General features: G+C 70.6%; 57 protein-coding genes (1 of these 57 running past the window's edge). 19 read left to right on the forward strand and 38 right to left on the reverse strand.

Annotated elements, in window-relative coordinates; translation table 11 throughout:
• The 9 genes from ACQF4J_RS14280 to ACQF4J_RS14320 form a co-directional block, all read left to right on the forward strand.
• Positions 1-1,037, forward strand: the 3' portion of a protein-coding gene (locus ACQF4J_RS14280) for an NAD(P)/FAD-dependent oxidoreductase (RefSeq protein ID WP_427165743.1). It extends 964 nt beyond the left edge of the window; only the last 1,037 of its 2,001 coding nucleotides appear in the window; its start codon lies beyond the left edge, outside the window; its stop codon occupies positions 1,035-1,037.
• Positions 1,006-1,338, forward strand: coding sequence for an SUKH-4 family immunity protein (locus ACQF4J_RS14285; RefSeq protein WP_427165744.1), 333 nt, complete (start codon positions 1,006-1,008; stop codon positions 1,336-1,338). Before ACQF4J_RS14280 ends, ACQF4J_RS14285 begins: the two co-directional genes overlap by 32 nt.
• Before the next feature lie 50 nt (positions 1,339-1,388).
• On the forward strand, positions 1,389-3,632 hold the full coding sequence (locus tag ACQF4J_RS14290; protein WP_427165745.1) for an SUKH-4 family immunity protein: 2,244 nt from the start codon (positions 1,389-1,391) through the stop codon (positions 3,630-3,632).
• A gap of 61 nt (positions 3,633-3,693) precedes the next feature.
• Positions 3,694-3,900, forward strand: a complete 207-nt coding sequence (locus ACQF4J_RS14295) for a hypothetical protein (protein WP_427165746.1) — start codon at positions 3,694-3,696, stop codon at positions 3,898-3,900.
• Between the two features lie 318 nt (positions 3,901-4,218).
• Positions 4,219-5,085: a hypothetical protein gene (locus ACQF4J_RS14300; RefSeq protein ID WP_351806079.1), complete on the forward strand. Its 867-nt coding sequence runs from the start codon at positions 4,219-4,221 to the stop codon at positions 5,083-5,085.
• Between the two features lie 363 nt (positions 5,086-5,448).
• Positions 5,449-5,769 carry a hypothetical protein gene (locus tag ACQF4J_RS14305; RefSeq protein WP_427165747.1) on the forward strand — a complete coding sequence of 107 codons (321 nt, stop codon included), beginning with the start codon at positions 5,449-5,451 and terminating at the stop codon, positions 5,767-5,769.
• Between the two features lie 514 nt (positions 5,770-6,283).
• The gene (locus tag ACQF4J_RS14310; RefSeq protein ID WP_427165748.1) at positions 6,284-6,544 is read left to right on the forward strand and encodes a hypothetical protein; all 261 of its coding nucleotides are present in this window, start codon (positions 6,284-6,286) and stop codon (positions 6,542-6,544) included.
• Positions 6,545-6,893: 349 nt separating this feature from the next.
• The gene (locus ACQF4J_RS14315; protein ID WP_427165749.1) at positions 6,894-7,499 is read left to right on the forward strand and encodes a hypothetical protein; all 606 of its coding nucleotides are present in this window, start codon (positions 6,894-6,896) and stop codon (positions 7,497-7,499) included.
• Positions 7,500-7,564: 65 nt separating this feature from the next.
• A complete protein-coding gene (locus ACQF4J_RS14320) occupies positions 7,565-8,167 on the forward strand; it encodes a hypothetical protein (RefSeq protein WP_427165750.1) in 603 nt (200 codons plus the stop codon).
• 15 nt (positions 8,168-8,182) lie between these two features.
• Here the strand turns inward: ACQF4J_RS14320 and ACQF4J_RS14325 are convergent, their stop codons facing one another.
• From ACQF4J_RS14325 to ACQF4J_RS14355, 7 genes are all read right to left on the reverse strand, one after another.
• Positions 8,183-8,674, reverse strand: a complete 492-nt coding sequence (locus tag ACQF4J_RS14325; RefSeq protein ID WP_351578396.1) for a WXG100 family type VII secretion target — start codon at positions 8,672-8,674, stop codon at positions 8,183-8,185.
• 38 nt (positions 8,675-8,712) lie between these two features.
• Entirely contained in the window at positions 8,713-9,279 is a 567-nt protein-coding gene (locus ACQF4J_RS14330; RefSeq protein WP_427165751.1) for a hypothetical protein, read from the reverse strand.
• Positions 9,280-9,323: 44 nt separating this feature from the next.
• Positions 9,324-9,806, reverse strand: coding sequence for a hypothetical protein (locus tag ACQF4J_RS14335; RefSeq protein ID WP_351578390.1), 483 nt, complete (start codon positions 9,804-9,806; stop codon positions 9,324-9,326).
• Between the two features lie 47 nt (positions 9,807-9,853).
• Positions 9,854-11,515: an alpha/beta hydrolase gene (locus ACQF4J_RS14340; protein WP_427165752.1), complete on the reverse strand. Its 1,662-nt coding sequence runs from the start codon at positions 11,513-11,515 to the stop codon at positions 9,854-9,856.
• A 331-nt stretch (positions 11,516-11,846) separates the two neighbouring features.
• Entirely contained in the window at positions 11,847-12,242 is a 396-nt protein-coding gene (locus ACQF4J_RS14345; protein ID WP_427165753.1) for a hypothetical protein, read from the reverse strand.
• A gap of 67 nt (positions 12,243-12,309) precedes the next feature.
• Positions 12,310-13,464, reverse strand: a complete 1,155-nt coding sequence (locus tag ACQF4J_RS14350) for a PE-PGRS family protein (protein ID WP_351578381.1) — start codon at positions 13,462-13,464, stop codon at positions 12,310-12,312.
• 30 nt (positions 13,465-13,494) lie between these two features.
• Positions 13,495-13,830, reverse strand: a complete 336-nt coding sequence (locus ACQF4J_RS14355) for a hypothetical protein (RefSeq protein WP_351806090.1) — start codon at positions 13,828-13,830, stop codon at positions 13,495-13,497.
• Between the two features lie 130 nt (positions 13,831-13,960).
• On the opposite strand from ACQF4J_RS14355, the gene ACQF4J_RS14360 reads away from it, so the two are divergent.
• Positions 13,961-14,539: a hypothetical protein gene (locus ACQF4J_RS14360; protein WP_351578375.1), complete on the forward strand. Its 579-nt coding sequence runs from the start codon at positions 13,961-13,963 to the stop codon at positions 14,537-14,539.
• A gap of 57 nt (positions 14,540-14,596) precedes the next feature.
• Complete coding sequence (locus ACQF4J_RS14365; protein ID WP_427165754.1) at positions 14,597-15,178, forward strand: hypothetical protein; 582 nt, start codon at positions 14,597-14,599, stop codon at positions 15,176-15,178.
• 18 nt (positions 15,179-15,196) lie between these two features.
• Here ACQF4J_RS14365 and ACQF4J_RS14370 read toward each other — a convergent pair whose 3' ends face one another.
• The 4 genes from ACQF4J_RS14370 to ACQF4J_RS14385 form a co-directional block, all read right to left on the reverse strand.
• Positions 15,197-15,472: a hypothetical protein gene (locus tag ACQF4J_RS14370; RefSeq protein ID WP_351578364.1), complete on the reverse strand. Its 276-nt coding sequence runs from the start codon at positions 15,470-15,472 to the stop codon at positions 15,197-15,199.
• Complete coding sequence (locus tag ACQF4J_RS14375) at positions 15,469-16,605, reverse strand: WXG100 family type VII secretion target (RefSeq protein WP_427165755.1); 1,137 nt, start codon at positions 16,603-16,605, stop codon at positions 15,469-15,471. Before ACQF4J_RS14375 ends, ACQF4J_RS14370 begins: the two co-directional genes overlap by 4 nt.
• On the reverse strand, positions 16,602-16,940 hold the full coding sequence (locus tag ACQF4J_RS14380; RefSeq protein WP_427165756.1) for an ESX-1 secretion-associated protein: 339 nt from the start codon (positions 16,938-16,940) through the stop codon (positions 16,602-16,604). The genes ACQF4J_RS14375 and ACQF4J_RS14380 overlap by 4 nt, the downstream gene beginning before the upstream one ends.
• 191 nt (positions 16,941-17,131) lie before the next feature.
• Positions 17,132-17,530, reverse strand: coding sequence for a hypothetical protein (locus ACQF4J_RS14385; RefSeq protein WP_427165757.1), 399 nt, complete (start codon positions 17,528-17,530; stop codon positions 17,132-17,134).
• Positions 17,531-17,615: 85 nt separating this feature from the next.
• Here ACQF4J_RS14385 and ACQF4J_RS14390 point away from each other — a divergent pair, with 85 nt between their 5' ends.
• A complete protein-coding gene (locus ACQF4J_RS14390) occupies positions 17,616-17,933 on the forward strand; it encodes a hypothetical protein (RefSeq protein WP_427165758.1) in 318 nt (105 codons plus the stop codon).
• Between the two features lie 21 nt (positions 17,934-17,954).
• Positions 17,955-18,695 (forward strand): hypothetical protein, encoded by a 741-nt coding sequence (locus ACQF4J_RS14395; protein WP_427165759.1) that lies wholly within the window; start codon positions 17,955-17,957, stop codon positions 18,693-18,695.
• Here the strand turns inward: ACQF4J_RS14395 and ACQF4J_RS14400 are convergent.
• From ACQF4J_RS14400 to eccB, 9 genes are all read right to left on the reverse strand, one after another.
• Complete coding sequence (locus ACQF4J_RS14400; protein WP_427165760.1) at positions 18,674-18,892, reverse strand: hypothetical protein; 219 nt, start codon at positions 18,890-18,892, stop codon at positions 18,674-18,676. The two genes, ACQF4J_RS14395 and ACQF4J_RS14400, sit on opposite strands and share 22 nt — an antisense overlap.
• Positions 18,893-19,032: 140 nt before the next feature.
• The gene (locus ACQF4J_RS14405; RefSeq protein WP_427165761.1) at positions 19,033-19,284 is read right to left on the reverse strand and encodes a hypothetical protein; all 252 of its coding nucleotides are present in this window, start codon (positions 19,282-19,284) and stop codon (positions 19,033-19,035) included.
• 528 nt (positions 19,285-19,812) lie between these two features.
• Positions 19,813-20,997, reverse strand: coding sequence for a S8 family serine peptidase (locus ACQF4J_RS14410; protein WP_427165762.1), 1,185 nt, complete (start codon positions 20,995-20,997; stop codon positions 19,813-19,815).
• 251 nt (positions 20,998-21,248) lie between these two features.
• Positions 21,249-22,787 (reverse strand): hypothetical protein, encoded by a 1,539-nt coding sequence (locus tag ACQF4J_RS14415; protein WP_427165763.1) that lies wholly within the window; start codon positions 22,785-22,787, stop codon positions 21,249-21,251.
• 41 nt (positions 22,788-22,828) lie between these two features.
• A complete protein-coding gene (locus ACQF4J_RS14420) occupies positions 22,829-23,167 on the reverse strand; it encodes a hypothetical protein (RefSeq protein WP_351578332.1) in 339 nt (112 codons plus the stop codon).
• Between the two features lie 55 nt (positions 23,168-23,222).
• A complete protein-coding gene (gene mycP, locus ACQF4J_RS14425; protein ID WP_427165764.1) occupies positions 23,223-24,506 on the reverse strand; it encodes a type VII secretion-associated serine protease mycosin in 1,284 nt (427 codons plus the stop codon).
• A 213-nt stretch (positions 24,507-24,719) separates the two neighbouring features.
• Entirely contained in the window at positions 24,720-25,004 is a 285-nt protein-coding gene (locus tag ACQF4J_RS14430) for a WXG100 family type VII secretion target (protein WP_427165765.1), read from the reverse strand.
• Between the two features lie 92 nt (positions 25,005-25,096).
• Positions 25,097-25,408 carry a WXG100 family type VII secretion target gene (locus ACQF4J_RS14435; protein WP_351578326.1) on the reverse strand — a complete coding sequence of 104 codons (312 nt, stop codon included), beginning with the start codon at positions 25,406-25,408 and terminating at the stop codon, positions 25,097-25,099.
• Between the two features lie 268 nt (positions 25,409-25,676).
• A complete protein-coding gene (gene eccB, locus ACQF4J_RS14440) occupies positions 25,677-27,251 on the reverse strand; it encodes a type VII secretion protein EccB (protein ID WP_351578323.1) in 1,575 nt (524 codons plus the stop codon).
• 477 nt (positions 27,252-27,728) lie between these two features.
• Here eccB and eccE point away from each other — a divergent pair, with 477 nt between their 5' ends.
• From eccE to ACQF4J_RS14455, 3 genes are all read left to right on the forward strand, one after another.
• Complete coding sequence (gene eccE, locus ACQF4J_RS14445; protein WP_351578320.1) at positions 27,729-29,051, forward strand: type VII secretion protein EccE; 1,323 nt, start codon at positions 27,729-27,731, stop codon at positions 29,049-29,051.
• The gene (locus ACQF4J_RS14450; RefSeq protein ID WP_427165766.1) at positions 29,051-29,893 is read left to right on the forward strand and encodes a hypothetical protein; all 843 of its coding nucleotides are present in this window, start codon (positions 29,051-29,053) and stop codon (positions 29,891-29,893) included. Before eccE ends, ACQF4J_RS14450 begins: the two co-directional genes overlap by 1 nt.
• Positions 29,894-30,267: 374 nt before the next feature.
• Positions 30,268-33,453, forward strand: coding sequence for an SCO5717 family growth-regulating ATPase (locus ACQF4J_RS14455; RefSeq protein WP_427165767.1), 3,186 nt, complete (start codon positions 30,268-30,270; stop codon positions 33,451-33,453).
• Positions 33,454-33,521: 68 nt separating this feature from the next.
• Here ACQF4J_RS14455 and ACQF4J_RS14460 read toward each other — a convergent pair whose 3' ends face one another.
• The 9 genes from ACQF4J_RS14460 to rimP form a co-directional block, all read right to left on the reverse strand.
• Positions 33,522-34,469: a bifunctional riboflavin kinase/FAD synthetase gene (locus tag ACQF4J_RS14460; protein ID WP_351568059.1), complete on the reverse strand. Its 948-nt coding sequence runs from the start codon at positions 34,467-34,469 to the stop codon at positions 33,522-33,524.
• A gap of 127 nt (positions 34,470-34,596) precedes the next feature.
• Entirely contained in the window at positions 34,597-38,115 is a 3,519-nt protein-coding gene (locus ACQF4J_RS14465) for a serine protease (RefSeq protein WP_427165768.1), read from the reverse strand.
• Positions 38,116-38,374: 259 nt separating this feature from the next.
• The gene (gene truB / locus ACQF4J_RS14470; protein ID WP_351568065.1) at positions 38,375-39,280 is read right to left on the reverse strand and encodes a tRNA pseudouridine(55) synthase TruB; all 906 of its coding nucleotides are present in this window, start codon (positions 39,278-39,280) and stop codon (positions 38,375-38,377) included.
• Positions 39,277-39,723, reverse strand: coding sequence for a 30S ribosome-binding factor RbfA (gene rbfA, locus ACQF4J_RS14475; RefSeq protein ID WP_351568068.1), 447 nt, complete (start codon positions 39,721-39,723; stop codon positions 39,277-39,279). The genes truB and rbfA overlap by 4 nt, the downstream gene beginning before the upstream one ends.
• Positions 39,724-39,760: 37 nt before the next feature.
• Positions 39,761-40,054: a DUF503 domain-containing protein gene (locus ACQF4J_RS14480; protein WP_351568071.1), complete on the reverse strand. Its 294-nt coding sequence runs from the start codon at positions 40,052-40,054 to the stop codon at positions 39,761-39,763.
• Positions 40,055-40,198: 144 nt separating this feature from the next.
• The gene (infB, locus tag ACQF4J_RS14485; RefSeq protein WP_351568074.1) at positions 40,199-43,303 is read right to left on the reverse strand and encodes a translation initiation factor IF-2; all 3,105 of its coding nucleotides are present in this window, start codon (positions 43,301-43,303) and stop codon (positions 40,199-40,201) included.
• Positions 43,304-43,464: 161 nt separating this feature from the next.
• Positions 43,465-43,746 carry a YlxR family protein gene (locus tag ACQF4J_RS14490; RefSeq protein ID WP_351568077.1) on the reverse strand — a complete coding sequence of 94 codons (282 nt, stop codon included), beginning with the start codon at positions 43,744-43,746 and terminating at the stop codon, positions 43,465-43,467.
• A gap of 90 nt (positions 43,747-43,836) precedes the next feature.
• Positions 43,837-44,823, reverse strand: a complete 987-nt coding sequence (nusA, locus tag ACQF4J_RS14495; RefSeq protein WP_142142876.1) for a transcription termination factor NusA — start codon at positions 44,821-44,823, stop codon at positions 43,837-43,839.
• A 2-nt stretch (positions 44,824-44,825) separates the two neighbouring features.
• Positions 44,826-45,338, reverse strand: coding sequence for a ribosome maturation factor RimP (gene rimP / locus ACQF4J_RS14500; RefSeq protein ID WP_351568080.1), 513 nt, complete (start codon positions 45,336-45,338; stop codon positions 44,826-44,828).
• A gap of 201 nt (positions 45,339-45,539) precedes the next feature.
• Here rimP and ACQF4J_RS14505 point away from each other — a divergent pair, with 201 nt between their 5' ends.
• Genes ACQF4J_RS14505 through ACQF4J_RS14515 form a run of 3 tightly spaced genes read left to right on the forward strand, consistent with a single transcriptional unit; the run spans position 45,540 to position 47,457 of the window.
• Positions 45,540-46,082, forward strand: coding sequence for a hypothetical protein (locus ACQF4J_RS14505; protein ID WP_427165769.1), 543 nt, complete (start codon positions 45,540-45,542; stop codon positions 46,080-46,082).
• The gene (locus ACQF4J_RS14510) at positions 46,079-46,537 is read left to right on the forward strand and encodes a ferritin-like domain-containing protein (protein WP_427165770.1); all 459 of its coding nucleotides are present in this window, start codon (positions 46,079-46,081) and stop codon (positions 46,535-46,537) included. The genes ACQF4J_RS14505 and ACQF4J_RS14510 overlap by 4 nt, the downstream gene beginning before the upstream one ends.
• 26 nt (positions 46,538-46,563) lie before the next feature.
• On the forward strand, positions 46,564-47,457 hold the full coding sequence (locus ACQF4J_RS14515) for an aminoglycoside phosphotransferase family protein (RefSeq protein WP_351568089.1): 894 nt from the start codon (positions 46,564-46,566) through the stop codon (positions 47,455-47,457).
• Here the strand turns inward: ACQF4J_RS14515 and ACQF4J_RS14520 are convergent.
• From ACQF4J_RS14520 to ispG, 9 genes are all read right to left on the reverse strand, one after another.
• Positions 47,454-47,771, reverse strand: coding sequence for a ferredoxin (locus tag ACQF4J_RS14520; protein WP_351568092.1), 318 nt, complete (start codon positions 47,769-47,771; stop codon positions 47,454-47,456). The genes ACQF4J_RS14515 and ACQF4J_RS14520 overlap by 4 nt on opposite strands.
• Position 47,772: 1 nt before the next feature.
• Complete coding sequence (locus tag ACQF4J_RS14525; RefSeq protein WP_427165771.1) at positions 47,773-48,987, reverse strand: NADH-ubiquinone oxidoreductase-F iron-sulfur binding region domain-containing protein; 1,215 nt, start codon at positions 48,985-48,987, stop codon at positions 47,773-47,775.
• Positions 48,984-49,565, reverse strand: a complete 582-nt coding sequence (locus ACQF4J_RS14530; RefSeq protein ID WP_351568098.1) for a ferric reductase-like transmembrane domain-containing protein — start codon at positions 49,563-49,565, stop codon at positions 48,984-48,986. Before ACQF4J_RS14530 ends, ACQF4J_RS14525 begins: the two co-directional genes overlap by 4 nt.
• A complete protein-coding gene (locus ACQF4J_RS14535) occupies positions 49,562-50,584 on the reverse strand; it encodes an FAD:protein FMN transferase (protein ID WP_427165772.1) in 1,023 nt (340 codons plus the stop codon). Before ACQF4J_RS14535 ends, ACQF4J_RS14530 begins: the two co-directional genes overlap by 4 nt.
• On the reverse strand, positions 50,584-50,859 hold the full coding sequence (locus tag ACQF4J_RS14540) for a hypothetical protein (RefSeq protein WP_351805072.1): 276 nt from the start codon (positions 50,857-50,859) through the stop codon (positions 50,584-50,586). Before ACQF4J_RS14540 ends, ACQF4J_RS14535 begins: the two co-directional genes overlap by 1 nt.
• A gap of 109 nt (positions 50,860-50,968) precedes the next feature.
• Positions 50,969-52,672, reverse strand: a complete 1,704-nt coding sequence (locus ACQF4J_RS14545) for a proline--tRNA ligase (protein ID WP_351568106.1) — start codon at positions 52,670-52,672, stop codon at positions 50,969-50,971.
• A 74-nt stretch (positions 52,673-52,746) separates the two neighbouring features.
• Complete coding sequence (locus tag ACQF4J_RS14550) at positions 52,747-53,319, reverse strand: GNAT family N-acetyltransferase (RefSeq protein ID WP_351568108.1); 573 nt, start codon at positions 53,317-53,319, stop codon at positions 52,747-52,749.
• Positions 53,320-53,374: 55 nt separating this feature from the next.
• On the reverse strand, positions 53,375-54,223 hold the full coding sequence (locus tag ACQF4J_RS14555) for a GNAT family N-acetyltransferase (protein WP_351568110.1): 849 nt from the start codon (positions 54,221-54,223) through the stop codon (positions 53,375-53,377).
• A gap of 235 nt (positions 54,224-54,458) precedes the next feature.
• Complete coding sequence (gene ispG, locus ACQF4J_RS14560; RefSeq protein WP_351568112.1) at positions 54,459-55,616, reverse strand: flavodoxin-dependent (E)-4-hydroxy-3-methylbut-2-enyl-diphosphate synthase; 1,158 nt, start codon at positions 55,614-55,616, stop codon at positions 54,459-54,461.
• Positions 55,617-55,731: the final 115 nt, after the last annotated feature.

The following is a 55,731-nucleotide window of genomic DNA, read 5'->3' on the forward strand; positions in this document are numbered from 1 at the left end:
CCCTGTGCGGCGCCCTTTCCACAGGCCCGACTGTCGGCCTCGCCCGGCGGGCCCAGCGCGCCATCGGCCGACGCATCGACACCGCCTGGGCCCTCGCTGTGGGAACCGACATCCATTTCTCCACCACCACAGGCCAGCGCCCCAACCTCACCGACCGTCTGCTCCACCGTTACGTCAGCCGGCTGTCCCACACGGCAACCGGCTCCTTCAACGCAGCGACCGCCCTGACGGACGTCCTCCTTCTTCACCTCGTCGCCCTCAGCCAGGGCGACACGGAACGAGCGCGGGCTCTGACCGAGTCCGCCGGCACGCTGCCCTGGCGAACCGTCTGGACCAACTGGCGGGCGCCTGGCCGCCTCCATCGCATCGGCCCCGACATCCCTGCGGTGAAGCGGATCAGTGCCTCCGCCCACACCGTCACCACCACCTTCGCGGATCGCACGAGCCTGGAGTGGGATGCCTTTTCCGGGCAGGGAGTGGAGTCTGACAACTCCCGTGCGGACATCGTGCCGTCACCCCCTCTCTGGCATGCGGAAGACCCCTCGTGGAATCTCCTCAGGCTCCGACTCAGTGAGGACCTGGCGTTTGTACGTGCCGTGCAGGCACCGAGCCTGTGGGCCGCCGCCTGCGTCGGTCGACTCGTGGTCATGGCCGGCGATCGTGGTCTCTACGCGTTGGAACCAGATGCCCACCGCTCGGGCAGCGCGGGTCTGCCCGCGCTCCCCTCCGTCGGACCGCGCTGCAAGATCAGGCCGATTCCCTTCGACAAGACAGCCTGTGAGCCGACAAGGGCCCGTGTAATCGACGTCTTCACCGCGGAGACGGCTCCCACGCTCAGCGATGAACAGCTGCCTTCCGGCCTGACACACGAACTGACCCGCCGCTTCCTCAAGAAGGTCGGCTTCCCCGCCGTCTCCGGCTTCTACGGCCTCGACACCCACCATCTGCTGGACACCGGGCTGGTGAAACACGCGTGGGAAGGAACCAAGGCATTTCCGAACGCCTGTGGGAGACGGCCCGTTCTACACGCTGGGTAGCTGGATCGGCGGCATCCTGCTGCTCGACGGCCCTACGGGGCGCGTGCTGCGGCAGTCCCGGCCCGGCGCGGTCGACGACACGCAGCCCGGTGACCCCCTGGCCGGCTCATCCCTCGCCTCTTTCGTGGCGATGGTCTGCCTGCAATGGGAGTACATGCGGGCCTACACCACCTCCGGCGGACTGGATGGCGCGGACCTGCTGGCCGAACTCACCTCCTGGCTGTCCGCTCTCGACCCCGCCGCAGCAAGCACCAGGAACTGGGGTCACGTCCTGGATTCCGACAACTTCCCGTACCTCTGACGGCCGCCTGATCTCAGCGCAACCAATTTCACGTAGCGAAGGACTCCCCCTTGCCTGAACCTCTCGATCAATGGCTGGAGCACATCGAGGCCTGGCGAGGTCTTCCTGCTCGTAAGCGGCGGGTCTTCTCCGTCACCGGCCCTTCAGCGGTGGGCAAGACAGACTTCCTGAACCAGGTGCGGCAGCGGATCCCCGATCCCATCTGGATCGACTGTCGGGGGATGACGGCGGCCGCTGTGGCGTTGCGTATGCGTGAGGCGTGCCGGGCGCGTCCCACGCCTGGCGATGTGGTGATCCTGCTCGCAAACGTGCAGTACGCCGGAGAACTGCTGACCTCCGCTCAGCCCACACGCATCGCCGAAGTACTGGCTCCCGGCTTCCGGCGGTTCGGCGGCCGAGAGGTGTGGGTCATGGCCGAACACGACCCGGAACTGATTCCGGCGGCCGTCGATCAGGAGTATCAGGTCACGCTCGCCGACCAGCCGCCGATCCGTCCAGGCGCTGACCAGTCTGAGGTCGATGCCCGAGTGAAGGCTCTTGCGGCTGCAGAACTCCGTCGAGTCCCGCTTGCGGTGTGGCAGTTGCTCTGCGCGGCCGTTGGCACGCTTGCCGACGCTGAGGAGTTGCTCGCCCTGGCTCGCCGCACGCCGGATGTTCTGTCGGTGATCGAGAACGAATCAGGCACCCCGGAGGTGGAGTTCGTCTCAGACGCACTCGTGCACGCCTGGCGTCGTGTGTGGCCCTGCGAGGCAGCCACTCAGGCGAGGGTGGGCGAGGCGCTGTCGGCCGCCAGCAACCCGCCCGAGAACAACTGGACTCACTCAGATCCAGTGGCTCGCTACGCCAGCCGTGCTCTGCCCATGCACGCCGCTCTTGCGGGCTCCTTGCCCGACCTGCTGGACAACGGGCCGCTGCTCGCCCGTTTCGCGCCGACGGGCCTGTACGAGGCACTCACCGTCGCCTACCCGGACGGCGTCCCGTACGCGAGCACCGCAGCACTCCTGCACTACATGGAAGTCCAGGGCATCGCCCCCTCGAAGCAGGGCGAGTGGGCGGCGTGGCTGCATCATGCGGCCCTCTGCGCCGGACGTACAGAGTTGGCCGATCAACTCCTCAGCGCCACACCGGGGCTGCCCTGGCGAACGATCTGGACCAGGTGGCGGCCTCCGGGCTTCTTCGGGCTCCGGTCACAGGACGCGGGAAGGGTCGACGAGTTCGGGATCACCGGCGTCGATCCCTCTTCACGTTTGATCACCGCGCGAGACACCACCACCGGCAAGAACGCGGCACCCCGATACCAATATCAGCGGCAGGAGTGGGACTCCGCGACCGGTGCACGGACCTCGGCGCCGGTCACGGTCCGCCGCGCCCTCGTCGAGGGTGACTGGGACTGGGTCGATGCGCGCAATCATGCGGAAGGCTCGTCTGTCGTCTTCGCACATCACGGCGAAAACGGGTGGGAACAAGACCTACTGGTGGGCTCCCTGCCGCCCCGGTGCCCGGCATCCGTCACCCAAGCTATCCGTATCCACGACACCTGGAGCCTGGCGGGCAGGGAGGGAATCTTCGCCGTGACCACGAATGCGGTGGACGATCACCCACGACAACCGCCCTACCCGGGCAGGCCCTTGGTCGCTGTTCATTGTCACGCGGCCCCTTGGCCACTGCCCGATCGTGCGGCAGCCGCGCTACGCGGGGATGCGCTTCGCGAATGGTTGGAAGAGACGTTCGGTGACTCTTCCTGCCATCGGCTCGACACGGATCAACTGCCCTCGGGCATCAGCAACGCAGAAGCTCGCCGTTTCCTGACCGAGACCGGCCTGCCCGAGACCCGGGATTTCCTGCATCTCGCCATCACGCCACGCGGCGACCGCCCGCTGCACGAAGTTCCCTGGCCCGGTCGCGGAAGAGACACTCCACGCCATCTCCGGGCCCGGAGCGAGCCACCCAGCAACGGCCCCTTCTACGAGCTGGGTTCGTGGATGTACTCGAATTTGTTGCTGGACGGTACGACCGGCCGGGTACTACGAGACACGACAGGCGGGATGGCGGAACCGCTGGCCGGCAGCAGCCTCGTCCAGTTCTTCGCCATCGTCCGGCTCTTCGACGAATTCCGCAGGGCACACCGCCCCGGTGCTCCCGACCACAAGGACGCACAGGCCAGTCTCGCCGCATGGTGCCGGCACATCGATCCCGAGGCGGCCCGGGGCGAGGTCTGGACGCACATCCTTGAGGGCTATGACTTCGAGGACAGCACTTGGGACCTCGCCACATATGGTGACGACTACGTCTGAGGCGTGAACCGGCCGGCCAGGCCCTTCCTGCTGGTGCGGCCGATCATGGAGTGGGAGTGCTGTGGAACTGACGCCTGAGCAGGCTTTCGAGCAGGTCGAAGCCTGGCTGGCAGCGCCGAGCCGCCTGTACGAGACGCTGGCGCTTCGGGGACTGCCCGGGAGCGGTAAGACGCAGTTCCTGCTTGAGCTGACGGCTCGGATCCCTGAGGCCGTCTTCGTGGACTGCCATGGCATGGCATGGCAGCAGAGGATGTCACACACCGACTGATGGGGGCTTGGGGTGTCACCGAGAGCTCAGGCTCGCTCGTCTCGGATGCTCCTTTGAACGGAGGCCAGCCGGTGCAACTTCACGGACCGGATCTGAAGGGAACATGGACAGACCGACCGCGCGCTGGATCTGGTTCGCCCGCTCGCGTACGACGAAGACCCCGAACACAGAATCAGGTTGCCACCCTTGCAGAACACCGTTGAGGCACTCGTCGGAGACCTCTCGTCCAGAGATCATGCAGTGCGCGATGCCGCGTTGGACGCGCTCGGCCCCGCCGCCGTCCACCATCTCCTGCCGTACACCCGGGACCGTCGGTCGATGAGTCCGAGCTCCAGTGTCCGGTACATCATCAAGCTCCTGGGCGACGAAGCACTCCCACGTCTCCGCGCGATCCGGCGTGAGGGTCCCGGCCGGCTGCGCGGCAGCGCCCTTGAGCTCCTCGTCGAACTGGGCGGCGCGGACGCCCTCGACGCAATCGACCGACGCGCCGTGGAACGCCTCGTACGGATCAAGATCCTCGACGAGCGACCGGTCGAGACTCCCGCGGAGGGGGGCCGTTGGCTGGCCTTCCCGGCTCACCGGCTCGACGACGTCGTGAACTCACTGGGTCTGCACGACATGCAGCCGGCCACCAGCGTCATGGGGGTGGCCGCCGCCACTCAGGCCGCCGACTCCCTGGAGTTCCAGGACGCCCAGGGCGAGAGGAACAGGGTCTACCGGGTCTTCATCACCCCGGAGTTCGAGAACAGGCGTGCAGAAGGACCGATCAAGAACTGGCGCATGCTGTGGGGCAACTCCTTCCTGGACGAGCTCGACGGCTTCCTGCTGTCCACGGAGCTCAGCGAACACTGCGGCGAGGCCCACTTCTACGTCCTCGACCCCTATCACTCCTCTCATTGCTGGTATGTGGCCCGCGACGGTGATGTGGTGAGGAGGTTCGGGACGTACGCCGACCCCGAGTTCGAAGGCACCCCCCTGCCCTTCGAAGCCTGGTACAAGGAGAACGCGGACGAGGATGAGGTCGAGATGTACGTCGATGGTGTTCCCGACGCCGAGACGGCAGCGGACAACCTTTCCGTGGCCCCCGGCCGGCAACTCGCGAAGTACACCCACGGCCACGGCTGGCTCGCCACCACCCACCCCGACGTACCCAACACCCGCTTCAAAGGCGCCCTGCCCCTATGAGGCCTGTATCGGCGGCACGACCGGGACCCTGCGCGCGGTAAGCCCGGACGCACGAGACCGTGTCAGCAGCAACCACGCTGTGATCGAGGTCGTGGACTTCGACGGATACAGCATGTATGCGGACACGCTGATTACTCGACGCGGTAGCTCGCGAAGCAGCAAACGGAAGCACAGCCAAGCGACAGGCCCAGTCCGTCCAGGGCACGGATGCCTAGCAACAGAGCGCTGACATGGACCGTTTCCACGGTGAACCGTCCGGAGAGTGGATGAAGCTCGCAGCCGACGTTGACGTACCCTGACGCTCATCGGCCGGTCTGATCGGAGTGATGCACGATGTTGGCCGAAGACTCAGATCAGGAGATCGTGAGCTGGCTGGCCGACCCCCCTCAACATGCGCCGAAGCTGGTCCTGCACGGCTCACCGGGGGTGGTCAAGACGGGTCCCCTGAGGAGCCTGCACGAGGAGCTGCCCGACTCATTCCTGGACTGCCGTCACTTGACCGCGGAGCAGGTACTCAGTCGGCTCCTCATCCATTTCGGCCTCCAGGTCAGGCGCCGCCCGCTGAGCGACCCGTTGACGGACACCCTGGCGGGTCTGCGCAGGGGCGCAACCGTGTTCCTCGCCAACGTGCAACGGGCGGGCCCTTTCCACTCGTCGACCGACCCGGCCTCATCGACCACCTGATCGGCAGGTTCAGCAGTCAAGGGCGTGGTCACGTACTTCCGGTGCTGGAGCGCCTTGAGCCGAAGTAACCGTGCAGAAGCCAAGAGCCCCGACGAGATCCTGCTGGACGGACGGCCCGACGGCGTCGCCCCTTCGGAGCTACTGGCCACACATCCGGCGTTGCGCGCCCTGGCTGCGGCCGAACTCCCTGAAGTGCCCTTGCGGATATGGGTGTTCATGGACGGGGTGTTGAGTGGCCGGCACAGCGGGGATGCCCGGACTCGCATTGCGGAGCAGCTCGGCGGCGTACTGCTTGTGAGGGAGGACGGTGACGGCACCCCGATGGTGCGGCTGGCCTCGGACACCCTGGCGCGTCTGCTCCGTCAGGTGAAGCCGATCACCGCGGCGGAGCGATTGGCTGTCACCGAGGCGCTTCTCGCGGAGGCCCTGAGAACCGCGAGCGAGTGCGGCCGATCCACGGATCGCGGCGTACGCCCGCCGCGCGCTCGCCGTCCATGCGGCGCTCTCCGGAGAGTTGCCGCACCTCATCGAAGAACAACCGGCGCTGGCGGCGATCGCCGACCGTGTTTCACTGCAGCAAGCCATCAAGCTCGCCCGGCCCGGCGGTCCTCCGGTCGGGGGCGTCGCTGCCGACGCCACTATCTGCAATGCGACGGTGTCGCTCCCGACGCGCACGGTGAATGGCTGGCGTGGCTGCACTGTCGAAATCGACCCTGAAGCAACTGCTTCGTCCAACTGGGAAGCGGCTCTCGCCGGACAACTGGACAAGCTCTGAGCCAGGCTGGGCTTTCTCAAGTCAGAGTGACTGAGCTGAGTCGATTTTGTCGCTCCGGGGCTCCGCGCATCTAAGGGCCGCCGCAATCAGTCCCCCACCCTTCACGCAGCCCGCTCCGCCCCCGACGTCCCCCTCCCGATCTCGCTGATAATTTGCTGCTTCTACCAGCCAACTCGATCTGACTCCACGGGGAAACATGAGCCAGCCGCCGTTCCAGCCGCCGCAACAACCCTCGCAGCCGCCGCAGGCTCCGCAGTACCCCGCGAACCCATACGCCCAGCCCGCCCCGCCGGCGCCGCAGCAGCCATCCCAGGGGTTCGGACCGCCGGCCGCCCCGCAACAACCGCCGATGCATGCGGGGCCCGCGCCCGTTCCCGGCCAGCCCCCGGTGCACGGCGGACCGCAGGCGTTCCCCGGGCAGCCGGGGTACCCGATGCAGCCCGCCCCGCCGTTCCAGGCGGCGCCCTTCGGGCAGCAACGGTCGACGGCGAGTGGCAACCCCGTAGGCGCGGTACTGCTCGGGCTTCTGGTCTCCCTCGTCGTCTCGCTGCTCTACAGCGGCCTCATCATGGCCACGTACAAGGACCAGTCGGACAGCACCGTTCGGGTTCTGTACTTCGCCCACGCCCTTCTCAACGGAGCACTCGTCGGTGCTCTGGTCGGCAAGGTGGGGCACCGCAGCAACGGGGCCAAGGTCGGCGGTGCCGTCGTCGCCGCGCTAGGGGCCTTCTTCGGCTATGCCAACGCCATTCCGTTCATCGTCGTCAACAGCAGCTCGGTACAGACCCTCCGGGACCTGCTGGAGAACGATCCCTTCTTCCCGGCCAAGGCCTGGTGGCACGGCAGCAGCGGGAACGGCGGGGTGGACTGGCTGCACCTCCTCGGCCTCCTGGTAGCCGCGGCGGCCACATGGGGCATCGCCCACCTCATCGGCAACAAGCGCGGTCCGGCATAGCGTAGGGCCCCGGGCCGGGCCGCTGAGGGAACCGGCCCCCTCCCCCGATCACTACGCTCCCCCGCATGTCACACCCCGGTCACCTCTCCCCCTCCCCCACCGCCACCGTCATCCACACGGGCCGACAAGCCACGCGCCGGGTGCTCCCCCGCGGCATCGTGCTCACCGCGCTCGGCGCCCTCACACTGTCGGGCGGCACCGTGGCGGTCGCCGGCCTTGGCGAGAGAACACCAAATCCCGCAGGGTTCGGAGGAATCCTCATCGGGCTGCTGATGGGCTTCGCCGGCATCAGCAGCGTCGTCGCCGCCTGGTCGGCCCGGCGGTCCACGGTGACCGTCGATGAGTCCGGTCTGTGGGTCAACAACGGCGACGCAGGGGTCGTCATCCCTTGGCAGGATCTTGCCGGCGTCGGACTGCACTGGTCCAGGACAGGGCGGCGAGGCAGTATCCGGATCTGCTCCCTCGAGCTCTACCCCAACTCATCTGTCCAGCACGACGATCCGGTCCTCGGGCCGCTGGTTCGGGACGAGGAACCGCTGCGGCCCGGACTTTCCCGACAGCGGTACCGCCTCACTCTTCCGGCCAGTTCACGGAACGCGGTGGTCACGGCCGTCCAACACCGGGTTCCTCAGCTGTGGTTCGCCGTGCCGAGTGGCGGGGCTCCCTGAGCCGGCGCCCGACCGTCAGCCGAAGTCGTTCGTGGCGGGTGCGGGGCCGGTGGTGATGGTCTCGTCGTACGTCGGCATGTTGGTGCCGTAGGAGGTGCGGGGGTCGGGCGGGGTGGCCCCGGCGTGGGTGACCGGGTGGCTCTCGCCCGCGCTCGGGCGCAGTACGGCGGGCATGGCACCCGGCGTGGCCTGCGTGCCGGTGTCCGTGCCGGTGTGCTCGAAGTCCTGGGAGACCCGCTCGTCGTTCCACTCGTGGCCGTCGGCGGAGGACCTGAGGTTGGCCCCGCCGGCCTCGATGCGGGCGTGGAGTCCGTCGAGCGCGGGCTTCCAGCTCGTGGCGAGTTCCGTCAGCGCGGGGCCCATTGACCAGCCGGTGAGCGAGCCGCCGGCCGTGTCGGCCTCCTTGACGGCCTTGTCGGCGGGCGACTTCATGGTGCGGGCTATGCCGTCACAGGCACCGGCGGAGGCGCGGAGCTCGGCGGGGTCGACGTTGGTGCCCTGGGACACGTCGGCTTCCTCTCGGGATCTCGGGAGACGGACAGAGGTCAGAACTTCTGCTGCTGAGCGCCGGGCGGCAGCAGGCACGGGGTCCGTACGGCGAAGGAGAAGCGTTGCGGCTTCGACTTGCCGGAGCCGACCGTCCCCGCCTCCACCCGGTAGTCGTTCTTCTTGTTCCGGGCCCGGAACACCGCGGACGCGGTGGCGCTCTCGAACTCCCGGTACGAGGTCACCTCGTAGCCCTGGCCGGGGAGTTGGGTGCGGAGCTTGCGGACCATGCGGGTGTGTTCCGCGGCGGGGGCGGGCGAGTAGACGTAGTAGAAGAGGGTGTAGCGGCCGTCGTTCGCCACCTCGTCGTTCTGGCCGACGCAGGGCTCGTAGACCGCTTTGGCCGTGTCGGGGAGCAGTTCGGCGGCGGTGAGTCGGGCCATGCGGGCGGTGGTGTCCTTCGCCGAGCGCAGCGCGTCCTCCCGTGCCGTGCGGGGCAGCGGACTGTTCACGCCCTTCGGGGACGTGTCGTCCTGGGACGCGCAACCGGCCACCAGGAGAGCGGCGGTGGAGACCGCGAGCGCCGCCCGGCCGGCCGCCGTCGTGCCACGAGCCACTGGGTTCATCAGCCTGGACCTCGGTGTTCCTGTGGGGGTTGAGAGCTGCGGACTCAGAACTGCTGTTGCTCGACGCCGGGCGGGAGCAGGCAGGGCGTACGTACGGCGAAGGAGAGGCGCTGGGGCCTGGTCCGGCCGGAGCCGACCGTGTCCGCGGTGACCAGGTAGGAGCTCCTGGTGTCGCGGGCCCGGAACACCGCGGACGCGTAGGCGTTCTCGAACTCCCGGTACGCGGTGACCTCGTAGCCCTGCTGGGGCAGCTCGCGGCGGAGCGTGCGTACGACGCGGGTGTGCTCGGTGACCGGCGCGGGCGAGTTGACGTAGTAGAAGAGGCTGTAGCGGCCGTCCGCGGCGATCTCGTCGTTCCTGCCCATGCAGGCCTCGAAGTTGGCCTTGGCGGTCGACGGGTCGAGTTCGACGCCGGTGAGCCGGGCCAGGTAAGTGGTGTACTCCTCGGCCCACTTCGCTGCGGCTTCCTGGTCGACGCGGGGCAGGGGGGCGTTCGGATCCGTGCGGGGGTCCGTGGTCGGGGGCATGCGGCCTCCAGTCGGGAACGGGCAGGGACTGCGGCAGGCTTACGGCGTCACAGACCGGGGACGATCTGGGCCTCCGGCGGCACGTCGCTGCCTTCCTTCGGCACCTCGGTGGGCTGCTTGCCGGCGATGACGGCACCCTGGTTGGCGAGGGAGTCGCTGCCGTCGTCCCAGTAGCCGCTGTGACCGTGGGTGTCGACCTCGAAGTTGTTGCCTCCGAAGTCCGCGAGCATCGGGTCCCGGCCGAGGGTGAGGTCGGAGGCGTGGTTGATGACGGCGTCGTCCTTCGCACCGCCGATCCACACGTGCTCGGGGTCCATCTGCAGATCGCTCGCGTGGTCCACGGTCATCCCCGGGCTGCCGACCACCATGACGTCGTCCGCGCCCAGCCCTGGGCCTCCAGAGGCGGCCGCGCCGACGACGGTGGAGCCGTAGCTGTGCCCGATGACGGTGGTGTGACTGGGCGATCCGTCGTGCGCGGCGTGGGTGCCCGCCACGAACTGCCGCAGGTCGGGGGCGCCGTCCTCGGCCCGCCCGGTCCCGCCGACGCTGTCGAAGTCGGTCATGGACGCCTCGGGGGCGTCGTAGCCGAGCCAGGTGATCATCGCGACGCTCTCGCCGTCGGACTGCTGCTCCGCCGAGGACTGCAGTTTGCCGATGCGGGTGATCTGGCCGGGTACGGCGTCCATGTTGGTGTTGGTGCCCGGTACAAGGATTCCGGTGTGGGCGGCGGTGTCCGGGTTGCCCATGGCGACGATGGCCCGGCCGTCGTCCTTGGAGTCGTAGCCGAGCAGGTACAGCTCCTTGCCCTTGGGCGCGCCGTCGGCCTGCTCCAACTGGTCGTTGAGCACTTCGAGGTTGTTCAGGCGCCGGTTGACCGTCTCGTCGGTGTCGCCGGGGAACCCCTCATCCCAGTTGCCCTCCTGGATGAGGTTCAACTCCTGGGTGAGCGCGGTGCGGTTGGCGTCGTCGCGTACGTCCGACGGCAGGCCGTCGGTCGCGCCGATCTCCTTGGGATAGAGCGTGGTGTAGGTCTGGCGTTCCTCGGGGCTGAGCGCCTTCCACCACTCGGCGGCGGCCTTCGGGTCGTCCTCGGGAATCTGCGGACCCTGTACGCCGATGGCCTTCAGGGCGTTCTTGACGTCCTGCGCGGACTCCGCGGCCGCGTCATGGCTGGTCGGGTCGGTGAGGATGTCGCCGTTGAGTTCACCGAGGGCCTTGGCGCCGTCGTCGCTGGCCTTGCGCGCGTCGGCCAGCGCGGTGTCGATCTCGGCGCGGTGCCGGCCCAGGAGGGTGTCGCGGTCGGCGATGATCTGGCGTGCGTCGGGGTCCTGGTGGGGCAGGCCGGCGGTCGTCGGGTCGGTGACGGTGCCGTCGCCGTCGACCTCGAAGTGGTCCTCCTCGGCCCGCCGGACCGCGTTGCGCAGGGCCGTCTGGGCCGCTTCCATCCAGGACCTGGTGGTGTCCAGCACCTCGGCCACGGCCATCGCCTCGGTCTCGACGACGCCGATCCGCGACTCGACGTCCTCCAGGTAGAACAGGGCCGCGTCGGCGTCGTCGCCCTTCCAGGACGCGTGGAGCGGACCGGTGACCTGTCGGCGGTGGCGGTCGGTGAGGGTGTCCATCGTCGTCGACAGGTCGCGCCAGGCCTTGGCCGCCGCTTCCAGGTCGGAGAAGTCCTGCTTCATCAGGCGGGAGAAGTCAGAAGCCACGGCGGCCTCGTCCCGGCCCGGCGTTCAAGTTTCCTTCAGGGCGCGGCAAAACAACCCCAAAAGGCATAAGACAACCCCCGTTGCACCTGCTCACTCATGAGTTCGAGGCGCACAGATTAGCCGACGCGCGGTCCGGCCGGGCACGCCGGGGCCTTGGGCCGAGGACGGCCCGGCTTGCGAAGGGCCCGTGGGGCCGTCCGGCGGCCCGCGGAGCCGTCCGGCGGCAGGAGGGAGCCCTGTCTGACGGCCCATGGAGCCGTCCGGCGGCAGGAGGGAACCGTCTGACTGCAAGAGGGAGCCCGGTCTGACGGCCCGTGGAGCCGTCCCGGCCTCAGTGCCGAGCCGTCCGCCCCTCGCGGCCGCCGCCCGAGCCGTGCACGGGCGCGTCCCGCTCCGCGCGCTCGCGGTCGAGTTCGGCCTGCTGCCTCGCGTCCCACGTCCCGAACTGCGCCTTGGACTCCTGCTGTTCGGCGTACGACTGGTTCTCGGCGGCCCGGCGCATCTCGTGCAGGCGCTGGTAGACGGCCTCGGTGTAACGAGGGTCCTGGAAGGCGTCCTTGACGTCGACGTTCCCGCTCAGCACCGACTGCGCCATGTCGCGCAGGGCCGGGTCGAGCGAGGTCGCGCCGGCGATGGTGCGCAGGGAACGGCGCAGCCGCAGGGCCTGTTCGGGGTCCTGGGCGATCCCCGTCAGTTCCTCGTCCTGGATCTCCCGGTCCGCGGTCATGGGCGGGACACGTCCTCTCTGCTGCCTGCTGTTGATGACGATCGGGGACGGCGATTCACGCGGGAGGTCATCCGAACTCGCTGCGTGCCCAGTCCTGGGCGCCGCCACTGTGCGAGGCGGCGGAGCGCGAGGAGCCGGAGCGCGAGGTGGAGGAAGCCGCGGCGACCGGCCTGTCGGCGTCGGACGCCTGCGTGGCCGCGGTGGTGCCGGAGGAAGAGGCGGACTCGGCTCCGTCGGACGTCTCCCCGCCCTGCCCGCTGTGCCCGCTCAGCGCGTCGACGCCGTGCTGCACCCGGTTGCCGACCGCCCCGGTGACCTTCTCGGTGGCGGCGTCGACGGCACCGTCCACGTGCCCCTGTACGTCCGTGTAGCCGGCGACCGTGGAGCCTTCGCCGCCCGTGACCTCGTTCTTGAGGCCGTCGACGTACTCGCCTGCCGCGTCCTTGGCGACGCCCGCCGTCTCACCGAAGTCGATGCCGGAACGCTCGTCGAAGTAGGTCTCGACACTCTGCTGGCCGATGTTCTGCGCCATGCCGATGGCGGCGTCCTTGGCCTTCTCCTTGGCGGCGTCGACGACCTTCTCCTGGACGAACTTCTTGGCCTCTTCCTTGATCTTGTCCTTGGCGAACTGCTTGACCTTCTCCCTGGTGACCTTCTCCAGCTGCTCCTTGGCGATCTTCTTCAGGGCGTCCATGGTGGCGTGCTCCATTGCCTTCGTGATCGCCTGCATGACCTCCTGCCTGAGCTTGTTCAGCAGCTCGCGGACGATCACGCGGGTGGCCTGGGTGGCGCCGAGCGCACCGACCTCGGAGAGGCCGAAGGTGAAGGGGGCGGACGCCTGCGCCGCGATGATCTCCACTGCCAGCGCGATGAGTTGGGCGATCACAGCCAGTTTCGCAGTGAGCACCGCGATCGCCGCCGCGTCGAAGGCGAGGGCGATCACTTCGCAGGCGAGCTGGGCGTCCGGGAGATATCTGTCGTCGCCGCCCGAGCCGGTGTAGGCGCCCCAGGCCTTGCTGAAGCCGTCGACCGCCGTACCGGCGTTGCCGGCGACGACGGTGCGGGCGTAACCCTCGCCGGCCGCCTGGATCTCCTCGAGTGTCTTTCCGAAATCCCGCCAGGTTTCGGCGACCTGGTGCAGTGCGTCTTCGTCGGCCTCGGGCCAGGAGTAGCCGAGGAGGTCGAGCACCCAGACGAGCTCGCTGGGGAGTGTGAGCGCCATACAGATAGCCCCGTTGTTTACGTGGAATTCTTAGAGATTGCCGACTTCGCTGATGACCCCGTTCAGCCGACCGCTGTTCGACGCGTCGGAGGCGTCGTAATTGACGGCCATGTCTTCCAGGTTGGTGCCGATCTGCGCCAGCCGCTTAGCGAGACTGTCCATCGACGTGAAGAGTCCGTCGCGAATCGGCGTGTAGACCTGACCGAAGATCTCTCCGAAGTCGGCGTCGTCCCACGGCTCACCCAGACCGTCGAGATCGTCCTGAAGCTTCTTGGAGGCTTTGGAGAAAACACTCCCGAGCTCAGCGAAATTCTGCCCTTGTTTCTTGAGCACCGTCGTGTCGACGTCAAAGGTGTCGAATCCCACGTTCTCCCCCGGGCTCCCTTTGCTGCAGTTCATATTGGACGACAGACCGATACCTTAGACTCCTCGCGCACAGCCCAGCGAACCCGCTGGTCAAGAGATCGTCAAGTTTCCCGGGGGGACGTCAACAGTGGTGACCACACAGCAGAGTTACGGCAGTACAGGGGCCCTGCGGGTGGGAAGGCTCCTCGGCCTGGGACTGATCCTGCTGGCCGCGGTCATCGCGGCGGTGACCGTGCCGGAACTTCGCAGCGAACTCGCCGGTGACGGCACGGATGGAACCCTCACCGTTTCTTCATGCGAAGTGCACACGAAACCCCACTACGGAACGCGTCGGCGGACAACGGAACTCAAGTTCGGTTGCACGGGGACCTGGACGGCACACAGCGGTGGCGCCACGTACGACGACGTGACGGTGGAAACGTCATCTCGTCTGGAAAGCGGAGCGAAGATCGACGTCGTACAGGCGGACGGCACCTTCACACTTCCGGAGGACCGGGCCCCCGGCAAGGACATCGCGATTCTCGCGTTCTGCCTTTCCATGCTGGCATTCGGCGCCTTCTGCCTCCTCACCGGCTTCGGAACCCGCAACGGCCCGGGCCTGGCGGCTTCCTGGCAGCGACTCCCGGGCGGCAATGCGACGGGCTACGCGCTGGGCGGCGTGTTCGTCGTCGGAGCGGTGACGGCACTCGCGTGCGCACTGGCAGTCTGAAATACGTTGTTGCCTTCCGATGCAAGAAACCGAGTTCTGCGTTCTGAGGACCTTTGAATGACCCAAGTACATGGGAACACCGCGCCGGACACCGCCACCCGAGGAGACCGAACCGGCCTGGCCCGGCTCATCGGCGCGGGCCTGATCCTCGTGGGTGTCGTCCTCCTGGGCCTGGGCGCCTACCTCGGCCCCGTCCGCTACGCGACGTCCACGCCGGGCAAGCTCACGGTCGAGACCTGCACGGTCGACTACAAGTACCGCGGCTCGTCGACCAGTTCACGGAAGAAGACCAAGACCAGGTGGTGCTACGGCACCTTCACCGCCGACAACGGCTCGGCGAGGGACCTCAACGCCGAACTGAAGAGCGACGCGCTCTACCGGAAGGGCCACGTCCTCGAAGCCCGCCGCAGCGGCGACACCACCTACCAGCTGGACCGCGGCTGGGTCTACGCCATCGCGCTGGGATGCGCGTGGGGCTTCGGCGCGCTGATCGCGCTCGCGGCCGGCGTCTTCGTCGCCGTCACGGGCTTCCCGTACGGGGAAGGTGAGAGCCAGAGGCTGTTCCGGGCCTGCATGATGCTGGTCGGAGTGGGTGTGCTCGGACTTGCGATCAGCTTGCTGGTGACGTTCTTCGCGTGACGGCGAATCCGTGAAGGCCTAGAACAGCCACACCCCGAACGCCACAAGCGCCGCGCCGAAGGCGACGAAGACGCCGGCCGTCACGGCGAGCGGCCGCAGTTGCTTGCGCCGACGCGCCGGCTCGAGGCCGCGCCATGTGCTGCGTGCCGCGTACACCCCGACGAGCGCGATCACCGAGCCGAACACCACGGCCAGCAGACCGAAGAACTTGGCCCACGTGTAGGGGTGGTCCGGGTTCGGCGTCCACACCGCGGCGAGGTCGACGGGGTTCGGAACGGCGTTCGGAACTCTCACTCGTCCTTCTCGTCCTTCATCAGGTCCTGCAGATCGGACTCGATCCCGGAACCGGCGGCGTAGACGCCTGTGTTGAGGGTGGTGCCCACCGTGTTCTTGAAGGCGCCGTCCGCGAGTTTCCCGCGGTCGCTCAGGTTCTCGCCGCCGAGGCTGCCGTGCTGTTCCAGGGCGTGGTTGACGCCGTGGTTCTGTGCGTTGCCGACGGCACCGGTGGCGGCGTTGGTGAGCGCGTCCTCGCCGATCGTCGACGGGTCCTGTCCGGCGACGACGTCGGCCGTGAGACCGCCCGCGACATTGCCGGCGGCGCCGTTGACCGTCGTACCGAGGAGGCCGTCGCCCCGCAGGATGTCCCCGGCCGTCCCGGTCAGGCGGGCTCCTGCGGTTCCGGCGACCGCGGTGAACGCCGCCGTACCGGCCGCGGCACGGCTGCCGGCGGTGAGGTCGTCGCCGACGGTCACCGGCTGGCCGTGGGCGGCCTGGTTCAGCATGAGACTGCCGGAGTCGGCAGCGAAGTTGGTGACGAGGCTCTCCAGGCCCGTCTTGGTGAAGTCCGCGGTGATCCGGGCGACGGTCGTGAGCACTCGTTCCAGGGTGGCGACGGTCTCCGCGCTCAGTCCGGTGAACCGTTCCAGCAGGGCGGCCACCTTCTCCGCCGCAGAGGTGAACACCTTGACCAGGTCCACGATCTTCGCCACGCGCTCGGCCACGGCGGTGTTGGCGACGAGGTCGGAGAGGAAGCCGGTGAAGAAGGACAGTGCGGCGCCGGCGATCTCCATCTCGGCGATCTCGACGCAGATGTCGATGATCTCCTCGTTGATCCCGTCGATCTCCGTGGCGTAGGCCCGCAGCCCGTCGGCCACGTGATGGAAGTCGTCCGCGGTCTGCAGGACGACCCGGCGCTGCTCCTGCCAGTGCCTCTCGAAGGCGTCGCGTGCCTCGCCGTGCCAGCCCTCCTTGTCGACACCGGCGATCGCCGCGTCCACGGCCCGTACGAGGTCGCTCAGTTCCGTGCCCATGAGGTCCCACTGGTGGGCGATGGTGCGCAGAGCGGGTCCGTCGCCGCCCGGCAGTTCCACACCGAACGCCTCCAGGACGTCCAGTACCTTGCCGTCGATCCAGCTGTTGACGCTCACGCCGGGCCGCCTCCCGTGCGCCGGACGGCGGCGCTGAGATAGCCGACAGCGGTCTGGTCGGAGTCGGTGTAGTTGCCCGCGTTGAGCCGGAGCCGGTCTCCGTCGCTGCTGAGTACGTCGGGCAGGTAGCCCAGCGCCTTGACCGTGTGGCTCAGCAACTGCCCGTACTTCTCCGCCGCGCCGTCGCAGACACCGAGCAGGCCGAAGGCCTCACCGATCTCGGCCGCACTCGCCGCGAACCCCTCGATCGGCTTGGCGAGCCCCGTCGCCTCCCTGTCGAACTTGCCCGCCAGCTCCCTTAGCGTGGCGGGGTCCACCCCGAACTGCCCGCTCATCCCGCTCCTCGGTCGATCGTCCGGACGTCGCCAGCATGTCCGGGGAGCGCTGTCACGGAAGGGATCTTTGTGCGCTCGGAGCCAGGCGATGACACACGCTTTGCAGCCCTCTGGCCAAAACGATGCCTACAGCTCACAGTTGGCGGCCCGCGGGACCTCACTCGTACGGGCGATGCCCCACGCGCTCGCGCCTACAGTCGCCAGCCCCGCGACTCATGTGGCGCCTCCCCGCCCTTACGGCCCCTCGCGCGCTCGCCCTGCCGCTCGGCCCGCTCCCGGTCGATCTCGCCCTGACATTCGTCCAGTTGCCGCCGCCCCTCGGCCTCGGCGGCCAGCCGCTCCTCGGCACTCATCCGGTCGTACGCACGCATCCCCGCCTTCGCCCCCTCACTCAGCGCCTCCCGATACGCCCCGTTCCGCGCCGCCTGACGCAACCCGACCCGCCCGGCGAGCACTTCGCGTGCCATCTCCCGCAGGGTTTCGTCCCGGCTGTCGGCGAGCCGCTGCAACGACTTGCGCAACGCCCGTGCCCGAGCGGGGTCCTTGGCGATGTCGAGGAACTCTTCGTCGCCGACCTCTGGCCGTTCCATGCGCATTGCTCCTCGTCGAGGGGGTTTCGGAACGCGCTAGAGTAGCCGACCGATTACGGACAGTGCGCATGATGTGGGGTGGGACATGACGTTCCAAGTCAGACCCGACGACCTTGACGGGTACAGCCGTCAGGTGGGGCGCGCAGCCGTCGATGTGCACCATGCGCAGGAGTACATCGCCCAATACGGCGGCATGGATGCCCTCCACGGACAGGGGCTGTTCCTCTACGCCATCGGACTGCACTCGCAGGCGATGGACGGGGTCAAGAACGTCCTCACCCGTCTGCACACGCTTCTGTCCGCCAGCGCCGAGGAGTTGTCGAAATCCGCGGCGTACTACCGGACGACCGACCAGGACCAGGCATCCCGCCTGGACGCCACCTACCCGCCGAGCAAGCGCTAGCCCCCACGGAGAACGGACCCCATGAGTTTCGCGGACGCCGCCGAACCCGTCGGCCATCTCAAAGCACCCAGCGAGCCGGAGGAGTTCTCCCAGGGGGTCATCGGCGACAGCGTCGAAACGGTGAGCGACTTCCTCAGTCCCAGCGAATGGCTGCTGGGGATCATCGAGTTCACCTTCGGGTCAAACCCGTTGGAGACGGCCATCGCGTGGTTCACCGGTGACTGGGCGTCGTACGTGAAATGCGCCGAGATGTGGCGCAACACGGGCAGCTTCACCAAGGACCTGGCCACGAACCTGCGTTCCGGCAACAAGGAGTTGGACGCCGGCTGGAACGGCAATGCCGCCGACTCCGCCTACGTCTACTTCGACGAGCTGGCGAAGAAGATCGACACCCTGGACGGGCACATGCGGGACCTCCAGACCTCGTACATGGACATCGGCCGCGCGATCGCGAGAGGCGCAGAGCTGATCAAGGGCGTACTGGAGCAACTGGCGGACCAGGCGCTACTCGTGGAGATCGAACTGACGGCGGGCACAGCGCTGATGGAGACGGGCGTGGGCCTCTGCGCCGGCTACGGCGCCGCCATTGTCGAAATGGCGGAGATGGTGAGGACGTGGGGGCGAGCGACCGAGGCCTACGGCGCCGTAAAGGATGCGATCGACGAGGCGACAGTCGCCGGTGGCCTGGCGGTCGGCGGCCTCGGAGTCGCCCTGAAGGAGTTTCCCGAGCCGGGGAGGAGTTACGACAACCCGGCCGTGTAGCTACTGCCACCCCTTCCGCGGACCGTCCGCTTGCGCACCGTCCCCACCCGGGTCTGCGAGACCTCCCGAGTGATCACGCCGATCTGTGCGGCCTCGCGCGGGAACCTGCTCGTGGCGGCGAACGCCATACCGAACGCCAGCACCAGTCCGCCGAGGAAGACCATCGCGATCCACCGGGCGCCCAGATCGATCACCACCGCCCTTGAGGTCCTGCGGGAAGCCACCACAGGAGCGCGGTGCCATCGCCTGCCGCCGAAGCGGTACGCGTCGCAGCTACGGCAGGGCAAGAGGCACCGGGATCACTCTCATCCGAAAGAGGGAACCGCCGTCGTCCCCTTCAGCCCTGGTAGGGGGGTTGCTGCGCATAGGGGTTGGGCTGCTGCGGCGGCTGAGCGGGCGGAGCGGCGTGCCCGTAGCCGGGGCCGGGCGGCATCGACTGCTGAGTCGGGTATCCCGCGTGAGGGTAAACGGCGTTCGCGGGGGTGCCGTTGCGCGTGTTCCGACGGCTGCGTGCGATCAGCAGGGCGGTGACGGCGGCGATCACCGCCACCAGGCCGATGACACCGACGAGAAGGACGAGTGCGCCCATTGAAGAGGATTCCTCCTTGTTCGTAGTCGCTGAGCTTTCGTTGCTTTTGCTTGCATCGTCGATCAGCTGAATGCGCCGAGCGGATTCGCTTCCGGCCCCTTGGGGATGTTCATCTTGAGGGCCGAGAAGGGGCGGATGATTCCGTAGCCGTACCCTTCGTCCGGCGCCTTCAGGCCCTTGCGATGAAGGAACGAGGCCGACTTGATCAGAAGACGTCCAGGACCCACTCGCGGTCTCGCACATAGTCTGCCGAAGCAGGGGAAGCCGCGGCCATGAGAAGTACCCCTGCCCAGGGTTGCGGCTCCTGTGGCGGACCACATCCGCTTGATAGCCAACGACACTCCAGTTACTGACGACGACGTGATCCACCTGACTTGCACCAAATGGCGTCAGGGATGGGCTTGTACAGCGGGTCCGCAAGGCATGAACGCAAAGAGTGGTGTCTCCCGGCGCGGCGTCGAACGCCTCAGCGGAGACACCACTCTCTTCAACGAATCGGCCTGGGCATCGGTCACCCGGCTGAATTACCTACTGCCCTTGATGCGGGGGCTGTTGTGCGTAGGGGTTGGGGTGTTGCGGGGACTGTCCCGGAGGGGTGGGGTAGCCCTGATTGGGAGGCGTGTTGGGGTACTGCTGGTAGCCCGTCGGGGGCTGGGGCGGGTAGCCGGTGCCATGCGGGGGCATACCGCCGCCGCCCGGACCGGAGCCGCCGCTGCCGCGGTTACGGCGGCTGCGGATCACCGCGAAGACGACACCGAGGACGATTACGGCGGCTGCGATGCCGGCGATCAGGAGGATGCCGCTGGAGGACGACTTGTCCTTCTTCTTGGCCGCCTGGCTCGGGTTGTTGTCGCCGGAGGCGGAGCCGGACTGCGTTGAAGTGGAGGACGAGGCCTGAGCGAGAGGACCTTCCTTGGGCCCCTTCGGAATGTCCATCGTCAGCGCTGAACCCGGGCGGGCGATGCCGTAGCCGAGCTCCTTGTCCGGAGCCTTCTTGCCGGTGTTGTTCAGGAACGACGCCGACTTCACCAGACGGTTGATGATCTGGCCTGCGGTGAGGTCGGGGTACTTGGAGCGGAGGAGGGCGACGATGGCGGAGACGTAAGCGCTGGATCCCGAGGTCCCGTCCGCTACCGCGTAACCGCTTTTTGTGGTCGGGTCGGCTTGTGCAACTTCAACTCCAGGCGCTGCGACAGTCACATTTCCAGTGTTGGAACTGGACCAAAAATTTAGCCCCTGATCCACAGCTGTAACAGCGACCACACCAGGAAGTGCGGCTGGATAGCTCACGGTCCCCGCATCATTGCCAGTGGCTGCCACCACAACTACATCATGGGCCTGCGCATATGCAACCGCCTTCGCCGCTTTCGATCCCGGGTAGGAATTACTATCACCAAGCGAGAGGTTAATGACTGAAGCACCTTGATCTACGGCGTAACGAATGCCGGAGGCCAGACTTGCAGTGACGAATTTGTTACCAGCCAGGTCCACGCGAACCGGAAGGATCTTTGCCTTCGGCGCAAGACCCATCACACCAGCAGAGTTACTGGCCCCGTGTCCATGCCCAGCAATGAGGCTTGCCATGGCTGTGCCATGCCCCTCGGTGTCGCGATGCGGACTTCCCGCTCCCGTGAAGTCTTTACCCGGAAGGACCTGTCCGGTGAGGTCCGGATGGGAGGCGTCGACTCCCGAGTCGACTACAGCGACGGTCACACCAGCGCCTTGTGAGGTTTTCCAGACCTTTTCTGCGCTATAAACGGTCAACGGCCACTGCGCGTCTCGGACTTGATCCGCAGACGCAATTGGAGCCGCAGTGAGGAGCAAGGCCCCTGTCAACGCCACGACACCAGTCGTGGACCCGACTCGCTTGAAACCCAACTCCCTGCTCCTCACTCAGCTGCGGCTGGAGTCACCAGCCCGACAAATGGGCCGACGACGACCTTACGTCAGGCCCGACGGCACGCTTACTCGATCGTCCGCGGAACGTTGCGGTTGCGGTCCTCTTCCGAGATCCAGGTCTCTTCGTCCTCTACCAAGTAGTCGGGACGGTCCCCCTGGCTGTTCTCCTTCTTGGACTTCCGGCCCTTGCCACCAGCTCCGCCGGCACCTGCCTGCGTTCCGCCTCGGCTTCCGTGCAAGCCTGCACCGCCACCGGCGCCCTTACCGACTCCCTTGGCCCCGCCGACGACACCGCCACGGGCCCTCGCGAGTGCTCCACGACCGCCGGCGCTTGCGCCGCCTCGACCGGCCGCCCCAGCACCGGCGCCACCGCCCATGCCGCCCATTCCCGCGCGGCCACCGACACCGCGGCCCGCCGCTGCGCCGCCCCCGGCCAGGCCTCCGCGACCGCCCATGGCTCCGATGCCGCCGCGTGCAGCAGCGCCTCCCGCGAGACCGCCTGCTTCGCCGGCAGCCAGAACGCCGGGGCTCATGGATCCGCCGCCACCGAGATTACCGAGGCCGCCTCCACCGACGCTGGGTCCGCCAACACCCGTGCCGGGGCCAGGTCCGCCCATACCCGGGGGGATGCTGTCGACATTCGTCTTGGTCGTCGGGACCGTCGGGAGCTGTGAACCGCCGGTGATGCCCTGATCGCGCGGAACAGTCGGAGACGGCTTAATGCTGGCCGTCGGGCCCGCGCTCCAAGGCTTGGCTGTCGTTCCTGCCCTGCTTGGAGCGGAACCGCCAGCAGATGGCACAGAGATGGGCGGGGGCATAGGCGTACTAGGGTTAGGCGGCGAGAACGGGTCCTTCTTGTCCCCGTCGAAATACCCAGGATTCGCGTACGCCTTGTAGTTAACCCCCAACTGCTCCATAATCGCCACCCCCTTCAACTGCTCTTCCTTACCCTTGGACAAGGAATCCGCGTTGGCCTGGCGGGCGGCGTCCGTGCTGACGCCCTTGTTGATATCGGCGAGGAGCTGCTCGTCGCTGCGGTTGTCGTCCGTGAGTTTGTCCCACGCCCGGTCCCAGCCCGAGGGCTCCTTGACGTCCCTCATCTTGCTCATGGAGTTGCGCAGGTCGTTCTGGACGGCGTGCATGGTTTCCCCGTAGTGGTTGGCCCATGCGGCCGCATTGCGGACGTTCCCCATGATTTCGTTGGCCTTCTTGCGGAAGGCCTCGGCCGCGTCGCCCTCCCAGTGCTCGAGGACGTTTTCCACGGCGCTCTGCATCATGCCCGCGACGCTGTCCTTCGAGGAGACCGAGTCCACGCCGCCGGTCTTGGCGTCACCGTCGCCGCCGGACAGGATGTTGTGGACGGACTTCCAGTGCTGGCTGACCTCGTAGATGCGGTTGGGGTCCGCGTCCAGGATCATTGAGCGCAGCTCCGGGATACCCATCTTCATGAAATGGGTGTCGAGCTTGCTCCGGTCCGGCCCTCCCATGCCCCCGTCGGGCAGTGATTCGAGCTTCTCGTCGTGCTTGTCCTTGATCCGCTGCTTCTGAGCCTCTTGCTGGGCCTTGATCTGCTCTTCGGTAGGCGTGTAGCCGTAGCCGTACATCTTCGAACATCCCCTCCGTCAGTGACCGGTCGCCGAACCGCCTAGTAGGCGGACCCACCCTTGGGAGTCGCGCTGACGCCCTGTGCGTTCGCGTGCTCCTGGTTGCTGTACTTGTCCCTGACCTTCGAGGTGCTGGTACCGAAGTCGTCGATCAGCTTGTGCAGGTCCCTGATCATGTTCTCGATCCTGGTCTTCTGCTTCTGGTGGGCGTCGTGAAGTTCGTTGGACTCCAGGAACTTCTCACTGCCGAAGGCACTGCTCGGGATGTCCGTCTCGTACTTGGCCTTGGTGTTGGCCTTGTCCATGTCCGAGAGGAGGCCGTTGAGCTTTCGGATGACCTCATCCAGTGCGCTCAGATCGACCCGCATTCCGTTACTCATACCCCGTTGTCCTCTCCCCTGTTACTCAAGTGGTCAGCACCGTTCAGCGCCGAACTCATCGGCCGGCCCGCCCGGTCCGCCGACTCCGCCAATCCCGCACAGCCACCCCGCTCCCCGCGACCACCAGTACCAGGGCCAGTCCGGTGCCCAGTACGTAGATGGCTGTTCGGCGTTCCTTTTCGGCCTCGCTCTCGCCCATGGTCACCGCCATGGGGACGACCCCGCCGGACCCGGCCTGCACCGTTGGGTCGGGGGTCGGGGACGTGGCCGGGGTGGAGGTGTCCGACAGGGCGGCCACCGGGTCGACGACGCCCCATCCGGTGAACTGGTTGGGTCCCCGGCCCGGCCGTTGGGCCGTCTGCTCGATCCGGGTGGCGATCTGGGCCGCCTTCCAGGTCGGGTGCGCCTGCTTCAGCAGGGCGGCGACGCCCGCCACGTACGGCGCCGCGAAGCTCGTGCCGTCGGCCGTGCACTGGCCGCCCTTCGGGACCGTCGAGACCATGTCGACGCCCGGTGCCGCCACGTCCACGAAGTCGCCGGACTGGGAGAAGTAGGCGCGTTCGTCGTTGCGGTCGGAGGCCGCGACGGCCAGGACGCCGTCGTACGAAGCCGGGTACGTGTCCGCGGACTTGCCGTCGGCTCCGTCGTTGCCGGCGGCCGCGATGATGAGGGCGCCCGCGTTCACGGCCGCCGTCACGGCGCTCCGCAGCGTCGGGTCGTCCTTCTTGTTCGCGGTGTCCGACGAGATGTTGATGATGTCCACACCCTTGGCGACCGCGTCGCGGATCGCCGAGGCCATGGTTCCCGAGTTGCCCTGCTTGTTCTCTCCGCCGGTGTAGCGGAGGGACAGGATCTTGGCGTCGGGCGCGATCCCCTCGAACCCGGTGCCCTTAATCGGGCGGGCCGCGATGATGCCCGCCACGCGCGTGCCGTGACCCTCGAGGTCCTGGGTGCCCGAGCCGCCGACGTAGGACTTGCCGCCGGAGGCCATCGCACCGCTCAGCTGGCGGTTGGAGCTGTCGACGCCCGTGTCGATCACCGCGACCGTCACGCCCTTGCCCGTCGCCTGGGCCCACAGCTGGTCCAGCAGGACCCGCTGCAGCGACCACGGCGTGGACTTGATGACGCCGCCCCCGAAGACGCACTCCCCGCTCGCGGCCAGCCCGAAGTCCGCGTGGCCGGGGGCGGGGTGACGGTCGGAGGCCAGCGCCGGCGGCGTCGACGCCAGGCAGACCCCGGCGGCCGCGAGCACGCCGAGGACCCGCTGCGCCGCGCGGGTTCCGGTGCCGCGGCCGTTGCGGCCGTTGCGGCTACGCGAACGGGCTCTGTGGCCCTTCACGTTCAGGCCCCTCATTGTCCAGGCCCCCAGGGCTTCCTCGACGTCCGAGACGTATTGCTGACGAGTGTGAAGATTTGCGGGATTTGCTGTGTATCGCCCCGCACGGGTCGTGCACGAACCCGGAGCAGAGCTCGGCCCAGCGGACGCTGTGGCGTCGGCTGGGCCGATTCTCTTCATCTCAGGTCCCTCAGGTCCCTCGGGTCGCCGACGCGCTCAGCCCCAGGTCGAGGCGTTGCTCTTCTCGGTGGCCTGGTAGTTGTCGGCCGCGTTCTGCAGAGCGGTGGCGATCTTCAGCAGGGTGGAGTGCAGGTCCTGGGCGGTCTGGTCCCACTCGCGCTGCTTGCGCTGGTAACCCTCCTGCGCCTCGCCCTCCCAGGTGGCGGCGACGCGCTTGACCGAGGCCTCGAGGTCCTCGAGCTGCTGCTTGATCCGGCCGGCGGTGGTGCGGACGTCGGTGGACGCGTTGGTGATCGTTGCGTAATTGACGAGGATCGACATCGTCAGTTCCCTTTCAGGAAGAGTGGTGGAAGACAGGGGGAGCTGATCCGGGAGAGGAGATCGGAGGCGGGAGCCTCCGAATGCCCGCTGGATCAGCCGAAGTCCGACATGATCTTGCTGATCTCGGAGTTCTGCTGCTCCTCCGACGCGGAGTAGTTGCTCCGCGTGGAGTCCACGGCTTCCTTGATGTCGTTGAGAATGTCGCTCATCTTCTTCGCGTCCGCGTTCCAGCGCTCCTGCAGCTGGTGGTAGGACGTGGCCGCCTGGCCCTTCCAACCGCCGGCGATCTGCTCGATGACGCCGTTGAGACGGCGGATCTCGCCCTGCAGCTGGCCGTTGACGGTGTTGATGTCACCGGAGAGCTTGGTGAGTTCGTCCTCTGTTACCCGGAACTGGCCGGCCATGATGAACCTTCCCCCATGTCGTCGTTCATGTTGTCGGCTCCGGGAAACCTGCCAGGTACCCGGAGAAGCTTCGCACCGTTGAGCGCTGCAAACACTCTATCGTCAGCCTGTCACTCATCCACTGACAGGACCAATCAGTTACACGGCTCACACACTTGAGCGACGCTCTCGTGACCCATGTGCCGTCTTACCCTCAAGTGCGCTTTCTGATACGTCCGTTGGCCGTGACGGCAGGCGGACTTCGACCACCCGTTCACGGCCCCGCAGGTCACTGGCTCTGTTCCTGCTTCGCGCCGCCCGTGTCCAGCGTGGGCCCCTTCGGGATGAACGTCGCCCACGTCTGCGGCACGATCGCCGGCCTGGAGACGTCCTCGTAGCCGAGGCGCGTGCGGGCCTTGTCCGTCTCGCTCGCCTCGCCCGACGTGGACGTCGATGAGGCCGAAGTCCCCTTCGCCGTGGTGTCGTTGTTCGACGGCAGCGAGTAGCGCAGACCGGTGTCGGTCAGCAGGTACCAGGCGCCGCCTCCACCGGCTGCGCCCGTGACCTCCTGGAACAGCAGGCCGGAGCCCGAGGACACGTAGGCGCTCAGCGAGTCGGCGATGACCTTCTTCGGGTACGTCGTTCCGGCCCATGCCGCCAGCTGCGGCTTCTTGTCCGCGCCGATCGTGCCATCGTAGACGCTGCACGAGGTGGTGCGGGCCTCGCCGGTCGCCGTGGTCGCGGGGTTGGCCTGCCGCGGGACGGACTGGGGCCAGCCCTGGTCGCCGTAGAAGGTGTCCGCGGGGCCGCCGTTGGCCTGGATGATCACACCGGAGGAGACCTTGGTGGCGCTGGTGTTCTGGGCCTGGGGCGACTGCATCAACAGCTGCGCCACGAAGGGCGTGACGACGGCGACCTTGTCCTTGAGGACGACGTAGTACTGCATGCCCTGCGCGTCCGGCGCCTCCAGGACCTGGCCCACCGTGCTCGTCCCGCTGGGCAGTCCCTTGACGGAGGTCGTGCCGCCGGCGCCGGGGACCTTCGGGAACGAGATGATGCCGCGCGCGTTCAGGGTGCGCAGCCATTCCTGGCTCACCGGCTGCGCCTTGGCCGTGCCGCCGATGACGGCGGAGCGCAACTGCTGCATGGTGGCGGCGTCGCCGACCGAGGGACCACCGAGCCAGAAGAGGTTGCCCTTGCCGTCGACCAGGTACTCCCGGTCGGTCTTGGGGTCCTTGACGTACAGGGCCTGGCCGGGGCCGACCTTGCCCGTGCCGTTCAGGGACTTGGCGTCCGCGGCGTCCATGACGAACACCGCGCGGTCGATGTTGCCGTCCTCGGTGCTGCCCGAGCCCTGCGCGGGGCGCTCGCACACCGCCCATGTCTTCGTCTTCTCCGCGTCGCTCGCGGAGGGCAGCCGGTCGGGGGCGTACGGGATTCCGAGGGTGGCGCCGTGCGCGATGTCGCTCTTGTCGATCTCCTTGCCGGAGACCTCCAGGACGCTGCCCTTGCCCTTGTCCAACAGCAGTTTGGCGGAGGCGTAGTTGAGCACCGGGTGCAGCGTCGGGACCTTCTTGCCGCTGGACGTCTCGTCGGGGAGCACCACGTACCGCGTCGTGGAGTCGCTGTCGACGATGATGTACTGCCCGGGGGTGTCCCACCCCTGCGGCGCCGTCGGCTTGATCACGCCCCAGGCGATGAAGCCCACCACCAGGACGATCCCGAGCGCCAGGCTGGGCGTCACCGTGCGGACCGGACGCGGGGCGCCTTCCTCCGAGCCGCCCGGCGACGGCGCGAGGAAGGCCGCGACGGTGCGCTTTCGAGCGAAGTTGTAGGCGGCGAGCTCGTCCTGACGCTTTGCCATGGTCCCCGTTTCTCCCGTTTCGTACTGCTCGATCGTGTCCGAAGCACTCACAGTGTCCGCAGTGCCAGTACTGCGTCAGCAGTGCCTGTACTGCGTCAGCAGCGTCCGCAGCAACTGCACTGCGTCAGCAGTGCCCGCAGTGCCTCAACTGCGCCCGCAGTGCCCGCACTGCTCGATCGCGTCTGTGATGTCCGATCGCCGACGCGAAGCGGCTGAGGCACCTTCGGTCGCGCAGGCACCTACTATGCCCTGCGCCGCGACAGGACGGTTCACCAGGTGTTCGGCCGACCCCGCATCTTCACAGAGCTTCACCACAGCGCTCCACCACGCGAGGCGGGTCCGTGACAGGGTGGCCACCTGGGGTTTCGGTGTCCCGTGTGTCGCCCGCCGTCGCGCAACGGGTACCGTGAGCCGCCCACATGGTTGTCGTGGGCCCAGTGAGCGGCCACTGAATTCGCGAAAGGGATGTCCCGGGGGATGAGCAGCGCTACGAGCACTCGGCGCGGACGCCGCGCACAGCAGCCACAGGGGGGCCCGGGAGACAGACGCACGACGGCTGCTCCGCCCACCGCCGTCGCCGCGTCGCCGCGCACGCTGCCCCGGCCGGGCGGCCTGGGTCCGGTACGACTGCAGCAGCTCATACTGGTGGAACTCGCGGCGGCGGTCCTGCTCGCCGCATGGGCCGCCGACGTGTCCTGGCTGCTGGTACCGGCCGGTGTCGTGGCCGTCCTGCTGCTGCTCCTGGCGGTCCTGCGCCGCGCCCGGCGGCCCCTGCCCGAGTGGTACGAGACCACGCGCGCCCTCCGGCAGCGCCGCCGCGACGCCAAGCTGCCCGTGCCGCCCGGCACGGAGGCGATGCTGGCCCCGGTCGTCGAGTGCGACCCCGCCCTGCGGACGTACGCCTTCGTCTCCCGTGACAACCGCCAGATCGGCATGATCGGCGACGGGACCTTCCTGACGGCCGTCCTGTTCGTGCAGCCCGCCGACGAACCGCTGCGCCCCGCGGCGGCCCACCGGCAACTGCCGCTGAGGCTCATCCAGGACGCCCTGGAGGTCGACGGCATCCGGCTCGCCTCCGCGCAGGTCGTGCAGCACACCCAGCCGGCGCCCGCCCCGCACCTGCCCCAGCAGTCGCTCGCCGCGCGGTCCTACGGCCCCCTGCAGGCCCAGGTCGGTTCGCCCGCGCTGCGGCTCACCTGGGTGGCCCTCAAGCTCGATCCGGAACTGTGCCCGGAGGCGGTGCAGGCGCGCGGGGACGGTGTCCCCGGGGCGCAGAAGGCGCTGCTGCGCGTCGCCGACCAGCTCACCAGCCGGCTGGCCGGCGCCGGCTTCAAGGCGACCCTCCTGGACGAGACCGAACTGGTGCAGGCACTGGCGACGTCCAGCTGCCTCAACCCGCGTGCCAGCCAGCAGCACGCCGCCCAGGACGGGCGGAGCCAGCGCCGTACCGTCGAGGCGGTGAAGACCTGGCGGGTCGACGACCGCTGGCACACCACCTACTGGGTGTCCCGCTGGCCGCAGTTGGGCAACGGCGGGGTGGCGCTGCCCGAGCTGGTCACGCGGCTCACCTCGCTGCCGGTGCTCGCCACGACGTTCAGCATGACCCTGAGCAAGGCCGGCAACCGCGGTGTCTCGCTCGCCGGACACATTCGGGTGACCGCCCGCGGTGACGACGAACTCGGCCAGGTGGGACGGGAGTTGGAGCGGGCCGCGAGCGCCGCGAAGGTCGGCCTCGTCCGTCTCGACCGGGAGCAGGTGCCCGGGGCCCTCGCGACTCTGCCGCTCGGAGGTACCTACTGATGTCCCAGCCCACTCCGGCCATGACCCAGGGACAGCAGGGCCGCACCCCCGCCCGTACGCCCGCCCACGTGGCCTCGCCCACCGACACCGGCATGATCCCGATCATCCGGCAGCCGGAGAGCCCGCAGCAGCAACGGCGCATCGCCAGCCCGGGGTTCGGGCTGCGCGGGCCGCGCCGCAACCGTCATGTCGTCACCGCCGAGGAGCTCGCGGCGATCAGCATGCCGATCGGTGACGACGGCGTGCTCATCGGCAGCGACGCGGAAGGCCAGCCGGCCGTGCTCGGCCTGTCCCGGCCGACGCCGTTCGACGTCGTCCTCGTGGGCGGTCTGTGGCTCGCCCAGGTGCTGGCGCTGCGCGCCGCCGCGACGGGCGCGCGCGTGGGTGTCGAGACCGGACGCCCGCAGGCCTGGCAGCAGTTGGCGCAGGCGGCGGGCGGCGGCCAGCAGTGCGTGACGGTGTATCCGGTGGGCCGGGTGCCCGCGCAGGGGCCGTCGGTGTCCAGTCCGGTGGTGTTGATCCGAGACTGCGGCATTCGTCCGCCGCGCGGGCGGGTGACCTCCGTGCCGTGGCAGGCCGTCGTGACGGTGCTGCCCTTCGTCAGCGAGCACGCGCCGCGCTGGCTGGCCCAGGCCCATCTCGTCGGTGTTCAGCGCATCTCGCCGTTCGAGACGGAGGTGGTGCGCGACACGTTGGGCATTCCCGAGGAGCAACTCCAGCACCTGCCGACCCTTCACGACGGCGTCGCCATGTGGTGCACTCGCAAGCATCAGAAGTTCGTCATGACCGATCCCACCGACGCGGAGACGGGGCTGCTCGGCGTGGCCCGCCGTATGGACTGACGTGTCGTCGTCCGTGGGCGCGGGGGCGGAGCCCGAACGAGCCGCGCCCACGGGGCATTTCGTACGGCCCCCGGGAACGGTTCGTCAGGGCCTTCCGTCCGCGCCCGCGAGGCTCGTCCGCCCCTGCACGCGGAACTTCGCCGTCCGGGTCCGTCCGAGCACGCGGGACTTGGCCGTCCGGGCCTGCGGTGCTTGGCCGTCCGGGCCCACGGTGCTTGGCCGTCCGGGCCCATGGGGGCTTTTCCGTCCCGCCAAGCGAGTGATTAGGCTTCTGGTGGTGCGGTGACGATCGCAGTCGCGTGGGACTAGCCACTCGGTCCGCCCGGCCGCGACGACGACCAGCTCATCAGCAGTGGCTGACCAGGAGGCAAGCAGTGAACAGGGATCGGTCCGAGTACAACGGCGGGAGCCCTTCCTCGGACGGGGACGATCACGAGGTGGATCTCACCGGCGAGTTCGAAATCGTCTACACGCCTCCCGCCTGGTACGCACAGAGCACCGGTGGTACGGGCGGTGGACAGCAGGACTCCGGCCAGAACTCACCACCACCGCCGACCGGTCCGCCCATCGGATCGCCCACGGGACCTCCGGGCACCACACCCCAGGCCCCCGCCGCTCCGCAGGCTCCGGCTCCGGCTCCGGCTCCGGCTCCGCAGGCTTCCGCCCCTGCGCCGCCCGCACCGGCGCAGGGCGCGGCTCCGGACGGCTACGGCTACCCGCAGCAGGCCGCTCCGGGCACCCCTCCCGCGGCGCCCGGCGGATACGGCTACCCGCAGCAGCCGGCGGCCGCCGCACCCCAGCCCGGCCAGGACACCTCCGGTGGCTTCGGGGCGCCCCAGGCACAGCCTCCCGCGCAGCCCGCCGCACCGGCAGCCGCGCCCGCCCCCGCGCCCGCAGCGACACCCGCACCCCAGCAACACGCCCCGGCCCAGCAGGCCCCGGCCCAGCAGCCCGCCGCACCCCAGCCGCAGGCCGCCGTCCCGCCCGCGGCTCCGCAGCAGCAGGCGCCCGCCCAGCCCTCCGCCGCACCCGGCTTCCCCGTGCTGCGCCCGGTAGACGAGGACACCCCGTCGAGCGTGCCCGCCACGGCCACCCCGGCGTCCGGCGTCCCGGCTGGCACGTCCACCCCGCCCGCAGGCACCCCCTCGGCCGCCCCCGAACAGCCCGAGGAGTCGGAGCAGCCGGAGGAGTTGGAGCAGCCGGAGGAGTTGGAGCAGCCGGAGGAGTTGGAGCTCAACCACGCCGCGGCCGACGCCGAGGCGGCCCGCCTCTTCGGCGGCGACGACGACGTCGAGGAGCCGGAGGAGACCACCGTCGACGAGAGCGGGACGGGCTCCCCCGCCCCCGCCACCGCCGAGGGCGACGAGTCCGCCCAGGCCACGTCCGGCACCGGCTCCCCCGTGCAGCCCGATGCCGAGCCGGAACCGGGAGCCGTGCCGGCGCCGGAGGCCCTCGCGCCCCCTGCCCAGAACCAGACCCAGCCGCCGCAGGCCACACCGCCGGCCGGGCAGCCCCCCGTACCGCCGCAGGGCGCCCCCGGCCTTCCCCCGCTGCCGCAGGGCTTCGTCCCCGCCGACCCGGCGCAGGCCGCCGCGCAGCAGCCCGGCCACCCGGACCCGCAGGCGGGCGCCTACGGCTATCCGCAGCATGCGCCGCAGACAGGCCAGCCGCAGCCGGGTCAACCGCCCGTCCAGCAGGTCCAGCCCCAGCCGGGACAGCCCCAGCCCCCGGCCGGATACGGCTACCCCCAGGCCCCCGGCCAGCCTGGCCAGCCCGCGCAGCCGGGCCAGTTCGGCCTGCCCGACGGCCAACAGCCGCCCGCGCAGGGCGGTTTCGGCCCGGTGTCCGCGCACCCCGGCCAGCCCGCACCGGTCGACCCCCGGCAGGCGCCCCAGCCCCCGTACCCGCAGCAGGCCGGCTACGGCCCCCAGGCGCCGCAAGCATCCCAGGCACCCCAGCCCCACCCGGCCCAGCCGCAGCCGCACCCCGGACCGCCGCACCCGGCGGCCGGATACGGCTACCCCCAGACCCCCGGCCAGCCGGGCCAGCCGGGCCAGGCGGGTCAGCCGGGCCAGCCCGTCCAGCCCCCGCAGCCCCCGCAGCCCGGCTACGGCTACCCGCCCCACCAGCAGCCACAGCCCCAGCCGCAGCCCCCGGCCGGATACGGCTACCCCCAGCCCGACCAGGCCCAGCAGCCGGGGCCGCAGCCGCAGCCCCCGGCCCAGCCCCAGCCCCACCCGAACCAGCCCCCGGCTCCGGCCCCGGCCCCGGCCCAGCAGCAGCCCCCCACCCCCTACGGCAACCAGACCGCCCCGGCCGGCCAGGGCGGCTGGACCGCGCCCCCCGGTCCGCAGGCCGGTCCCGGCGCGCCCCCGCAGCAGCAGGCCGCCCCGGGCACGCCGCTCGGCTACAACGCCGCCGTCGAGCTCTCCTCGGACCGGCTGCTGCGCAACCAGCCGAAGGCCCGCAAGAACAACCAGGGCCCCTCGCGCTTCAAGCTCGGTGCCAAGAAGGAACAGGCCGAGCGGGAGCGGAAGCTGGGGCTGATCCGTACGCCGGTGATGTCCTGCTACCGGATCGCGGTCATCAGCCTCAAGGGCGGTGTCGGCAAGACCACGACGACCATGTCACTGGGCGCGACGCTCGCCACCGAGCGGCAGGACAAGATCCTGGCGATCGACGCCAACCCGGACGCCGGCACCCTCGGCCGACGGGTGCGGCGCGAGACAGGTGCCACCATCCGTGACCTGGTGCAGGCGATCCCGCAGCTCAACAGCTACATGGACATCCGCCGCTTCACCTCGCAGGCGCCCTCGGGGCTGGAGATCATCGCCAACGACGTGGACCCCGCGGTCTCCACGACCTTCAACGACCAGGACTACCGATCCGCGCTCGACGTGCTGGGCAGGCAGTACCCGATCATCCTCACCGACTCGGGTACCGGTCTGCTCTACAGCGCGATGCGCGGGGTCCTCGACCTGGCCGACCAGCTGATCATCATCTCCACCCCGTCGGTGGACGGCGCGAGCAGCGCCTCGACCACGCTCGACTGGCTCTCGGCGAACGGCTTCGCCGACCTCGTCCAGCGGTCGGTCACCGTGATCTCCGGTGTCCGCGAGACCGGCAAGATGATCAAGGTGGAGGACATCGTCGCCCACTTCGAGACCCGCTGCCGCGGCGTCGTCGTGATCCCCTTCGACGAGCATCTCGCGGCGGGCGCCGAGGTGGACCTCGACATGATGCGGCCCAAGACCCGCGAGGCCTACTTCGACCTCGCGGCACTGATCGCCGAGGACATCGCCCGTACCCAGCAGGGCTTCGGCAACCCCAACATGCAGTACCAGCAGCCGCAGCAGGGTTACCCGGCCCCGCAGCAGCATCCCCAGCAGCCCCAGCAGGAGCTCTACGGCCAGCCCGGGCAGCCCCAGCCGGGCCAGGGCTGGGGCCGGCCCCCGCAGCAGCCCGCACCGGGCCAGGGCTGGCAGCAGCAGCCTCCCCCGCCGCAGGACCCGCAGCAGGGTCAGCCCGGTGCCGTACCGCCGGGCTGGACGCAGCAGTAGCCCTCACGGACGACGAAGGGCGGCCGGTGCCTGAAGGCACCGGCCGCCCTTCGTGACGGGGGCCGCGGCTACTCGGCGGCGCCCACGAGCTCCCGGCAGCGCTTCACGTCCTCGGCCATCTGCTCCAGCAGACCCTCCAGGGACTCGAACTTCGCCTGCCCGCGCACGAAGGCGAGGAAGTCCACCGCCACGTGCAGCCCGTACAGGTCGAGCCCGACGCGGTCGATGGCGTACGCCTCCACCGTGCGCTCCGTGCCGTCGAACTGCGGGTTCGTGCCGACGGAGATCGCGGCCGGCATCGCCTCGCCGTTCACGTGCAGCCAGCCGGCGTAGACGCCGTCGGCGGGGACGGCGGTGTGCGGCAGCGTCTCGACGTTGGCGGTCGGGAAGCCGAGCTCCCGGCCCCGCTGGGCACCGCGGACGACGACGCCCTCCACGCGGTGCGGGCGGCCGAGGATCTCGGCGGCGCCCTGGACGTCGCCCTCGGCGACCAGGCGCCGGGTGAGGGTCGAGGAGAACGGCTCGCCGCCACCCGCCTCGCCGGAGACGTACAGGTCGACGACCTCGACCTCGAAGTCGTACACCTCGCCCTGCTCGACGAGGAACTCGACGTTCCCGGCGGCCTTGTGGCCGAAGCGGAAGTTGGGGCCCTCGACGACCGCCTTGGCGTGCAGCTTGTCGACCAGGACCTTGACGACGAAGTCGGCCGGCGACAGCTTCGAGAACTCCTTGGTGAAGGGGAGGATCAGGACCGCGTCCACGCCCAGGTCCGCCATCAGCTCCGCCCGGCGGTGGTGCGGGGCGAGCAGCGGCGGGTGGCTGCCGGGGCGGACGACCTCGCTGGGGTGCGGGTCGAAGGTGACGACGACGGAGGGGACGCCCAGCTCGCGGGCGCGGTCCACGGCATGCCGGATGATCAGCTGGTGCCCGCGGTGCACCCCGTCGTAGGAACCGATGGTGACGACGCTGCGCCCCCAGTCCTCGGGGATGTCCTCCAAGCCACGCCAGCGCTGCACTGTGACCGCTCCTCGAACCCGTGTCCGTGTGTATCGACCTCTTACGCAGGACTAAGGGTGCCATGCCGGGCCCACCTCGCCCGCATCGGCATGGGGGCTGTGACCCGACGCACGCGGCGGGAGCGGTTCAGGCGGGGACACGGACGCCCGCGAGGTTCTCGATCATCCGGCGGGTGCTGGGGCCCACCACCGCCGCCCAGGCCTGCGGGCTGTCGGTGAGCCAGCCGGCCATCCGGGCCGCGAAGCCGGGCACATGGCGGCCCAGGTCCACCAGGCCGCGGTCGAAGACGGCCGCGCCGTAGGGGGTGCGGACGAGCAGCAGGCCGGTGCGGTGGACGAGGTCGCGGACCTCCTCTCCGTCGGCGAGGGCGGTGGCGTGCAGCAGGGCGTCCAGGACGGCCGGGGCGTGTTCGTGGGCGAGGAGGAAGTCGAGGAGCTCGCGGCGCAGCGGGCGGGAGGCGTCAGTGCCCGGTACGGCGAGTACGGCGGCGAGGGCGGCCCGTACCTCCTCCGGGCCGCCGTCGAGGAGACCGGTGACCAGCGGCAGCAGGACGGCGCGCGCCTCGGGCCCCTGGTCCAGGCGCCGGTCGACGTACGCGGCCACGTCGGCCGCGGTCTCCGGGCGCCGCTCCACGGCCTCGCGGACCAGGTCGGCGACCCGGCGGGCCAGCGGGGGCGTGGTGACGTCGGCGAGCGTGCGCAGCGCGTCTCCGGCGTCACCACGCTCGCGCAGCCGCTGACGGAAGGCGTCCAGGACCTGTTCGGGATGGGTGGTCAGGGCGGCGACCAGGGCGCTCGGCGGGAACTGTGGGTCGCCGGCCGCGAAGTGCCGCAGCGCCTGCGGGAGATGGCGGGCACGCGTGCGGGGGTCGCGTACGAGAAGGGCGAGCGCGGCGCCGTGCAGGGTGGCGTCGGTGGGGCGGGCGAGCACGGCGAGGGCCGCGTAGCGCAGCAGTTCGCGGTCGGCCTCGGTGCGGACGTGGGGTGCGGCCCGCAGCCCGCAGGCGACCGCCGCCACCCGCCGGGCCGGGCGTTCGTCGTGCGCCCACCGGTCGACGGCCCGGCAGACGGCCGACGGCTCGTCCTCGGCGAGCACCGCGAGCAACTCGTCGGCCCGCCGGTGCGCGCAGTCGACGATCACCTCGATCAGGTCGTCCAGGGCGAGGTGCCGATGGGTGTGCAGCAGCGCCTGCGCGGCCTCCGCCACGGTCGCGTGCGGGGTCGCCGGGAGCGGCCGGTCGTCCTCGAACCAGCGGGTCAGGAGCGGCTGTACGACGGTGGGGTCGGCGGCGAGGAGGCGGGAGGCGGCGTCGAGGAAGCGGGGAGCGGGGGCCGCCGCCGGGTCCCGCGGGGGGCCGTCGGCGGGCAGGAGCCGGCGCAGGAGGTCGAGACGTTCGGGCTCGGGGACGGGCAGGGCGGTCCAGAAGGCGGGGCCGAGCGGACCTCGCCCGGAGCTCGCCGAGGCCACGAGGTCGTCGGCCAGTCGTCGCAGTACGCCGAGATACGGGGTCGCGTCCGGGACGCGCAGCAGGGTCTCGGTGAGCAGGCGCGCGGCCCACCAGGAGTCCGGATCGCCGTGCAGGGCGCGGGCCAACTCCTCCAGGCGCAGGGCGAGTCGGCGGGTGCCGTGGTCGCGGGCCACCAGGAGCAGGGCCTGTACGACGGGGCCGATGCGGTGGTGCGGCACGGGGACGGGGTGGGCCGGGGCGGACGGGCGGTGGACCAGGGCGCGCAGGGCCTCGTCCAGGTCGAGGTGCATGCCCTGGATCCAGTCGGCGAACTCCTCGTGGGCGAAGCGGTAGCCGGTGCCGGCGGGGACGAGGAGGCCTTCGGTGAGGACGGCGGAGGCCCAGCCGGTGCCGCCGCCGAGCCGTGCCGGGGCCTGCCCCCGGGGAAAGGTCGCCTCGAAGGCCGCTCGGTCCAGCTCGCCCTGGCCGGGGCCCAGGCTGCGCCGGGCGGCCTCGTGGACCTGGCCGCAGACCTTGGCCGCGAGGCGGCGTACGGCGGTGCCGCGCAGGCCGTTTCCGTCGGCCAGGCGGACGGCGATGCGCAGGCACATGAGGTCGAGGTGGGCTGCGAAGACCTCGTCGCGGTCCACGGGGACGCCGGGGGCGTCGGGGAGGGCGGTGAGGACCTCGGAGAGGAGGCGGAGGGTGAGGGGGTGGCGGGCGTCCGGCCCTTCGAGGGTGCCTTCGGGGACGCGGTAGCGGGCGCGGGCCGTGCGGGCCTCGTCCTCGCGGAGGTCCCCGAGGCGCACACAGGGGGGCTCCTCCGCCGGGGAGGGCTTCGCGCCGGCAACGGCCGGCTCCCCGGGGTCGTACAGCAGCTCCCGCGGGAACTCCGCGCCGGCCCTCTCCCAGTACTCCTCCCGGCACGCCACCACCAGCCGCGCCCCCGTCGTCCGCAGCCATGCCGCCGTCCCCTCCGTCCACTGCCGCAGGCGGCCGGCCAGGACCGGTGGCATCTCCTCCGGGCAGTCCAGGAGGAGCAGCAGCGGGCGGCCGGCGGCGTCGGCGATCCGGGCCAGGCGGTCCGGGCCGAGGTCGCCGAGGTCCGGCACGGGGGCGGACCCGGACGCGGCGACGATGCGTGCGGCGCGGGTCAGCGCCCGGCGTGCGGCGTCCGCGACCGTCGTGTCGTCGTCCCGCAGGTCGGCGCCGCGCAGCCACAGCGTGGGGGCCGGTTCGGCGCCGCGGTTGCGGCGGGCGGCGAGCGCGGCGAGTTCCGTCGTACGGCCGCTGCCCGGTGCGCCGACCAGGCCCAGTACGGCGGTCGGGGCGCTCGCCCGGGTGAAGCGGGTGAACTGCCGTGCCGTATCGCCCCGTTCGACCGGCGGCACCGCTGCCGCCGCCCCGCCCGCGGTGTGGCCGGCGTGCCCCGCGAGCGTTCCCGGCGGCCCGTCCTGCCCCACCGAGGAGGCCGTCAGTTCCAGGACCCCGGCGAGGTTGAGGTCGGCTCCGTAGGCGGGGACCGTGGCCGTGTTCACGGCGAGGAGGTCGGCCAGGGGGCCGGGCGGTGCCGGGCGCAGGGGGACGGCGAAGCCGGTGTCGCGGTGGCCGTTCTGCAGGGCCGTGCCGAGGACGCCGACGACCGCGCCGGTGCCGGCGTCGAGCACCGGGCCGCCGGCGGCGCCTCCGCCGAGCCGCAGCGCGTCCTGCCCGGCCGTGCCGATGGCCAGTTCCAGGGCGTCGTCGAGGGCGCGGAAGCGGTCCGTCGCCGCGTAGGTCACGGAGGTCGCGGCCAGGACGCGCGCCTCACGCCAGCAGCCGGCCGCCAGCCGCACGTAGGTGCCGCTCTCGACGCGCTCGCGGACGGTGACCGGAAGCGGCTGCACGCCGAGGCCCTCGGTGTGTACGAGGGCGAGGTCGAGGTCCGGCAGCGCCGTCACCGCCTCCGCGGTCACCAGGCAGCTGCGGTCGCCGTCGGCGCGCAGCACCAGCCCGGGCAGTCCGTCGACCGCCTCGTGGCTGGTGACCACCGTGCCGTGGTGGTCGGCCATGAAGCCGATGCCGCGGGGGCGCCCGGCGAGGTCGTGGATGCGGACGAGGACGTCCTCAGCGGGCTCGTCCCGCGGTGTTCCGGGAGACGTCGGCCCCGTCGCCGTCGCCCGGCGTCCGCCTCCGCCTCGCGGGCCCCGTGCCGCCATGGCGAACCTCCCGCCGTACACCTGCGCCGTACATCCGTGCCCTGTCTACGACGTTATGCGTGCGGTGATCGGCGGGACAGATCTCGTGGTGAACGCGCCCCCTTCCGCTCCCCCGCTTCACTCCGAGCGCCTGCCCGCACGGGTGAACAGTGGGGGGTCGGTGGATACACCCTAGGGGTGGGGGAACCGAGGGGGGACCGTGGAGCGGCGGCGCAACCCCGTGATCGCCGCTCCACGGGCAGGCTCCCTGGTTCCCCGGTCAGCCGAAGACGGCCAGGCTCTTGGCCTTGCCCTTGTGTGCCTCCACGAGCGCGACGAAGCGGCCTTCGGGGTCGAAGACGGCGACCGTTCCCGCCGACGCGTACTCGTCGGGCATGTCGAGGCGTACGCCGTTCGTCAGCAGGCGGGCCCGCTTGGCGTCGACGTCCCAGCGGGGGAAGGCGGCCGCGGCCGCCTCGGCGATGGGCATGACGGTGAGCTCCTGCTGGAGCTGGTCCAGCGTCCTCGCCGCGTCCAGCTTGTACGGGCCGACGCGGGTGCGGCGCAGGGCGGTCAGGTGGCCGCCGACACCGAGGTCGGCGCCCAGGTCGCGGGCGAGCGCCCGGATGTAGGTGCCGGAGGAGCAGACGACCGACACGACCAGGTCGAGGACGGGGGTGCCGTCCTCGGCGACGGCGTCCCGGACGTCGTACACCGCGAAGGAGGAGACGGTGACCGGGCGGGCCGGGAGCTCGAACTCCTCGCCCTCCCGGGCCCGCTTGTACGACCGCACGCCGTCGATCTTGATGGCGCTGACCTTGGACGGCACCTGCATGATGTCGCCGCTGAGCTTGGCGATCCCGGCGTCGATCGCGTCCCGGGTGACCTTCGAGGCGTCGACCGACCCCGTGATCCCGCCCTCCGCGTCGTCCGTGACCGTCGTCTGCCCGAGGCGGATCGTGCCCAGGTACTCCTTCTCGGTGAGCGCCAGATGGCCCAGGAGCTTGGTCGCCTTCTCCACGCCCAGGACGAGCACGCCGGTCGCCATGGGGTCGAGGGTGCCCGCGTGCCCGACGCGGCGCGTCTTCGCGATGCCGCGCATCTTGGCGACGACGTCGTGCGAAGTGAAGCCCGACGGCTTGTCGACGATGACGAGCCCGTCGGGCGTGGTGGTCTTCTGCGTCATACGGCGGTGTCGTCCTCGTCCTCACCCGGCTTCTTGTACGGGTCCGCCTCACCGGCGTAGGCGGCGCCCGCCGAGACCTCGCGCACCTTCGCGTCGGACTGGCGCGCCTTGTCGAGGAGGTCCTCGATGGTGCGGGCGTTGTCCGGCAGGGCGTCGGCCACGAAGGTCAGCGTCGGCGTGAACTTCACGCCGGCCGCCGCGCCGACCGCGGAGCGGAGCACGCCCTTGGCGCTCTCCAGACCGGCGGCCGCGGCGGCCCGCTCCTCGTCGTCGCCGTAGACGGTGTAGAAGACGGTCGCCTCCCGCAGGTCCCCGGTGACCCGGGTGTCCGTGATGGTGACGTGGGAGCCGAGCCGCGGGTCCTTGATCCCGCGCTGCAGCTTCTGGGCCACCACCTCTCGGATGAGGTCCGCCAGCCTCTTGGCACGCGCGTTGTCGGCCACTGGTCCGTCTCCTTAGTAACTTCTCTTGCTGCTTGCTTCAGTCTTCGTCGCTGTGGAGCCTGCGTCGAACCGAGAGCAGTTCCACCTCGGGCCGCGCCGCGACCAGCCGCTCACAGCGGTCGAGTACGTCGGTGAGGTGTCCCGTGTCCCCGGATACCACCGCCAGCCCGATCTCGACCCTGCGGTGGAGGTTCTGGTTGCCCGTCTCCGCCGCGCTCACCGCGTACTTGCGCTGGAGCTCGGCCACGATGGGACGGACGAGAGAGCGTTTCTCCTTCAGCGAGCGGACGTCACCGAGGAGCAGGTCGAAGGACAGAGTCCCCACATACATGTGTGTCCGGATGTCCCGCCGGTTCGGGGTACGGGCGCCACGCTTCGACGCCGATACGGGAACCGTACACGCAACGGCCGGGGCCGATCGACGGAAATTCCGTGAGGGAACTTCCTCGCCGACCGGCCCCGATCGCGTGCTGGATCAGCCGCGCGGCTTCTCTCGCATCTCGTACGTCGCGATGACGTCGTCGATCTTGATGTCGTTGAAGTTGCCGAGGTTGATACCGCCCTCGAACCCTTCGCGGATCTCGGTGACGTCGTCCTTGAAGCGACGCAGACCCTCGATGTTGAGGTTCTCCGCGATGACCTTGCCGTCGCGGATGAGGCGCGCCTTGGTGTTGCGTCGGACCTCGCCGGAGCGGATGAGCACACCCGCGATGTTGCCCAGCTTGGACGAACGGAAGACCTCGCGGATCTCCGCCGTGCCGAGCTCGACCTCCTCGTACTCCGGCTTGAGCATGCCCTTGAGGGCCGCCTCGATCTCCTCGATCGCCTGGTAGATGACCGAGTAGTACCGGACATCCACGCCCTCGCGCTCGGCCATCTGCGCCGCGCGGCCGGCCGCGCGGACGTTGAAGCCGATCACGATGGCGTCGGAGCCCATCGCCAGGTCGATGTCCGACTCCGTGACCGCACCGACGCCGCGGTGCAGGACGCGGATGTCGACCTCTTCGCCGACGTCCAGCTGGAGCAGGGACGACTCGAGCGCCTCGACGGAACCGGAAGCGTCACCCTTGATGATGAGGTTGAGCTGCTGGACCTCGCCGGCCTTGAGCACCTTGTCCAGGTCCTCGAGGGAGACACGGCGCGTGCGCTTGGCGAACGCGGCGTTGCGCTCACGGGCGGCGCGCTTCTCGGCGATCTGACGGGCCGTACGGTCCTCGTCGACCACCAGGAAGTTGTCGCCCGCACCCGGGACGTTGGTCAGGCCCAGGACCTGGACCGGCGTCGAGGGTCCGGCCTCGGCGACGTTGTTGCCGTTGTCGTCGAGCATGGCGCGGACGCGACCGTAGGCGTCGCCCACGACCATCGTGTCGCCGACCCGCAGCGTGCCTCGCTGGACGAGGACCGTGGAGACGGCACCGCGGCCGCGGTCGAGGCGGGACTCGATCGAGATGCCCTGCGCGTCCTGGTTCGGGTTGGCCCGCAGGTCGAGCGAGGCGTCGGCGGTGAGGACCACGGCCTCCAGCAGGGAGTCGATGTGCAGACCCTGCTTGGCGGAGATGTCGACGAACATGGTGTCGCCGCCGTACTCCTCGGCCACCAGGCCGTACTCGGTCAGCTGACCGCGCACCTTGGTCGGGTCGGCGCCCTCGACGTCGATCTTGTTGACCGCGACGACGATCGGGACGTCGGCCGCCTTGGCGTGGTTGAGCGCCTCGACCGTCTGCGGCATGACGCCGTCGTTGGCCGCGACGACCAGGATCGCGATGTCGGTCGACTTCGCACCACGGGCACGCATGGCGGTGAACGCCTCGTGACCCGGGGTGTCGATGAAGGTGATCTTGCGCTCTTCGTCGTTGACCTCGGTGGCGACCTGGTAGGCACCGATGTGCTGGGTGATGCCGCCGGCCTCGCCCGCGATGACGTTCGTCTTGCGGATGGCGTCGAGCAGTCGGGTCTTACCGTGGTCGACGTGACCCATGACGGTCACGACCGGCGGACGGACGACCAGGTCCTCTTCGCCGCCCTCGTCCTCGCCGAACTCGATGTCGAAGGACTCGAGCAGCTCGCGGTCCTCCTCCTCGGGGCTGACGATCTGAACCGTGTAGTTCATCTCGTCGGCGAGGAGCTGCAGCGTCTCGTCGGAGACGGACTGCGTGGCCGTGACCATCTCGCCGAGGTTCATCATCACCGCGACGAGCGACGCCGGGTTGGCGTTGATCTTCTCCGCGAAGTCGGTGAGCGACGCACCGCGCGACAGGCGAATGGACTCGCCGTTGCCGCGAGGCAGCATCACGCCGCCGACCGACGGGGCCTGCATGGCCTCGTACTCCTGGCGCCTCTGCCGCTTCGACTTGCGGCCACGGCGCGCGGGACCGCCGGGGCGACCGAAGGCGCCCTGCGTGCCACCACGACCGCCCGGACCACCGGGACGACCGCCGAAGCCGGGACGACCGCCGCCGCCCGCACCCGGACCACCGGGACGACCGGCGAAGCCGCCGCCACCGCCACCGGGACCGCCGGGACGACCGGCGAAGCCGCCGCCACCGCCACCCGGACGACCGGCGAAGCCGCCACCGCCCGGACGACCGCCGCCGCCACCGGGACGACCGCCGCCACCGGGACCGCGGCCGCCGGGGCCACCGCCACCGGGACGCGGACCCGCCGCGGGACGCTGCGGCATCATGCCGGGGTTCGGACGCGGGCCGCCGGGGCCGCCGCCGGGACGGGGACCGCCCTGCGGACGGGGCATGCCGCCCGGAGTGGGACGAGCGCCACCCGGAGCCTGCGGACGGGGACCGCCCGCCGCGCCCTGGGGACGGGGACCACCCTGACCCTGCGGACGCGGAGCGCCGCCGGGAGCACCGGCGCCACCCGGGCCGCCGGGACGCGGGGCGCCGCCCGGACGGGGCGCCTGCGGGCGCGCCATGCCGGTGGAGCCGCCGGAGGTGAAGGGGTTGTTGCCCGGACGGGGACCGGCCGGACGGGCGCCGGGACGCGGCGCCTGGCCACCCGGACGCGGGGCGCCGGGACGGTCGCCGCGGTCACCACGGCCCTGGCCGCCCTGGCCGGGGCCACCCGGACGCGCGGCGCCCGGACGGGGGGCCTGGCCGCTGGGACGCGGGGCGCCCGGACGCGGGCCGGAGCCCTGGGAGGCGGGGGCCGCCGGAGCCGACGGGGGTGCCGTGAACTCGGGCGTCGTCGGAGCCGGGGACGCCGGGGCGGGCCGCGGCGCGGGCTTCGGGCCCGGGGTGGGACGGGGGCCGGGAGAGACCGGCGCGGCCGGAGCCGCGGGCTTCTCGGCGGCGGCCGGCTTGGGGGCCGGCGGGCGCGGGGCGGCCGGACGGGCGGCCTGCGCGGGAGAGGGGGCCGCCGGACGAGCCGGGGCGGCCTTGCGTGCGGGGGCGGACTTGCCGCCTCCGTTGCCCTGCTGGAGGGCGTCCGTCAGTTTGCGGACTACGGGCGCTTCGATGGTCGAAGACGCCGAACGGACGAATTCACCGAGTTCCTGGAGCTTGGCCATGACGACCTTGCTCTCAACCCCGAACTCCTTGGCGAGTTCGTATACCCGGACCTTAGCCACTTCGCTCCTTTTAGGTCCGGGTGCGTCCGGACCGTCGCTACTTCATGGGCGTACTCATCGCGTGCTCATCGAGTGCTCATCGCAATCTCGACCTACTTCCAACTCGCGGGGTACCAGGCCGTACGGAGGTTCCGCACGACACGTCTTTCGGTGTTGCCTGCTCAGCAACTCTCTGACTGTTCGACGTAATGGCGCAACGCCTTAATGTCGAGCGCTCCCGGGGCGCGCAACGCCCGCGTGAACGCCCGGCGGCGTACCGCCTGGTCGAGACAGACCAGCGCGGGGTGTACATACGCACCCCGGCCGGGCAGCGTACCGCGAGGATCAGGGACGCACTCGTCCTTGATCGCCACGATCCGCAACAGATCCGGCTTGGACGCTCGTTCCCGGCACCCCACACAGGTGCGTTCAGGGCATGCTCGGGCGGGCGTCCGGCCAGACACTGCTAAGTCTACCTCCCCGTACCGACCTCACCCCTCTGGGTGAGGAATCGAACGGTTGTTGTCGTGATCCAAGCGACGTGCGGCTTGGATCTATTCCCCGGTCTGCTCCGTGTCGGGGCGGATGTCGATCCGCCAGCCGGTCAGGCGGGCGGCCAGGCGGGCGTTCTGGCCCTCCTTGCCGATCGCCAGCGACAGCTGGTAGTCCGGCACCGTCACGCGCGCGGAGCGGGCGGCGAGGTCGACGACCTCCACCTTGGAGACCCGGGCCGGTGAGAGCGCGTTCGCGACCATCTCGGCCGGGTCGTCCGACCAGTCGACGATATCGATCTTCTCACCGTTCAGCTCGCCCATGACATTGCGCACACGTCCGCCCATGGGACCGATGCAGGCGCCCTTGGCGTTCAGGCCCGAACGGGTGGACCGTACGGCGATCTTGGTGCGGTGACCCGCCTCGCGGGCGATCGCGGCGATCTCGACCGACCCGTCGGCGATCTCCGGCACCTCCAGGGCGAAGAGCTTCTTCACCAGGTTGGGGTGCGTGCGCGACAGGGTCACGGACGGACCGCGGACGCCCTTCGCCACCCGTACGACGTACGACCGCAGCCGCATGCCGTGCGGGTACGTCTCCCCAGGCACCTGCTCCTGCACCGGCAGGATGGCCTCGAGCTTGCCGATGTCCACGAGCACGTTCTTCGGGTCGCGGCCCTGCTGGACCACGCCGGTGACGATGTCGCCCTCGCGGCCGGCGTACTCGCCGAGCGTCGCGTCGTCCTCGGCGTCGCGCAGCCGCTGCAGGATGACCTGCTTGGCGGTGGTGGCGGCGATACGGCCGAAGTCGGACGGGGTGTCGTCGAACTCGCGGGGCTCCTGGCCCTCCTCGAGGTCCTCGGGGTCTTCCTTCGCCCACACGACCACGTGACCGGATTCGCGGTCGAGCTTCACGCGCGCGTGGCGGTGGCTTCCCTCGGTGCGGTGGTAGGCGATGAGGAGGGCCGACTCGATCGCCTCGACCAACAGGTCGAAGGAGATCTCCTTCTCCCGTACCAAGCCCCGCAGGGCACTCATGTCGATGTCCACGGCTACGCCTCCTCTTCCTTCTCGGTGTTCTTGTCGTCTTCCTTGCGGTTGAACTCGACCTGCACGCGCGCCCGGTCGATGTCGGAGAAGGCGAGTCTGCGGCTGGTGGCCTTGCGGCCCTTGACGCCGGGCACTTCGAGGTCGAGGCCCTCGTCGTCCACCTTCACGATCCTGGCCACCAGTTCCCCGCCCTCGGCGGGCTGGAACTTCACCAGGCGGCCCACGGCACGCACGTAGTGGCGGTGCTCCTTGAGGAGGCGCTCCGCGCCCGGGGTGCCGACCTCGAGGGTGTACTCCCCCTCGCCCATCGCGTCGGTCTCGTCGAGCTTCGCCGAGAGCGCGCGGCTCACATCGGCGATCTGGTCCAGGTCCGCTCCGCTGTCGGAGTCGACGACTACGCGCAGCACTCTCTTGCGTCCGACGGAGTCCACCGCGATCTCTTCGAGATCCAGGCCCTGGGAGGTGACGAGCGGTTCCAGGAGCTCTCGCAGCCTCTCGCTCTGGGTGGTGCTCATCCGGGTGACTCCTCGGCCGCGTGTGCTGTTGTGGGATGGGTCGCGTGTCTGGTCAAAGGGTATCCGGTCGCAAGGGGTGTTGCCGTCCAGTGCGTAGGGGCGGTGCCGATGAGCGGCACCGGACGGCGACGCGGGTACCGTGATCACGGCGGGCCGGTCTCCCGCCCGTGTGTTCGTACGAGCCCCCCGAGGACGTAAGCCGTGCCGTACCCCCCACCGCCGCGCATCCCCTCGGGGACGCGCAGAAGATCCCTGCTCGCCTCGGCCGCCGGCGCCGCCCTGCTGGCGGGCTGCTCAAGCGGCTCCGGGGACTCCCGGAGCACCGGCGGCAGCCCGTCGGTCGCCGAGCGGGTACGCGCGCGTGCGGCACGGGACAGCGCGGGGCTGGTGGAGCGCTACGACGCCGCGATCGCCGCGTTCCCGGGGCTGGCGGAGCACCTGGCGCCGTTGCGGGCGGAGTTGGTCCGGCACACGGAGGCGTTCGGCGGGGTACGGAAGGCCACGGGGAAGGCTTCCCCCAAGGCGCACCCTTCCGACTCCCCTTCCGCCTCCCCTTCCGCCTCGGCTTCCCCGCCGGTGGACGAGAAGGAGGCCCTCACCGGGCTCGCCGCCGCCGAGCGGGCCCTCGCCGACAGCCGGACGGCCGCGCTGCTCGAGGTACCCGGCGAGCTGGCGCGGCTGATGGCGTCGGTCGCGGCGGCCGGCGCGGTGCACGCCTTTCTGCTGACGGAGGGTGCCCGGTGAGCGAGCGGCAGACCCTGAAGGCCCTGCAGGCGGCGCTGGCCGCCGAGCATGCCGCCGTGTACGGCTACGGCGTGGTCGGAGGCCGGATCGGCGAGAGCCGTCGTACGGAGGCCAGGGCGGCGTACGACGCCCACCGCGCCCGGCGCGACGCGCTGGTCCGGGACATCCGGGGCCTCGGCGGCACGCCGGTGGCCGCGGCGGCCGGGTACGCGCTGCCGTTCCCGGTGCCGGACTCGGCCGCGGCCGTGCGGCTGGCCGCCGAACTGGAGGACCGGGTGGCCGACGTGTACTCCGACGTGGTGCGGGCCACCGGCGGCACACGGCGCGACGCGGCCGCGCGGGCCCTGCGGGAGGCGGCGGTGCGGGCGGTGCGCTGGAGCGGGGAGAGCGTAGCCTTCCCTGGGCTCGCGGAGCGGGCGGCCACCACGTCCGCATCGCCGACGCCCTCGGCTTGACCGGCAGCGAAGGGAACGACTCGCGCATGGCATTCGAACCGCCGCAGCGTCTGGTGAGGGCGCTCGGCGAGACGGCACCGGACGGTGACGACTGGCTGGAGAAGCTGCCCGAGGCGGCGCAGCGGGCCGTCGCGCTGCGCGAGTTGAGCGTGGAGCGGGTGCAGGTGCCCGGCGGCCGCAGCAGCCTGGTGGTGCTGGTCCGGCGCTCCGACGGCAGCCCGGCCGTGCTCAAGCTGGCCCCGCCGCGGTTCCGGCCTCAGGCCGAGCGGGCGGCGTTGGCGCGCTGGGGCGGGGCGGGTGCCGTGCAGCTCGTGGAGGAGTCCTCGCAGGAAGGTGTGCTGCTGCTGGAACGGCTGCATCCCGACGTGTCGGTGCGGTCGCTGCCCGAGGCGAAGGCGCTGCTGGAGGCGGCGGGGACCTTGCGGCGGCTATGGGTGGAGCCGCCGGCCGACCACGTCTTCGAGAGCGTCGCCGAACGGACCGAGCGGCAGGCGGCGGCCATGCGGGCCGGTGCGGGCGCGGAGGTCGTGGCGCTCGTGGACGCGGCTCTCACGGCGCGGGCCGAGCTGCTGGCCGCGCCGCCCGAGCGGCTGCTGCTGCACGGGACGTTCCGGCAGAGCAAGGTTCTCGCGGGTGAGCGGATGCCCTGGCTGGCCGTGGGGCCCGATCCGGTGGTGGGCGAGTGCGCGTTCGATCTGGCCCGGCTGGTGCGGGACCGGGTGGAGGACCTGATCGCCTCGCCGTCGGGGGCGGCGACGACCCGGCGGCGGGTGAAACGGCTCGCGGAGTCGCTGGACGTGGACCAGGAGCGGTTGCGGGGGTGGACGTTGTTCCGGGCCGTGGAGTCGGGGGTGCGGGCCCTTCGGGTGGGGCGGCCGAAGGATGCGGAGCTGTTGCTCGAATTCGCCGGGTGGCTTTAGGGGCGGACCGGCTCGGGGGGCGCGGTTGACTTCGGGCTGCGGGTCGGACGTGGCTTGTCGCGCCCCGCGGCGAAGCCGCTGATCGACACAGCCCCGCGCCCCTGCAGGGGCGCTTGCCCGGCCGTCAGCTTCAAGGCCAGGACCGGGCAGTCGGCCGCTGCTCTGCGGGCGCGTTTCACTGTGTGCGACGGGAGTGGGGTACCAGCCACGAGGGGATAGCCCCACTCGTCCAGGGTGATGTGCTCCGGGAGGAGTTCCGCGCAGAGGCCGTGGCCCTGGCAGGACGTCCAGTCGATGTCGACCCGTTGGTCCATCTCAGGCCTCCTGGGGTACGGGGAGCAGAGGCGTGCGGTCGCTTCGCGTGCACAAGCCCCTTGCGTGGGCGTCGATTTCCGCCGCGAACGTCGTCATCGCGCTGCGGACCAGGCGGGCCGTGCCGTCCGGGTGGTGGCAGGCGCCGCGGCCCTCCACTAGGCCGGACCAGCGGGACACGTCGGTGCGGGCGGTGCCCTGGGGGCCCGGGGTCGCCAGGGTCTGGAAGGCGGCCGCGATGCGGGGCAGGCCGTTGAGGCAGGGACCGCACTGGCCGGCCGACTGGAGGGCCAGACAGCGCAGGACCCGGGCCGTTTCCACGAGGCCGCAGCGTTCGGCCGGGAGGGCGGCCAGGACTCCGGCGCCCATCGTCGAGGCGTCCAGCGGGATTCCGGACGCCTGTGCCGCCGGGATCCAGGTGCCGTGGTAGCCGCCGAGGAGGACCGCGGACGCGCCGTCCATGGGGAGGAGGCGGTGCAGGGGCATGCCGAACGGGGCCTCGATCACGCGCGGCCGGTGGCCCGGCACAAGCACCGTGCACAGCGCGCTGCCCGGCTGGGCGGCGGTGCCGGCCGAGCGGAACCACTGCGCGCCGTAGCGGGCGACGAGGGCCAGGTGGGCCAGGGTCTCCACGTTCTGCACCAGGGTGGGGGCCCGGTGGACGCCCTCTTCCCGTACCGGCGGGCTCTGGTGCCCAGGCAGCGCGGCGCCCCCGCCGACGAACCGGGCGAGCGCCGAGGCCTGCCCGGACAGGAACCGCCGGGGCAGCCGTACGACGGTGACGGCGACCGGGTCCGCGCGGTGGGCGAGGGCCGCCTCCAGGTAGGACGCGCCCTCCCCGACCGCGAGGTACGCCTCCTCGGCGCCGACCGTCTGCGCCGCCACCTGGATGCCGTCCAGGACGAGGTGCGGCGACAGGGCGAGCAGCGTCCTGTCCTTTCGGCTGGCGGGCTCGCCCTCGGCGCCGTTGGCGACGACCACCGGGGCCCGGCCGGTGCGCCGGGCCGCCTCGGTGACCGCGGCGATCTTGCGGTGCACGGGGAAGGCCGCTCCGCCCCGGCCGGTCAGGCCGGACGCGGTGACGGCTCTCAGCAGCGCGGCCGGATCGCCGTACGGCAGTGGGCCGTAGCGCTGTTCGTGTGTGGGCAGGTCGGCCGGGGTGCCTCCGGGTGCGAGCAGGCGCGGGGGCATGTACAGGTCGGCGTGGGTGGCGGTCATGAGCGGGCTCCTTCGGCCGTGCGCAGAACGGCTGCGGGGGTGCGGCGGGCGGCGCGGGCCGAGTGGGCCAGGCGGACGCCTCCGGCGGCGGCGACGGCGGCCACGCAGGAGACCGTCAGCCAGGTCATCCAGTCGGTGCCGGTGTCCGTGCCGATGCCGATGCCGTGGATCAGGGCGACGGGCCAGGAGGCGTAGGCCAGCCAGTGCAGGGCCCGCCAGGTGCGGTGGCCGATGCGTTCCCGCAGGAGGCTGGTGATCAGGACGGCGAGCATCAGGTCGAGGGCGACCGTGCCGAGGCCGAGCCAGAGGGGCTGGTAGGCGGAGACGAAGGGGATCAGGACGTCGGTGGGGCTGATGTCGACGTAGCCGTCGAGTACCGCGAGCGCGATGTGCAGGGCCAGAAAGGCCGTCGCGGAGAGGGAGAGGGTGCGGTGGAGGGTGACGGTGCCGAAGCGGGGGAGGCCGGGGAGTCTGCTGCGCAGGCGGACGGCGATGCCGAGGAGTACGACGACTGTGAAGAGGATCAGGCAGACGGCACCGGTGGCTCGGTTGGCGTACCAGAGGGTTTCGCTTGTCATGCGGCTGCCCCCCGGTGGGGGCTGGTCGCGCTCCGCGGCGGAGCCGCTGATCGACGCAGCCCCGCGCCCCTTGGGCCGGCCGGCCAGCCCGGCGTCGTCATGACGAGGCCTTCCTCATTCACCAGACGTGCCGGGAGCCCGCGTCGCGTCAGCCACCGCTCCGCTGCCGCACCCTTCACCAGGGCCGCCGTCGTCGCCGCGTTGGCCTCGGCGCAGGTGGGGGCGGCTACCGAGACCGTGCGCCATGGTGTGCGGACCGGCAGGCCGGTGCCGGGGTCGACGATGTGGTGGAGGGTTTTGCCGCCGCGGCGCCAGTTGCGGGCCGCCGTGCCCGAGGTCGCGAGGCCGCCACCGCGCAGGCCGACCATGGCGTACGGGCCCTCGGCGGGGCTGTCGTCGACCGGGCCGGTGACGTCCTGGACGCGGATCTGCCAGCCGTCCGCCGGAGGCTCGCCGGCGACGGCGGTGTCGCCGCCGAGGCCGACCAGGACGCCGCAGCCGGCGGTCCGGGCGAGCAGCGCGGCGGCCGTGTCGGCGGCCCAGGCCTTCGCCGTGGCCCCGAGGTCGAGGCGGACGCCGGCCGGGACGGCGATCGTGCCCGCCGCGCGGTCGATGCGGACCGTGCGCCAGCCGGGGACGCGCCGCACGGTGAGCCGCACCGGACGGTCGTCGTCCTGGACGAGGGTGAAGTCGCGGTCGTAGCCGATGGCGTCCATCGCGGAGCCGACCGTCGGGTCGACGGCGCCGTCGGTCGTCTCGGCCGCGCGCAGGGCGACCGAGACGGCCTCGGCGAGCAGCGGGCCGACCCGGACCGGGCGGCCCTCGCTCGCGTCGAGGGCGGCGAGTTCGGAGTCGGCGCGGAAGCGGCTGCAGGCGGCGTCGACGGCGGCGAGGTGCCGGGCCAGGAGCAGGTTGCAGGAGTCCAGCAGGGCCGGGTCGGTGACGACCAGGCGGACCGTGGTGCCGAGGGCGCGCCATTCGGTGCCGGCCGTGGTGCGGGGCCGGAGGGTGCCGCTCATCACGACGCCCCCGACGTGGAGTCGGCGGAGCCGCTGCCGTTGGGGGCGGTGAGGCCACCGGACGAGGAGGACGAGCTCGTCCTGCTGTCCCCGGACTGGCTCGAGCCGCTGCTGCTGTTCGTCGTCGAGGACACGGCGCCGGTGTCCGTGTGCATCGTGCCGATCAGCGCGAATGTTCCGGCGACGGCCGCCAGTGTGACGGCCGTCGCTGTCGCCGCCGTGCGCCGGGCCCCTCTGCGGACCGCGGCGACGGCACCTCGTTCCCTGTTCGTCATTGCCGTTCCCTCCCTGGTGACGTGCTGTCACACACCAAGGTCGGGCACGGACCTCAGAGAAGTCTGTGAGGTGCCTTTAGGCACCCCGAGACGTTTCTGAGGAGTTCCTTTATGCGCTGAGGCGGGCGATCGCCTCGTCCACCGTCAGCTCCTCGCGCTCGCCGGTCCTGCGGTCCTTCAGTTCCACCACGCCGTCGGCGGCCCGGCGGCCGGCGACCAGGATCTTCGGTACGCCGATCAGCTCGGAGTCGGTGAACTTCACGCCCGGCGACACCCCGGCCCGGTCGTCGACCAGGACGCGCAGGCCCGCGGCCCGCAGCTTCTCGGAGACCTCCAGCGCCAGCTCGGTCTGCAGCGCCTTGCCGGCCGCGACCACGTGCACGTCGGCCGGGGCGACCTCGGCCGGCCAGCACAGGCCCTGCTCGTCGGCGGTCTGCTCGGCGAGCGCGGCGACGGCACGGGAGACGCCGATGCCGTAGGAGCCCATGGTGACGCGGACCGGCTTGCCGTTCTGGCCGAGGACGTCGAGCTTGAGTGCGTCGGCGTACTTGCGGCCGAGCTGGAAGATGTGGCCGATCTCGATGGCGCGGTCCAGCTTGAGGCCGGTGCCGCACTTCGGGCACGGGTCGCCCTCCTGCACGACCACGACGTCGACGTACTCGTCGACCTCGAAGTCACGGCCCGCGACGACGTTCTTCGCGTGCGTGTGCTCCTTGTTGGCGCCGGTGATCCAGGCGGTGCCGGGGGCCACGCGCGGGTCGGCGACGTACTTCACCTTCTCGCCCAGGCCCTGCGGGCCGACGTAGCCGCGCACCAGGTCCGGGCGGCCGGCGAAGTCCGCCTCGGTGACCATCTCGACGACGGCCGGGGCGAAGTGCGCTTCGACCTTGCCCATGTCGACCTCGCGGTCACCCGGCACGCCCACGGCGACGATCTCGCCGTCGACCTTGACCAGGAGGTTCTTGAGGGTTGCGGAGGCCTCGACGCCGAGGTGGGCGGCGAGGGTCTCGATCGTCGGGGTGTCCGGGGTCGGGATCTCCTCGAGCGCGGGCACGCCCGTGGCGTCCACCGGCTTGAGCTCGTACGTGATGGCCTCGGTGTTGGCCGCGAAGTCGCAGTTGGGGCAGTCGGCGAAGGTGTCCTCGCCGGCGCCGGCCGGGGCGAGGAACTCCTCCGACTTCGAGCCGCCCATGGCGCCGGCGGTGGCGGCGACGATGCGGTAGTCGAGGCCGAGGCGCTCGAAGACCCGCCGGTAGGCCTCGCGGTGCAGGGCGTAGGAGCGGCCGAGGCCCTCGTCGTCCAGGTCGAAGGAGTAGGAGTCCTTCATCAGGAACTCGCGGCCGCGCAGGATGCCGGCCCGCGGACGGGCCTCGTCACGGTACTTGTGCTGGATCTGGTAGAGGATGACCGGCAGGTCCTTGTACGAGGACGCCTGGTCCTTCACCAGCAGGGTGAAGATCTCCTCGTGGGTCGGGCCGAGCAGGTAGTCGCCGCCCTTGCGGTCCTTCAGCCGGAACAGCTCCTGGCCGTACTCGTCCCAGCGGCCCGTGGCGTCGTACGGCTCCCGCGGCAGGAGGGCGGGCAGCAGCACCTCCTGGGCGCCGATCGCGTCCATCTCCTCACGGACGATCCGCTCGATGTTGGCGAGGACCTTCTTGCCGAGGGGCAGCCACGACCAGATGCCGGCCGCCGTCCGGCGGACGTAGCCGGCGCGGACGAGAAGCTTGTGGCTGAGGACCTCGGCGTCCGCCGGGTCGTCGCGCAGCGTCTTCGCCATCAACTGGGACATGCGCTGGACCGGTGCGTTGGCCATGGTTCTCGTACTCCTGCCGGGAAAACGGTGATGGCAAGGAGGTTAGCCGGGCTTGCTGCGCCGGTGGAAATCCGTTATCGGCGACGGAGTGGGAGGGTGGCGCCCATCACCGCGTACGGCTTGGGGGCGCTCGGGAAGAGGACCTGGCGGGCCAGGTCCTGGTAGCCGAGGGAGTGGTAGAGGCCGCGGGCCGGGCTGTCGGTGTCGATCGCGGACAGGATCGAGCGGGGTTCGGCCGCGCCGTCGGTGATGTCCGTGATGAGCGAGCGGCCGACGCCACGGTTCTGGTGACCGGGGTGGACGTGCAGCTCGGTGATGACGAAGGAGTCGTCCAGCCACTCCTCACGGCCGTGCGCGCGCAGGTACGGCTCCACGACCGTCGACCACCAGTGGCCGCGGTCGTTGGGCATGCCGTAGACGAAGCCGACCAGAGTGCCGTCGGGCAGGGTGGCGCCGAGCGCGCGGGCCCCCGGGTAGGTCATGTGCCGCAGCACGATCTGCCGGCGCACGGCGACCTCGTCGGCGCCCAGTCCGAAGGCCACGGCCTGCACGGCGAGCGCCTCGTCGACCCGGGCGGACAGATCGAGTGGACCGATCACGACGTCGTCGGGCCGGCGGCGATGACCGTGACCGGGAAAGTGCAGCATGCCGGGGAGACTACAGGTCTCCTACGGGGGCCAGAACAGCCATGTGAACGCCCCTCTAGAAGAGAATGCTCATGAACGCGCCGACCTCCTGGAAGCCCACCTTCCGGTAGGTCCTCCTGGCCGGTGTGTTGAAGTCGTTCACGTACAGGCTGACCACCGGCGCCACGTCCGCCAGCGCGTAGCGCAGGACCGCCGCCATGCCCGGTGCCGCGATGCCCCTCCCCCGGTACTCGGGAGCCACCCACACGCCCTGGATCTGGCAGGCCTGGGACGTCGCCGCGCCGATCTCCGCCTTGAAGACGACCTTGCCGTGTTCGTCGAGGCGGGCGAAGGAGCGGCCGGAGCCGACGAGTTCGGCGACCCGGGCCTGGTAGAGCAGGCCGCCGTCGCCCGCCAGCGGGGAGACGCCGACCTCCTCGGTGAACATCGCCACGCACGCCGGCATGATCGTCTCCATCTCGTCCTTGCGGATGCGACGGACGTAGGGATCCGGGGCGATGTCGTCGGGCATGCGGTCGGTGACCATGAGCGGCTGGTGGGAGCGGACCTCGCGGGCGGGACCCCAGCTGGGTTCCAGCAGGCGCCAGAGCTGGGTGGTGGCCTCGGCGGGGCCGACGATGGAGGAGCAGCGGCGGCCCGCGCGCCGGGCGCGGTCGGCGAAGGCACGTACGGCCCGGGGGGTCGCGCAGATCGGGACCAGGTTGGCTCCGGCGTAGCAGAGGGACGTCAGCATGCCCTCCTCGTAGAAGCCCCACATCTCGCCGCCGAGCCGCCACGGGTCGAGGCCCGCCACCTGGACGCGGGAGGTCACGAAGGCGTTCACGACCGGCTCGCGGTCGAGGACGGCGAGCGCGGCGTCCAGGTCGCTCGGTTCGAGCACCCGTGAGGTGGTCTGCGTCAACACGTGCGGGCCCTCACCCTGAGGTTCTGCTGATCCCCGCACTGTACCTGCGGATGCTGGGCGGTGCCGCCCTGCCTGGGTGGCCGTTGGCCGGAGGCGGGCGGTGTCGGGGGTGCCGTACGGGGGGCTGCCGCCCCCGGACCCCCGCTTCGGCCCTGGACGGGCCTCGTCCTCAAACTCCGGACGGGCCGGGATGTGCGGACCGGCGCCCGAAGAGGCCCCCGGCCCGAAGAACCCTTCAGCCCGCCACCGACACCGACGGCTCGCCCGACGCCGTGCCGGCCGCCTCCATCTGCTCGGCGAGCTTCATGGCCTCCTCGATGAGGGTCTCCACGATCTTGGACTCGGGGACGGTCTTGATGACCTCGCCCTTGACGAAGATCTGGCCCTTGCCGTTGCCGGAGGCGACACCGAGGTCGGCCTCGCGGGCCTCGCCGGGGCCGTTGACGACGCAGCCCATGACGGCGACGCGCAGCGGGACCTCCATGCCGGTGAGGCCGGCAGTGACCTCCTCGGCGAGCTTGTAGACGTCGACCTGGGCGCGGCCGCAGGACGGGCAGGAGACGATCTCCAGGCCACGCTGCTTGAGGTTCAGCGACTCCAGGATCTGGTTGCCGACCTTGACCTCCTCCACCGGGGGCGCGGACAGCGAGACGCGGATCGTGTCGCCGATGCCCTGGCTGAGGAGCGCGCCGAAGGCCACCGCGGACTTGATGGTGCCCTGGAAGGCCGGGCCCGCCTCCGTCACGCCGAGGTGCAGCGGGTAGTCGCACTGGGCGGCGAGCTGCCGGTAGGCCTCGATCATCACGACCGGGTCGTTGTGCTTGACCGAGATCTTGATGTCCCGGAAGTCGTGCTCCTCGAAGAGGGACGCCTCCCACAGGGCGGACTCGACGAGAGCCTCCGGCGTCGCCTTGCCGTACTTCTGCAGCAGTCGCCGGTCGAGGGAGCCGGCGTTGACGCCGATGCGGATCGGGGTGCCGTGGTCCTTGGCGGCCTTGGCGATCTCCTTGACCTTGTCGTCGAACTGCTTGATGTTGCCCGGGTTCACCCGGACCGCTGCGCAGCCGGCCTCGATGGCCGCGAAGACGTACTTCGGCTGGAAGTGGATGTCGGCGATGACGGGGATCTGCGACTTCCTGGCGATCGTGGCGAGGGCGTCCGCGTCGTCCTGCGTGGGGCACGCCACACGCACGATCTGGCAGCCGGACGCGGTCAGTTCGGCGATCTGCTGGAGGGTCGCGCCGATGTCGGACGTACGGGTCGTGGTCATCGACTGCACCGACACGGGGGCGTCTCCGCCCACCGCCACGGACCCGACCTGGATCTGCCGGCTCCTGCGCCGTTCGGCGATCTTGGTCGGAACGGACGGCATGCCGAGAGAAATCGCAGTCATCTGCTGTGCAACCCCAAGTCGTGGATCAGGATCCGGTCCCGGAACAACGGGCTCCAGGCTTCGAGATTACGGCACCGGCGGAGGCCCGAGCACGCCCCCACCTCGGACACGCCCG

This window comes from Streptomyces sp. C1-1 (assembly GCF_050214755.1).
In the GTDB taxonomy this organism is placed as follows: Bacteria; Actinomycetota; Actinomycetes; order Streptomycetales; family Streptomycetaceae; genus Streptomyces.

What these genes read in the sequence shown, in the direction of transcription:
- ACQF4J_RS14300 (WP_351806079.1), top strand. Translation starts at nt 4,219, where the DNA reads ATGAGTCCGAGCTCCAGTGTCCGGTACATCATCAAGCTCCTGGGCGAC.
- ACQF4J_RS14315 (WP_427165749.1), top strand. Translation starts at nt 6,894, where the DNA reads ATGCATGCGGGGCCCGCGCCCGTTCCCGGCCAGCCCCCGGTGCACGGC.
- ACQF4J_RS14320 (WP_427165750.1), top strand. Translation starts at nt 7,565, where the DNA reads ATGTCACACCCCGGTCACCTCTCCCCCTCCCCCACCGCCACCGTCATC.
- ACQF4J_RS14330 (WP_427165751.1), bottom strand. Translation starts at nt 9,279, where the DNA reads ATGAACCCAGTGGCTCGTGGCACGACGGCGGCCGGCCGGGCGGCGCTC.
- ACQF4J_RS14335 (WP_351578390.1), bottom strand. Translation starts at nt 9,806, where the DNA reads ATGCCCCCGACCACGGACCCCCGCACGGATCCGAACGCCCCCCTGCCC.
- ACQF4J_RS14345 (WP_427165753.1), bottom strand. Translation starts at nt 12,242, where the DNA reads ATGACCGCGGACCGGGAGATCCAGGACGAGGAACTGACGGGGATCGCC.
- ACQF4J_RS14350 (WP_351578381.1), bottom strand. Translation starts at nt 13,464, where the DNA reads ATGGCGCTCACACTCCCCAGCGAGCTCGTCTGGGTGCTCGACCTCCTC.
- ACQF4J_RS14365 (WP_427165754.1), top strand. Translation starts at nt 14,597, where the DNA reads ATGACCCAAGTACATGGGAACACCGCGCCGGACACCGCCACCCGAGGA.
- ACQF4J_RS14380 (WP_427165756.1), bottom strand. Translation starts at nt 16,940, where the DNA reads ATGAGCGGGCAGTTCGGGGTGGACCCCGCCACGCTAAGGGAGCTGGCG.
- ACQF4J_RS14385 (WP_427165757.1), bottom strand. Translation starts at nt 17,530, where the DNA reads ATGGAACGGCCAGAGGTCGGCGACGAAGAGTTCCTCGACATCGCCAAG.
- ACQF4J_RS14390 (WP_427165758.1), top strand. Translation starts at nt 17,616, where the DNA reads ATGACGTTCCAAGTCAGACCCGACGACCTTGACGGGTACAGCCGTCAG.
- ACQF4J_RS14395 (WP_427165759.1), top strand. Translation starts at nt 17,955, where the DNA reads ATGAGTTTCGCGGACGCCGCCGAACCCGTCGGCCATCTCAAAGCACCC.
- ACQF4J_RS14405 (WP_427165761.1), bottom strand. Translation starts at nt 19,284, where the DNA reads ATGGGCGCACTCGTCCTTCTCGTCGGTGTCATCGGCCTGGTGGCGGTG.
- ACQF4J_RS14415 (WP_427165763.1), bottom strand. Translation starts at nt 22,787, where the DNA reads ATGTACGGCTACGGCTACACGCCTACCGAAGAGCAGATCAAGGCCCAG.
- ACQF4J_RS14420 (WP_351578332.1), bottom strand. Translation starts at nt 23,167, where the DNA reads ATGAGTAACGGAATGCGGGTCGATCTGAGCGCACTGGATGAGGTCATC.
- ACQF4J_RS14430 (WP_427165765.1), bottom strand. Translation starts at nt 25,004, where the DNA reads ATGTCGATCCTCGTCAATTACGCAACGATCACCAACGCGTCCACCGAC.
- ACQF4J_RS14435 (WP_351578326.1), bottom strand. Translation starts at nt 25,408, where the DNA reads ATGGCCGGCCAGTTCCGGGTAACAGAGGACGAACTCACCAAGCTCTCC.
- eccB (WP_351578323.1), bottom strand. Translation starts at nt 27,251, where the DNA reads ATGGCAAAGCGTCAGGACGAGCTCGCCGCCTACAACTTCGCTCGAAAG.
- eccE (WP_351578320.1), top strand. Translation starts at nt 27,729, where the DNA reads ATGAGCAGCGCTACGAGCACTCGGCGCGGACGCCGCGCACAGCAGCCA.
- ACQF4J_RS14450 (WP_427165766.1), top strand. Translation starts at nt 29,051, where the DNA reads ATGTCCCAGCCCACTCCGGCCATGACCCAGGGACAGCAGGGCCGCACC.
- ACQF4J_RS14465 (WP_427165768.1), bottom strand. Translation starts at nt 38,115, where the DNA reads ATGGCGGCACGGGGCCCGCGAGGCGGAGGCGGACGCCGGGCGACGGCG.
- truB (WP_351568065.1), bottom strand. Translation starts at nt 39,280, where the DNA reads ATGACGCAGAAGACCACCACGCCCGACGGGCTCGTCATCGTCGACAAG.
- ACQF4J_RS14480 (WP_351568071.1), bottom strand. Translation starts at nt 40,054, where the DNA reads ATGTATGTGGGGACTCTGTCCTTCGACCTGCTCCTCGGTGACGTCCGC.
- rimP (WP_351568080.1), bottom strand. Translation starts at nt 45,338, where the DNA reads ATGAGCACCACCCAGAGCGAGAGGCTGCGAGAGCTCCTGGAACCGCTC.
- ACQF4J_RS14515 (WP_351568089.1), top strand. Translation starts at nt 46,564, where the DNA reads ATGGCATTCGAACCGCCGCAGCGTCTGGTGAGGGCGCTCGGCGAGACG.
- ACQF4J_RS14520 (WP_351568092.1), bottom strand. Translation starts at nt 47,771, where the DNA reads ATGGACCAACGGGTCGACATCGACTGGACGTCCTGCCAGGGCCACGGC.
- ACQF4J_RS14525 (WP_427165771.1), bottom strand. Translation starts at nt 48,987, where the DNA reads ATGACCGCCACCCACGCCGACCTGTACATGCCCCCGCGCCTGCTCGCA.
- ACQF4J_RS14530 (WP_351568098.1), bottom strand. Translation starts at nt 49,565, where the DNA reads ATGACAAGCGAAACCCTCTGGTACGCCAACCGAGCCACCGGTGCCGTC.
- ACQF4J_RS14535 (WP_427165772.1), bottom strand. Translation starts at nt 50,584, where the DNA reads ATGAGCGGCACCCTCCGGCCCCGCACCACGGCCGGCACCGAATGGCGC.
- ACQF4J_RS14540 (WP_351805072.1), bottom strand. Translation starts at nt 50,859, where the DNA reads ATGACGAACAGGGAACGAGGTGCCGTCGCCGCGGTCCGCAGAGGGGCC.
- ACQF4J_RS14545 (WP_351568106.1), bottom strand. Translation starts at nt 52,672, where the DNA reads ATGGCCAACGCACCGGTCCAGCGCATGTCCCAGTTGATGGCGAAGACG.
- ACQF4J_RS14550 (WP_351568108.1), bottom strand. Translation starts at nt 53,319, where the DNA reads ATGCTGCACTTTCCCGGTCACGGTCATCGCCGCCGGCCCGACGACGTC.
- ispG (WP_351568112.1), bottom strand. Translation starts at nt 55,616, where the DNA reads ATGACTGCGATTTCTCTCGGCATGCCGTCCGTTCCGACCAAGATCGCC.